The sequence below is a fragment of the Stutzerimonas kunmingensis genome, assembly GCF_021432085.1.
Lineage (GTDB): Bacteria > Pseudomonadota > Gammaproteobacteria > Pseudomonadales > Pseudomonadaceae > Stutzerimonas.
Window position 1 is genome coordinate 449,908 of sequence record NZ_CP090366.1, and the last position, 57,671, is coordinate 507,578.

At 62.5% G+C, this 57,671-nt stretch carries 45 protein-coding genes, 3 pseudogenes and 1 riboswitch (2 of these 49 only partly in view); of the genes and pseudogenes, 35 read left to right on the forward strand and 13 right to left on the reverse strand.

The window, feature by feature from the left end; translation table 11 throughout:
* Together LW136_RS02090 and LW136_RS02095 are read right to left on the reverse strand one after the other, a co-directional pair.
* Positions 1 to 177: the 5' portion of a serine/threonine protein kinase gene (locus LW136_RS02090; RefSeq protein WP_234174545.1), read on the reverse strand. It extends 798 nt beyond the left edge of the window; the window shows 177 of its 975 coding nt (coding positions 1-177); its start codon is at positions 175 to 177; the stop codon falls past the left edge of the window.
* A gap of 71 nt (positions 178 to 248) precedes the next feature.
* The gene (locus tag LW136_RS02095; RefSeq protein WP_234174546.1) at positions 249 to 953 is read right to left on the reverse strand and encodes a ComF family protein; all 705 of its coding nucleotides are present in this window, start codon (positions 951 to 953) and stop codon (positions 249 to 251) included.
* 93 nt (positions 954 to 1,046) lie between these two features.
* Between LW136_RS02095 and bioB the strand changes: the two genes are divergently transcribed.
* The 9 genes from bioB (at position 1,047) to LW136_RS02140 (ending at position 11,503) form a co-directional block, all read left to right on the forward strand.
* Positions 1,047 to 2,105 carry a biotin synthase BioB gene (gene bioB, locus LW136_RS02100; RefSeq protein WP_234174547.1) on the forward strand — a complete coding sequence of 353 codons (1,059 nt, stop codon included), beginning with the start codon at positions 1,047 to 1,049 and terminating at the stop codon, positions 2,103 to 2,105.
* A 120-nt stretch (positions 2,106 to 2,225) separates the two neighbouring features.
* Positions 2,226 to 3,404 carry an 8-amino-7-oxononanoate synthase gene (bioF, locus tag LW136_RS02105; RefSeq protein WP_234174548.1) on the forward strand — a complete coding sequence of 393 codons (1,179 nt, stop codon included), beginning with the start codon at positions 2,226 to 2,228 and terminating at the stop codon, positions 3,402 to 3,404.
* Positions 3,397 to 4,122 carry an alpha/beta fold hydrolase gene (locus tag LW136_RS02110; RefSeq protein ID WP_104098911.1) on the forward strand — a complete coding sequence of 242 codons (726 nt, stop codon included), beginning with the start codon at positions 3,397 to 3,399 and terminating at the stop codon, positions 4,120 to 4,122. Before bioF ends, LW136_RS02110 begins: the two co-directional genes overlap by 8 nt.
* Entirely contained in the window at positions 4,115 to 4,930 is an 816-nt protein-coding gene (bioC, locus tag LW136_RS02115) for a malonyl-ACP O-methyltransferase BioC (protein WP_014818866.1), read from the forward strand. Before LW136_RS02110 ends, bioC begins: the two co-directional genes overlap by 8 nt.
* On the forward strand, positions 4,930 to 5,616 hold the full coding sequence (gene bioD, locus LW136_RS02120) for a dethiobiotin synthase (protein WP_125875824.1): 687 nt from the start codon (positions 4,930 to 4,932) through the stop codon (positions 5,614 to 5,616). The genes bioC and bioD overlap by 1 nt, the downstream gene beginning before the upstream one ends.
* An 87-nt stretch (positions 5,617 to 5,703) precedes the next feature.
* On the forward strand, positions 5,704 to 5,952 hold the full coding sequence (locus LW136_RS02125) for a hypothetical protein (RefSeq protein WP_125875822.1): 249 nt from the start codon (positions 5,704 to 5,706) through the stop codon (positions 5,950 to 5,952).
* 375 nt (positions 5,953 to 6,327) lie between these two features.
* Complete coding sequence (locus LW136_RS02130) at positions 6,328 to 8,133, forward strand: phenylacyl-CoA dehydrogenase (RefSeq protein ID WP_023445082.1); 1,806 nt, start codon at positions 6,328 to 6,330, stop codon at positions 8,131 to 8,133.
* Between the two features lie 162 nt (positions 8,134 to 8,295).
* Complete coding sequence (locus tag LW136_RS02135; protein WP_046617611.1) at positions 8,296 to 9,585, forward strand: GGDEF domain-containing protein; 1,290 nt, start codon at positions 8,296 to 8,298, stop codon at positions 9,583 to 9,585.
* A 139-nt stretch (positions 9,586 to 9,724) separates the two neighbouring features.
* Positions 9,725 to 11,503, forward strand: a complete 1,779-nt coding sequence (locus tag LW136_RS02140; RefSeq protein ID WP_090520993.1) for an acyl-CoA dehydrogenase C-terminal domain-containing protein — start codon at positions 9,725 to 9,727, stop codon at positions 11,501 to 11,503.
* 414 nt (positions 11,504 to 11,917) lie between these two features.
* On the opposite strand, the gene msrA is transcribed toward LW136_RS02140, so the two are convergent.
* Positions 11,918 to 12,565, reverse strand: coding sequence for a peptide-methionine (S)-S-oxide reductase MsrA (gene msrA / locus LW136_RS02145; RefSeq protein ID WP_234174549.1), 648 nt, complete (start codon positions 12,563 to 12,565; stop codon positions 11,918 to 11,920).
* A 114-nt stretch (positions 12,566 to 12,679) separates the two neighbouring features.
* Positions 12,680 to 15,352: a bifunctional diguanylate cyclase/phosphodiesterase gene (locus tag LW136_RS02150; protein ID WP_234174550.1), complete on the reverse strand. Its 2,673-nt coding sequence runs from the start codon at positions 15,350 to 15,352 to the stop codon at positions 12,680 to 12,682.
* A gap of 149 nt (positions 15,353 to 15,501) precedes the next feature.
* Between LW136_RS02150 and LW136_RS02155 the strand changes: the two genes are divergently transcribed.
* Positions 15,502 to 15,990, forward strand: coding sequence for a hypothetical protein (locus LW136_RS02155; RefSeq protein ID WP_104098915.1), 489 nt, complete (start codon positions 15,502 to 15,504; stop codon positions 15,988 to 15,990).
* An 87-nt stretch (positions 15,991 to 16,077) separates the two neighbouring features.
* Here LW136_RS02155 and aceF read toward each other — a convergent pair whose 3' ends face one another.
* Both aceF and aceE read right to left on the reverse strand, forming a co-directional pair.
* Positions 16,078 to 18,084, reverse strand: coding sequence for a dihydrolipoyllysine-residue acetyltransferase (gene aceF / locus LW136_RS02160; protein WP_234174551.1), 2,007 nt, complete (start codon positions 18,082 to 18,084; stop codon positions 16,078 to 16,080).
* Positions 18,085 to 18,111: 27 nt separating this feature from the next.
* Positions 18,112 to 20,757 (reverse strand): pyruvate dehydrogenase (acetyl-transferring), homodimeric type, encoded by a 2,646-nt coding sequence (aceE, locus tag LW136_RS02165; RefSeq protein WP_234174552.1) that lies wholly within the window; start codon positions 20,755 to 20,757, stop codon positions 18,112 to 18,114.
* Between the two features lie 266 nt (positions 20,758 to 21,023).
* Here aceE and glnE point away from each other — a divergent pair, with 266 nt between their 5' ends.
* From glnE to LW136_RS02240, 15 genes and pseudogenes are all read left to right on the forward strand, one after another.
* On the forward strand, positions 21,024 to 23,969 hold the full coding sequence (gene glnE / locus LW136_RS02170; RefSeq protein WP_234174553.1) for a bifunctional [glutamate--ammonia ligase]-adenylyl-L-tyrosine phosphorylase/[glutamate--ammonia-ligase] adenylyltransferase: 2,946 nt from the start codon (positions 21,024 to 21,026) through the stop codon (positions 23,967 to 23,969).
* A gap of 49 nt (positions 23,970 to 24,018) precedes the next feature.
* Complete coding sequence (gene ilvE, locus LW136_RS02175) at positions 24,019 to 24,942, forward strand: branched-chain-amino-acid transaminase (protein WP_023445089.1); 924 nt, start codon at positions 24,019 to 24,021, stop codon at positions 24,940 to 24,942.
* Between the two features lie 74 nt (positions 24,943 to 25,016).
* Positions 25,017 to 26,051: a lipopolysaccharide heptosyltransferase II gene (gene waaF, locus LW136_RS02180; protein WP_125875807.1), complete on the forward strand. Its 1,035-nt coding sequence runs from the start codon at positions 25,017 to 25,019 to the stop codon at positions 26,049 to 26,051.
* The gene (gene waaC, locus LW136_RS02185; RefSeq protein ID WP_221103429.1) at positions 26,052 to 27,053 is read left to right on the forward strand and encodes a lipopolysaccharide heptosyltransferase I; all 1,002 of its coding nucleotides are present in this window, start codon (positions 26,052 to 26,054) and stop codon (positions 27,051 to 27,053) included.
* Positions 27,053 to 28,174: a glycosyltransferase family 4 protein gene (locus tag LW136_RS02190; protein ID WP_234174554.1), complete on the forward strand. Its 1,122-nt coding sequence runs from the start codon at positions 27,053 to 27,055 to the stop codon at positions 28,172 to 28,174. The genes waaC and LW136_RS02190 overlap by 1 nt, the downstream gene beginning before the upstream one ends.
* 43 nt (positions 28,175 to 28,217) lie before the next feature.
* A complete protein-coding gene (gene rfaP, locus LW136_RS02195) occupies positions 28,218 to 29,033 on the forward strand; it encodes a lipopolysaccharide core heptose(I) kinase RfaP (RefSeq protein ID WP_234174555.1) in 816 nt (271 codons plus the stop codon).
* Positions 29,030 to 29,767 carry a lipopolysaccharide kinase InaA family protein gene (locus LW136_RS02200; protein ID WP_003301617.1) on the forward strand — a complete coding sequence of 246 codons (738 nt, stop codon included), beginning with the start codon at positions 29,030 to 29,032 and terminating at the stop codon, positions 29,765 to 29,767. The genes rfaP and LW136_RS02200 overlap by 4 nt, the downstream gene beginning before the upstream one ends.
* Positions 29,764 to 30,030: pseudogene (locus LW136_RS02205) on the forward strand (lipopolysaccharide kinase InaA family protein); the annotation flags it as partial. The gene LW136_RS02200 and the pseudogene LW136_RS02205, both read left to right, overlap by 4 nt.
* 65 nt (positions 30,031 to 30,095) lie before the next feature.
* Positions 30,096 to 31,535 carry a lipopolysaccharide kinase InaA family protein gene (locus LW136_RS02210; protein WP_003301619.1) on the forward strand — a complete coding sequence of 480 codons (1,440 nt, stop codon included), beginning with the start codon at positions 30,096 to 30,098 and terminating at the stop codon, positions 31,533 to 31,535.
* Between the two features lie 100 nt (positions 31,536 to 31,635).
* The gene (locus LW136_RS02215; RefSeq protein ID WP_003301621.1) at positions 31,636 to 33,390 is read left to right on the forward strand and encodes a carbamoyltransferase family protein; all 1,755 of its coding nucleotides are present in this window, start codon (positions 31,636 to 31,638) and stop codon (positions 33,388 to 33,390) included.
* Positions 33,377 to 34,528, forward strand: coding sequence for a glycosyltransferase (locus tag LW136_RS02220; protein ID WP_234174556.1), 1,152 nt, complete (start codon positions 33,377 to 33,379; stop codon positions 34,526 to 34,528). Before LW136_RS02215 ends, LW136_RS02220 begins: the two co-directional genes overlap by 14 nt.
* Before the next feature lie 3 nt (positions 34,529 to 34,531).
* The gene (locus LW136_RS02225; RefSeq protein WP_003301624.1) at positions 34,532 to 35,353 is read left to right on the forward strand and encodes a hypothetical protein; all 822 of its coding nucleotides are present in this window, start codon (positions 34,532 to 34,534) and stop codon (positions 35,351 to 35,353) included.
* Positions 35,354 to 35,374: 21 nt separating this feature from the next.
* The gene (locus tag LW136_RS02230) at positions 35,375 to 36,334 is read left to right on the forward strand and encodes a glycosyltransferase family protein (protein ID WP_234175228.1); all 960 of its coding nucleotides are present in this window, start codon (positions 35,375 to 35,377) and stop codon (positions 36,332 to 36,334) included.
* A gap of 53 nt (positions 36,335 to 36,387) precedes the next feature.
* The gene (locus tag LW136_RS02235; RefSeq protein ID WP_234175229.1) at positions 36,388 to 37,251 is read left to right on the forward strand and encodes a DUF6625 family protein; all 864 of its coding nucleotides are present in this window, start codon (positions 36,388 to 36,390) and stop codon (positions 37,249 to 37,251) included.
* 30 nt (positions 37,252 to 37,281) lie between these two features.
* On the forward strand, positions 37,282 to 38,433 hold the full coding sequence (locus tag LW136_RS02240) for a glycosyltransferase (RefSeq protein ID WP_125860079.1): 1,152 nt from the start codon (positions 37,282 to 37,284) through the stop codon (positions 38,431 to 38,433).
* Here the strand turns inward: LW136_RS02240 and LW136_RS02245 are convergent.
* Positions 38,358 to 38,987, reverse strand: a complete 630-nt coding sequence (locus LW136_RS02245) for a BUD32 family EKC/KEOPS complex subunit (protein WP_003301632.1) — start codon at positions 38,985 to 38,987, stop codon at positions 38,358 to 38,360. The genes LW136_RS02240 and LW136_RS02245 overlap by 76 nt on opposite strands.
* 683 nt (positions 38,988 to 39,670) lie before the next feature.
* On the opposite strand from LW136_RS02245, the pseudogene LW136_RS02250 reads away from it, so the two are divergent.
* The 3 genes and pseudogenes from LW136_RS02250 to hldE form a co-directional block, all read left to right on the forward strand.
* A pseudogene (locus tag LW136_RS02250) lies at positions 39,671 to 39,952 on the forward strand (O-antigen ligase family protein); the annotation flags it as partial.
* 303 nt (positions 39,953 to 40,255) lie between these two features.
* Positions 40,256 to 42,070 carry a lipid A export permease/ATP-binding protein MsbA gene (gene msbA / locus LW136_RS02255; RefSeq protein WP_036999403.1) on the forward strand — a complete coding sequence of 605 codons (1,815 nt, stop codon included), beginning with the start codon at positions 40,256 to 40,258 and terminating at the stop codon, positions 42,068 to 42,070.
* Between the two features lie 85 nt (positions 42,071 to 42,155).
* Positions 42,156 to 43,577: a bifunctional D-glycero-beta-D-manno-heptose-7-phosphate kinase/D-glycero-beta-D-manno-heptose 1-phosphate adenylyltransferase HldE gene (gene hldE, locus LW136_RS02260; RefSeq protein ID WP_234174557.1), complete on the forward strand. Its 1,422-nt coding sequence runs from the start codon at positions 42,156 to 42,158 to the stop codon at positions 43,575 to 43,577.
* Between the two features lie 72 nt (positions 43,578 to 43,649).
* Here the strand turns inward: hldE and LW136_RS02265 are convergent, their stop codons facing one another.
* The 4 genes from LW136_RS02265 to LW136_RS02280 all read right to left on the reverse strand — a co-directional run bounded on the left by LW136_RS02265 (position 43,650) and on the right by LW136_RS02280 (position 46,997).
* Positions 43,650 to 44,537 (reverse strand): hypothetical protein, encoded by an 888-nt coding sequence (locus LW136_RS02265; protein WP_014818897.1) that lies wholly within the window; start codon positions 44,535 to 44,537, stop codon positions 43,650 to 43,652.
* A gap of 90 nt (positions 44,538 to 44,627) precedes the next feature.
* Entirely contained in the window at positions 44,628 to 45,437 is an 810-nt protein-coding gene (locus tag LW136_RS02270) for an aldo/keto reductase (protein ID WP_234174558.1), read from the reverse strand.
* Positions 45,434 to 46,609 carry an NAD(P)/FAD-dependent oxidoreductase gene (locus LW136_RS02275; protein ID WP_234174559.1) on the reverse strand — a complete coding sequence of 392 codons (1,176 nt, stop codon included), beginning with the start codon at positions 46,607 to 46,609 and terminating at the stop codon, positions 45,434 to 45,436. The genes LW136_RS02270 and LW136_RS02275 overlap by 4 nt, the downstream gene beginning before the upstream one ends.
* A gap of 55 nt (positions 46,610 to 46,664) precedes the next feature.
* Positions 46,665 to 46,997 carry a DMT family transporter gene (locus LW136_RS02280; RefSeq protein WP_102838799.1) on the reverse strand — a complete coding sequence of 111 codons (333 nt, stop codon included), beginning with the start codon at positions 46,995 to 46,997 and terminating at the stop codon, positions 46,665 to 46,667.
* Positions 46,998 to 47,109: 112 nt separating this feature from the next.
* Between LW136_RS02280 and waaA the strand changes: the two genes are divergently transcribed.
* Positions 47,110 to 48,378, forward strand: coding sequence for a lipid IV(A) 3-deoxy-D-manno-octulosonic acid transferase (gene waaA / locus LW136_RS02285; RefSeq protein WP_234174560.1), 1,269 nt, complete (start codon positions 47,110 to 47,112; stop codon positions 48,376 to 48,378).
* Between the two features lie 168 nt (positions 48,379 to 48,546).
* Here the strand turns inward: waaA and LW136_RS02290 are convergent, their stop codons facing one another.
* On the reverse strand, positions 48,547 to 50,007 hold the full coding sequence (locus LW136_RS02290; RefSeq protein ID WP_234174561.1) for a TolC family outer membrane protein: 1,461 nt from the start codon (positions 50,005 to 50,007) through the stop codon (positions 48,547 to 48,549).
* 175 nt (positions 50,008 to 50,182) lie between these two features.
* Positions 50,183 to 50,289, forward strand: a riboswitch (TPP riboswitch).
* Positions 50,290 to 50,389: 100 nt separating this feature from the next.
* Here LW136_RS02290 and thiC point away from each other — a divergent pair.
* Complete coding sequence (thiC, locus tag LW136_RS02295) at positions 50,390 to 52,270, forward strand: phosphomethylpyrimidine synthase ThiC (protein ID WP_003285206.1); 1,881 nt, start codon at positions 50,390 to 50,392, stop codon at positions 52,268 to 52,270.
* A 71-nt stretch (positions 52,271 to 52,341) separates the two neighbouring features.
* On the opposite strand, the gene LW136_RS02300 is transcribed toward thiC, so the two are convergent.
* A complete protein-coding gene (locus tag LW136_RS02300; RefSeq protein WP_234174562.1) occupies positions 52,342 to 53,079 on the reverse strand; it encodes an RsiV family protein in 738 nt (245 codons plus the stop codon).
* Between the two features lie 216 nt (positions 53,080 to 53,295).
* On the opposite strand from LW136_RS02300, the pseudogene LW136_RS02305 reads away from it, so the two are divergent.
* From LW136_RS02305 to parE, 5 genes and pseudogenes are all read left to right on the forward strand, one after another.
* Positions 53,296 to 53,901, forward strand: a pseudogene (locus tag LW136_RS02305) (NUDIX domain-containing protein); the annotation flags it as partial.
* A gap of 9 nt (positions 53,902 to 53,910) precedes the next feature.
* Complete coding sequence (locus LW136_RS02310) at positions 53,911 to 54,357, forward strand: DUF1249 domain-containing protein (RefSeq protein WP_003301652.1); 447 nt, start codon at positions 53,911 to 53,913, stop codon at positions 54,355 to 54,357.
* 152 nt (positions 54,358 to 54,509) lie between these two features.
* Positions 54,510 to 55,322, forward strand: a complete 813-nt coding sequence (gene cpdA, locus LW136_RS02315; RefSeq protein WP_023444890.1) for a 3',5'-cyclic-AMP phosphodiesterase — start codon at positions 54,510 to 54,512, stop codon at positions 55,320 to 55,322.
* Between the two features lie 137 nt (positions 55,323 to 55,459).
* Positions 55,460 to 56,065 carry a YqiA/YcfP family alpha/beta fold hydrolase gene (locus LW136_RS02320; RefSeq protein ID WP_014818925.1) on the forward strand — a complete coding sequence of 202 codons (606 nt, stop codon included), beginning with the start codon at positions 55,460 to 55,462 and terminating at the stop codon, positions 56,063 to 56,065.
* A gap of 153 nt (positions 56,066 to 56,218) precedes the next feature.
* On the forward strand, positions 56,219 to 57,671 hold the 5' portion of the coding sequence (parE, locus tag LW136_RS02325) for a DNA topoisomerase IV subunit B (RefSeq protein WP_234174563.1). Its footprint extends 434 nt past the window's final position; the window shows 1,453 of its 1,887 coding nt (coding positions 1-1,453); the start codon lies at positions 56,219 to 56,221; its stop codon lies off the right edge, out of view.

Sequence of the window (57,671 nt, forward strand, 5' to 3'; positions counted from 1 at the left end):
CCAGCGACCGGGACGGTAGAACTTGGCGATCAGTGGTATTTCATCTTCGATGCCCACCTGATAGACGCGGTTCTCGTAGCTGTTGAGCGCCAGCACGCGGGCATCGCTGAGATAACCGATGCTTTCCACAGCGTCGAGGACCAGGTCCGGCGTGAGTGTATCGAAGGGATGAGACATGACCGGCTCCGCAGAATAGACCGATCAGTGTATTGCACCGGGGCTTTTAAACAACCGCGCGTCCGCCGCTATCAGTCGCCTGGCTTGGGCGTGCGTGCCAGGCAGTAGACGTCCACTCGCACCGCACCCGCACGCTTGAGCAGTCGCGCCAGCGCCTCGGCGGTCGCACCGGTGGTCAGCACATCGTCGATCAGCGCCAGATGGCGGCCCTTGATGTCGTTGCCCGGCGCCAGGCAAAACGCCTGGCGCAGATTTCGCCGTCGCGTGGCGGCGTCCAGTTGCTGCTGCGGGGGCGTATCGACGACGCGTTCCAGCAGATGCTCGTCGACCGGCAGTTTCAGCGCGCCGCCCAGCCACTGGGCCAGCATCTGCGCCTGATTGAAGCCGCGCTGGCGCAGGCGACGGCGGGCCAGCGGCACGGGTACAAGAAGGTCCGGCTGCGGCAGCCCGTCGGTGAAGGCATGTTGCAGATGCAGCGCCAGGCGCTCGCCAAGCAGGCGGCCGAATGGCCAGCGCGCCTGGTGCTTGAAGCGGGTGATCAGCGCATCCACGGGAAAGGCGAAGCGCCAGGGCACCTCGACGTGGTCATAGCTTGGCGGCCTTTTCTGGCATTCGCCGCAGACCAGCCCGTGTGTCGGCAATGGCACGGCACAGGTTGCACACCGGCCATCGAGCCAGGGCAGTTCGGCTTCGCAAGGGCCACACAGTGGGTGACCGTCGCAAGGTTCATCGCACAGCAGGCAGTACTGTATATTAATTGACCAGTTGTAAACCATGATTCCTTTCCTGGTTGACAGCGTATCGAGCTTGGCTAAACATTCCGCATCCGTGCCAGGCCGCCGAGCCGCTATTAATTACAAGGAATGCCCATGAGTGCCACCTCCGCCTCCATTACGCGTCACGATTGGACCCTCGCCGAGGTCAAGGCGCTCTTCGAGCAACCCTTCAATGATCTGCTGTTCCAGGCGCAGACCGTGCACCGCCAGCACTTCGATGCCAACCGCGTGCAGGTGTCCACGCTGCTGTCGATCAAGACCGGCGCCTGCCCGGAAGACTGCAAGTACTGCCCGCAATCCGGCCACTACAACACCGGCCTCGATAAAGAGAAGTTGATGGAAGTGCAGAAGGTGCTGGAGGCGGCGGCCGAAGCCAAGGCCATCGGCTCGACGCGTTTCTGCATGGGGGCGGCGTGGAAGCATCCGTCGGCCAAGGACATGCCCTACGTGCTGAAGATGGTCGAAGGGGTCAAGGCCATGGGCCTGGAAACCTGCATGACCCTCGGCAAGCTCGATCAGGAGCAGACCAAGGCGCTGGCCGCAGCGGGGCTGGATTACTACAACCACAACCTCGACACCTCGCCGGAGTACTACGGCAATATCATCACCACCCGCACCTACGGTGAGCGTCTGGAGACGCTGAGCTACGTGCGCGAGGCGGGGCTGAAGATCTGCTCCGGCGGTATCCTCGGCATGGGCGAGTCGCTGGACGATCGCGCCGGCCTGCTGATCCAGCTGGCCAACCTGCCGGAGCACCCGGAATCGGTGCCGATCAACATGCTGGTCAAGGTCAAGGGCACGCCGCTGGCCGAGGAACAGGACGTCGATCCGTTCGACTTCATTCGCATGCTCGCCGTGGCGCGGATCATGATGCCGAAGTCCCACGTGCGCCTGTCCGCCGGCCGTGAACAGATGAACGATCAGATGCAGGCCCTGGCATTCTTCGCCGGCGCCAACTCGATCTTCTACGGCGAGAAGCTGCTGACCACCGCCAACCCGCAGGCTGGCAAGGACATGCAGCTGTTCGCGCGCCTGGGCATCAAGCCGGAAGAGCGCCACGAGCACGCCGACGAAGTACACCAGGCGGCCATCGAGCAGGCGCTGATCGAGCAGCGCGACAGCAAGTTGTTCTACAACGCCGCTTCAGCGTGATGATTCGTTTCGGTGGACGGAGACGCCAACTGCGCCCCGATTCCCCCGACACTTAACGCGACTCTTCGTAAGGTGGATAACCCGCTTGCGGTTATCCACCATTCGCCGGTATCCGAGTCCATGACTTTCGATCTCTCCGCCCGTCTTGCCGAGCGCCGCGCGGCCCATCTCTATCGTCAACGCCCGTTGCTGGAAACACCGCAGCAGCCGGAAGTGATGGTCGATGGGCAGCGGCTGCTGGCGTTCTGCTCCAACGACTACCTGGGATTGGCCAGCCATCCCGAGGTGATCGTAGCCATGCAGCAGGGCGCCGCGAAGTGGGGCGTGGGCGGCGGCGCCTCGCATCTGGTGATCGGCCACAGCACGCCGCATCACCAGCTCGAAGAAGCCCTCGCCGAATTCACCGCCCGCCCGCGTGCCCTGCTGTTTTCCACCGGCTACATGGCGAATCTGGCCGCGGTGACGGCGCTGGTCGGGCAGGGCGATACGGTGCTGGAGGATCGCCTCAATCACGCTTCCCTGCTCGATGCCGGTCTGCTCTCGGGCGCGCGTTTCTCGCGCTACCTGCACAACGACGCCGAGAGCCTCGGCAAGCGCCTGGAGAAGGCCAGCGGCAATACCCTGGTGGTGACCGATGGCGTATTCAGCATGGACGGCGATCTCGCCGACCTGCCGGCGATCTGCGCCACGGCCAAGCAGCGTGGCGCCTGGGTGATGGTCGACGATGCCCATGGCTTCGGTCCGCTGGGCGCGACGGGCGGCGGCATCGTCGAACACTTCGGTCTGGGCATGGATGACGTGCCGGTGCTGGTTGGCACGCTGGGCAAGGCGTTCGGCACCGCGGGTGCCTTTGTCGCCGGCAGCGAGGAGCTGATCGAAACGCTGATCCAGTTCGCGCGACCGTACATCTACACCACCAGCCAGCCGCCGGCGGTGGCCTGTGCCACACTCAAAAGCCTGGAGCTGCTGCGCAGCGAAGGCTGGCGCCGAGAGCATTTGAACCGGCTGGTCACGCGTTTCCGCGAGGGCGCGCAGCAGATCGGGCTGACACTGATGGACAGCCCGACACCGATCCAGCCGGTGCTGGTCGGCAGCAGCGAACGGGCGTTGAGGCTGTCGGCATTGCTGCGCGAGCGCGGCATCCTGGTCGGCGCGATTCGCCCTCCAACCGTTCCGGCCGGCAGCGCACGGCTGCGGATCACCTTCACGGCGAGCCACAGTGAGGCACAGCTGGACCGCCTGCTGGAAGCGCTGGCCGAGTGCTGGGCCCTGTTGCCCAAGGAGAACGAGGATGCGTGATCGACTGATTCTTCTGCCGGGCTGGGCGTTCAGCTCGGCCGCCCTTGAACCCCTGGCCGAGCTATTGCGCGACCGCCAGCCACGGCTGCAGGTCGACATTGCCCCGCTGCCGACGCTGGATCGCCCCGAGGCCTGGCTCGATGAGCTGGATGCGCGGCTGCCCGTCGACAGCTGGCTCGCCGGTTGGTCGCTTGGCGGCATGCTGGCGACGCAATTGGCCGCGCGGCGTGGCGACAACTGTCCGGGGCTGATCACCCTCTGCAGCAACCCCTGCTTCCGCAGCCGTGACGACTGGCCGACGGCGATGCCTGCCGAAGTGTTCGATGCCTTCGAGGAGGCCTTCCGACTCGGGCCGGATGACACGCTCAAGCGCTTCAGCCTGCTGTGTAGCCGCAGTGCCTACGATCCGCGGACGCTGGCGCGGCAACTGCAGGTTAGCCTGCTCGAGCAGCCTTCGTCAGTGGCTGCCGCCGGGCTGCGTCTGCTCGCCGAGCTGGACGGCCGCGAGGCGCTGCAAGGTTATGTGGGGCCACAGCTGCATCTGTTCGCCGATGGTGATGCACTGGTGCCGGCGTCAGCGGCAGATGCGCTGCTGGCCTCTCTGCCGGATGTGGAAGTCGATGTGCTGGCCAATGCCAGCCACGGCCTGCCGCTGGAGCGTGCCGACGACGTGGCGACGGCAATGCTGGCGTTTATGGGTGATGGCGAGGATGACTGAAGCATCGCTCAGCGAGCGTCCGCCGGCGCAGTTGCCTGATAAGCGCCAGGTCGCGGCATCGTTTTCCCGTGCTGCGGGCAGTTACGACAGCGTCGCCGCGCTGCAGCGACAGGTCGGCAATCAATTGCTGGCCCGACTGCCCTCCACTCGGCAACCCGGCCGCTGGCTCGATCTCGGCAGCGGCACCGGCTACTTCTCCCGCGTCCTGGCTGCGGCCTTTCCGGAGGCCGATGGCCTGGCACTGGATATCGCCGAGGGCATGCTGCGCCATGCACGGCCGCAGGGCGGCGCACGGCATTTCGTCACCGGTGACGCCGAGCGGCTGCCGCTGCGTGATGGCACTGTCGACCTGATCTATTCGAGCCTGGCCCTGCAGTGGTGCGAGGATTTCGCCAGCGTGCTGAGCGAAGTGCGGCGGGTGCTGCGTCCGGGCGGCATCTTTGCCTTCACCAGTCTGTGCAGCGGTACCCTGCAGGAGCTGCGGGACAGCTGGCAGGCGGTGGACGGCTTCGCTCACGTCAACCGCTTCCGCTCGCGGGAGGCCTACCAGACGCTGTGTAGGGGCTGCGGTCTGGGATTGGCGAGTCTCGAAGTGCGCCCGGAAGTGCTGCATTTCCCCGATCTGCGCCAGCTGACCCATGAGCTCAAGGCGCTGGGTGCGCACAACCTGAACCCGGGTCGCCCGGATGGACTGACCGGGCGTGCACGCATCCGCGCGCTGGTCGAGGCCTACGAAGGGTTCCGCCGTCCCGAGGGGCTTCCGGCGACCTACCAGGTGATCTACGGCATTCTGCACAAGGAGCCATGATGCATCGCGCTTTCTTCATTGCCGGCACCGATACCGATGTTGGCAAGACCACTATCGCCGCGGGCCTGCTGCATGCAGCGCGCCTGGCGGGGTTGTCCACCGCGGCGGTGAAGCCGGTCGCCTCAGGCTGCGAAAGGACCGAGCAGGGTTTACGTAACAGCGATGCGCTGGCCCTGCTGGCCGAGTGCAGCCTTGCGCTGGACTATGCGACGGTCAACCCGTTTGCCTTCGCGCCGGCCATTGCCCCGCACATAGCTGCCCGCGAAGCGGGTGTCGAACTGACCGCCGCTCGTCTGATCGAGGCCGTGCAACCGGTAATGGCCCGGCAGGCCGGCGTCACTCTGGTCGAGGGCGCGGGAGGCTGGCGAGTCCCGCTGAATGCGCGTGAGTATCTGTCGGCATTGCCAGTGGCGCTGGGGTTGCCGGTTATTCTGGTGGTCGGGGTGCGCCTGGGATGTATTAATCATGCGCTGCTCAGCGCTGAAGCGATTGTCCGCGACGGGTTGGTGCTGGCCGGCTGGGTGGCCAATATCGTCGACCCGGCCACATCGCGCCTGGAGGAAAACCTCGCCACGCTTTCTGAGCTGCTGCCGGCACCCTGTCTTGGTCGGGTGCCCCGTCTCGCTGAGCCGACAGCGCAGCAGGTTGCGCAATACCTCGCTTTGCCCGCGCTGCACCCGGAGTGAGTGGACGCGCACTCTGGCGGCAAGCGTCTTGCGGTACTTGCCGGCATCTGCTTGAATGGTGGCAACCTGATAGCGCGTGGAGTCGCCATGCAAATCACCAATAACCTTCTGGGCGCCGGCCTCGGTGCCTACCAGGGCGGTCAGCAGCGCGTCGAGCAGGCCGCTTCTTCCATTGCCTCCGCCAACGCACCTGTGTTGGGCAACTCCCAGGCGGTCACCGAAATCACCGAGCAGCTGATCCAGTTGAAGGTCGGTGAACACAGTGCCAAGGCAGGTGCCCGTATGATCCAAAGCGCTGACGAAGTTCTCGGCACGCTGATCGATACCCAGGCCTGATCGCGTCCTCCGGCGCTCATCGATTCTCCTTGCTGATTCGAGTCGTCATTCATGCGCTCGGCCAGCTTCGCTTTTCTCCTTCCTGCATCTTCGTTCCTGCCAGTCAGCTCGGCAGGCGCCGGGCTTGCTGCGTCTTTGCAACATCAGAGTTCCTATTCCCGAATTTCGCCAGGCGTGGCCTTCGCTCGACCTGAATTTGGCTGATTCAGCCGATAAGTGGTGCCCTGTTCCGCGCTTGACATCGCTCAGGTCGAAACGTATGTTTCAAACGCCTGTTTGACCTTTCGGGCTGGTAGTCCGACGGTCGAAATCGAATTCAGATGGCTGGGTCGCCCGGTCAGCTTGTTACAAGAACTCACCGCTGAGGTTTACGCTATGCCCGACTACAAGGCCCCCTTGCGCGATATCCGTTTCGTACGTGACGAGCTGCTCGGCTACGAAGCGCACTATCAGAGCCTTCCGGGATGTGAAGACGCCACCCCGGACATGGTCAACGCGATTCTCGATGAGGGCGCGAAGTTCTGTGAGCAGGTACTCGCTCCGCTGAATCGCGTCGGCGACATCGAAGGCTGCACCTGGAGCGAGTCGGGCGTGAAGACGCCGACCGGTTTCAAGGAAGCTTACGAGCAGTACGTAGCAGGCGGTTGGCCGAGCCTGGCCCATGACGTCGACCACGGCGGTCAGGGTCTGCCCGAGTCCCTCGGTCTGGCGATCAGCGAAATGATCGGTCAGGCCAACTGGTCCTGGGGCATGTACCCCGGCCTGTCTCATGGCTGCATGAACACCATCGCTACCCACGGTACCGACGATCAGAAGCACACCTATCTGAGCAAGCTTGTGTCCGGCCAGTGGACCGGCACCATGTGCCTGACCGAACCGCATTGCGGTACCGATTTGGGCATGTTGCGCACCAAGGCCGAGCCCCAGGCCGACGGCAGCTACAAGCTGAACGGCACCAAGATCTTCATCTCCTCCGGTGAACACGACATGGCCGAGAACATCGTCCATATCGTTCTGGCTCGCCTGCCCGATGCTCCGGCTGGCACCAAGGGCATCTCCCTGTTCATCGTGCCCAAGTTCCTGCCCAACGCCGAAGGCGAGAAGGGCGAGCGCAACGGTGTGAACTGCGGATCGCTTGAGCACAAGATGGGCATCCACGGCAACGCGACCTGCGTCATGAACTTCGACGGCGCCACCGGTTTTCTGATCGGTCCGCCGAACAAGGGCCTGAACGCGATGTTCACCTTTATGAACACCGCACGTCTGGGTACCGCGCTGCAGGGTCTGGCACATGCCGAGATCGGTTTCCAGGGCGGCATCAAGTACGCTCGTGAGCGCCTGCAGATGCGTGCGCTGAGCGGCCCCAAGGCGCCGGAAAAGCCAGCCGACCCGATCATCGTGCATCCGGACGTGCGTCGCATGCTGTTGACCATGAAGGCGTTCGCCGAGGGCAACCGCGCGATGGTCTACTTCACCGCCAAGCAGGTCGACATCGTCAAGAACAGCCAGGATGAAGAGCAGAAGAAGCAGGCCGACACGCTGCTGGCCTTCCTCACGCCGATCGCCAAGGCGTTCATGACCGAAGTGGGCTTCGAAGCGGCCAACCATGGCGTGCAGATCTACGGTGGTCACGGCTTCATCGCCGAGTGGGGCATGGAGCAGAACGTGCGTGACGCGCGTATTTCCATGCTGTACGAGGGCACCACCGGTATCCAGGCGCTGGACCTGTTGGGCCGCAAGGTGCTGATGACCCAGGGCGAGGCGCTGAAGTCCTTCACCAAGATCGTGCACAAGTTCTGCCAGAACCAGGAAGGCAACGAAGCCATCAAGGAGTTCGTTACCCCCCTGAATCAGCTGAACAAGGAGTGGGGCGAGCTGACCATGAAGATCGGCATGGCCGCCATGAAGGATCGTGAAATGGTCGGTGCGGCGTCGGTCGACTACTGCATGTATTCCGGCTACGCCTGTCTCGCCTATTTCTGGGCTGACATGGCTCGGGTTGCTGCCGAGAAGCTGGCTGAGGGCACCTCCGAGGAGGCGTTCTACAAGGCCAAGCTGCAGACCGCGCGATTCTACTTCCAGCGCATTCTGCCGCGTACCCGCATGCATGTCGACGCCATGCTGTCCGGTGCCGACAACCTGATGCAGATGGCTGAGGAAGACTTCGCTCTCGGTTACTGACGGGTTGAGGTTGTAAAGAAAAGCCGCTGCTTTGCAGCGGCTTTTTTGTGCCCGATCCAGACGTTGTACTGCTTTTGCCGCATCTTCGCCGGTATTTCGGCTGCACAACTGGGAGCAAGAAGGCAAAATGCTAGCTTTTCTCGGCAGCATGCCGGAGTTGCCGTGTCGCGTACCGTCCCGCCTCGCTTCAGCCATTTTCTCGCGCCATTGGCCCTGTTGCTCGGCGGAGAGGTCATCGCGCGTCAGGTTTCGCTGAACGAGTTCTTCACGTCGCTCTATAACGTCCTGCCGACCGTACTGCTGTTGCTCGGCGGTGCGCTTTGCATGATGTACGGCCGCATCCGCGAGCTGTTTCTGCTGCTCTGCGTCTATCTTGCCTATTTCCTCCTCGATATCCACGCCGATCACTACCGGGCACATGGCACTCTGCTGGACGATGCTGCACTGACCTTTCATCTCTGCAGCTTGCTGCTGCCGCTGCTTTACGGCCTGTATGGCGTGTGGCGAGAGCGCAGTCACCTGGCGCAGGACGGCCTGGCCCGTGCCGCCGTGCTGTTTGCCGTCGGCGTCGTCGCCGTGGCGCTGGCAAAGCGGTTTCCGGAAACGTTACATGCCTGGCTGGTGGTGATTCGCTGGCCCGCCTTGCAGGCCGATTGGCTGCAGCTTATCCAGTTGGCGTACCCGGCGTTCCTCGTGGCGCTAGTGTTACTGATCGTCCAGTACCTGCGCCAACCGAGGCCGTCCCACGCGGCGCAGATCATCGCGCTGCTCGGCATTCTGCTGATGCTGCCGCAGACGTTCAGCCGCTATGCCGCCCTCAACATTCTGAGCAGCCATGTACTGCTGATGCTGGTGACGGCAATCGCTCATGAGGCTTATCTCATGGCCTTTCGTGACGAGCTGACCGGCTTGCCTGGGCGTCGCGCTCTGAATGAGCGACTGCAGCGCCTGGGGCGGCAGTACGTGCTGGCGATGGCTGATGTGGACCACTTCAAGCGCTTCAACGATACCTATGGTCACGACGTCGGTGATCAGGTGCTGAAGATGGTTGCCAGCCGGCTGCGCAAGATCGGCGGCGGTGGGCGCGCCTATCGTTATGGCGGTGAGGAATTCACTCTGGTATTTCCTGGGCACAGTATCGAGGAGTGCCTGCCGCACCTCGAGGCGGTACGCCAGTCGGTGGAGGCTTATGCCCTGCAGCTGCGTGACGCAGACAATCGGCCGAAGGATGATCGTCGCGGCCGTATGGCCCGGGGAGCGGCGTCGGCAAACCAGGTCTCGGTGACCATCAGCATCGGAGTGGCGGAGCGACAAGGCGAGCAGCGCAGTCCGGAAGAGGTGATCAAGGCCGCCGACCAAGCGCTGTACGGTGCAAAAAAAGCAGGAAGAAACTGTTCGCGAGTGCATGGCAGTGGCCGCGGCGCGGTGCGCATGGCCGAGCATTCGCGTTAGGGTTGCATCGGTATTGATAGTGACTGGTCAAAACTATCTGGTCATAAAAAGACGCTTAATCCTGTCCTGGTTATTCGGTTAGACTCGCTGGAAACGGCCCATAGTGGCCGCAACCCAGTGTCTTGCGAGGAACCTTGCCATGGCTGACTACCAAGCGCCGCTGCGCGACATGCGTTTTGTCCTGAATGAAGTCTTCGACGCGCCGAAACTCTGGCAGTCGCTGCCAGCGCTAGCCGAAGTGGTCGATGCCGAGACGGCCGATGCAATTCTCGAGGAAGCTGGCAAGATCACCGCCAACAGCATCGCGCCGCTCAACCGCAGCGGTGACGAAGAAGGCTGCCGCTGGGACGCCGGGGCGGTTTCTACGCCCGCCGGCTACCGCGAGGCTTATCAGCTATACGCCGAAGGCGGCTGGGTCGGTGTCGGTGGCGATCCGGCGTTCGGCGGGATGGGTATGCCCAAGGTCATCTCGGCTCAGGTTGAGGAGATGATGAACTCCGCCAGCCTGGCCTTCGGCCTCTATCCGATGCTGACGTCCGGCGCCTGCCTGTCGATCTACGCGCACGCCAGCGAGGAGCTCAAGCAGAAGTACCTGCCGAACATGTATGCCGGTGTCTGGTCCGGCTCCATGTGTCTGACCGAACCTCATGCCGGTACCGACCTCGGCATTATCCGCACCAAGGCCGAGCCGCAGGCAGACGGCTCCTACAAGATCAGCGGCACCAAGATATTCATCACCGGCGGCGAGCATGACCTGACCGAGAACATCATCCACCTGGTGCTGGCCAAGCTGCCGGATGCGCCAGCTGGCTCCCGCGGCATCTCGTTGTTCCTGGTGCCGAAGGTGATGGTCAACGAGGACGGCACCCTGGGTGAGCGCAACTCGCTGTCCTGCGGTTCCATCGAGCACAAGATGGGTATCCAGGCCTCGGCGACCTGCGTGATGAACTTCGACGGTGCCACCGGCTGGATGGTCGGCGAGCCGAACAAGGGCCTCGCAGCGATGTTCACCATGATGAACTACGAGCGTCTGGGCGTCGGTATTCAGGGGCTGTCGACTGGCGAGCGCTCCTATCAGAGCGCCATCGAGTATGCCCGCGAGCGTATCCAGAGCCGCGCACCGACCGGACCGATTGCGCAGGACAAGGCAGCCGATCCGATCATCGTGCATCCGGATGTGCGCCGCATGCTGCTGACCATGAAGGCGTTGAACGAGGGTGGTCGCGCGTTCTCCAGTTATGTCGCGCTGCAGCTCGATATCGCCAAGTTCAGTGACGACGACGAGGCGCGACTGCGAGCCGAGGCGCAGGTGGCGCTGCTGACACCGGTAGCCAAGGCTTTCCTCACTGACATGGGGCTGGAAACCACGGTACATGGCCAGCAGATTTTCGGCGGCCATGGCTTCATCCGCGAGTGGGGCCAGGAGCAGCTGGTGCGTGACTGCCGCATTACTCAGATCTACGAGGGCACCAACGGCATTCAAGCGCTGGACCTGGTTGGGCGCAAGATCGTCGGCAGTGGTGGCACCATGTATCAGGCCTTCGTCGATGAAATTCGCGCATTCATCGCTGATGCCGCTCCAGAGCTGGCGGAGTTCACCGAGCCCCTCAAGGCTGCCATGGACAATCTGGATGAGCTGACCGCCTGGGTCATCGATCAGGCCAAGGTGAATCCGAACGAAATCGGCGCCGCCTCGGTGGAGTACCTGCACGTGTTCGGCTACACCGCTTATGCGTACATGTGGGCACGCATGGCGGCGACGGCATTCGCCAAACAGGATGAAGGCGACTTCTACCAGAGCAAGCTGGGAACCGCGCGTTTCTACTTTGCTCGCCTGTTGCCGCGAATTCATTCGCTGAGCGCTTCGGTCAAGGCCGGAAGCGAGTCGCTGTACCTGCTCGACGCTGCTCAATTCTGAGAAGCCGCGGCTTAATCTAAAGGCAATATGAAATTATTTGGCCATGACGCGGAACGATTAAGCCGCCCTTCAGGTCATAAAAACCGCACCATGTAAGCCTGGACTTACAGCACTGCATCAAGGATGACGCGATGTAGGAAAAGGCTTACAAGGCGTGATGCACAATGGCTACTACAGGCTCACAAGGTCTGACGGTAATCTACTGCTTAAGGACGTGGCGCATGGAAAGCGCAAATCAATAAAACGGACCACACAGGGAGCGGCGCCAGGATGGCGCGCGATCATGGATGTCAGGATTCAGTCTGCAGAGCCCCGCTTCGGCGGGGTTTTTCTTTTCTGCTTAGTTCTTATGCCAGCAGTCGGCCATTCAAGCGGCCTTGCGACCGCTTAGGCTTAGCCCGGCTTCCCCCGGCATCAATTCGGCAGGCACACACCGGTCCCACCAAGGCCGCAATATCCCCCAGGATTCTTTGCCAGATACTGCTGGTGATAGGCCTCTGCGTAGTAGAACGGCGGTGCATCGTCGATCTCGGTGGTGATGGCCGGAAAGCCCGCTGCGCTTAGTTGCCGCTGGAAACGTTCACCGCTTGCCTCTGCCTCGCGGCGCTGCTGTGCATCCATGCAGTAGATCGCCGAACGGTACTGGCTGCCGACATCGTTACCCTGCCGCATCCCCTGGGTCGGGTTGTGTGCCTCCCAAAAAACGCGTAGCAGCGTGCCGTATTCGATCTGCTGAGGATCGAAGACCACCAGTACCGCCTCCGTATGCCCGGTTAGCCCGGAACAGACTTCATCGTACGTCGGGTTCGGGGTCAGGCCTCCGGCATAGCCGACAGCCGTCGTCCAGACTCCCGGCTGCTCCCAAAACCGCCGTTCCGCTCCCCAGAAGCAGCCCATGCCAAACACCGCCTGGCAAAGCCCTGCTGGAAAGGGTGGCTGCAGCGGGTTGCCATTGACGTAGTGGGCGGGGGGCACCGGTATGGGTGTCGAGCGGCCGGGCAAGGCCTGCTCGGCGGTGGGCAGTGCCTGTTTGTTGATCAGAATCTGCGAGCGTAGCGACATGCGAGCCTCGAGCGGGGAAGGTGGCTGACGAGCTAGGCTACAAAAGCCTGGAAGTCAGTGAAAGCGCCACGGCTACCACGCGTCGCAGAGTTCTGCGGGAACGGTCGCCGTGGCTCAGCACCACTGAGGGTAGCGGCGTAGGGCCTCGGTCAGGATGTTGCCGGGAATTGGCTTGTCGAACAGGTAGCCCTGACCGATATCACAGCGATGACGACGCAGGAATTTCAGCTGCTCCGGTGTTTCGATTCCTTCAGCGACGACCTTCAGGTGCAGCTTGCGGGCCATGGCGATCACTGCCGAGGTGATCTCCACGTCGTCCTGGTTGCCCGGGATGTCCTTGATAAAGCTGCGATCGATCTTGATCACGTCGATGGGGAATTTCTTCAGGTAGCTCAGCGAGGAATACCCCGTGCCGAAGTCGTCCATGGCCAGCGTCAGGCCGAGCGCCTTGAGGCCGATCAGCTGCTGTCGGGTTTCCTCGGTGGCTTCGAGCAGGAGGCTTTCTGTCAGCTCCAGCTCCAGCTGCGCTGCGGGAAGTTGCTCTTCGAGCAGAATTGCGGCGATCGTGCCAAGCAGATCCGGATCCGAGAACTGCTTGGGTGAAAGGTTGATTGCGATCTGGGGTGTGCCAAGGCCTAGCGCTGACAGGGTGACGCCCATCCGGCACGCCTCCCGCGCGACCCACTTGCCGATCGGGATGATCAGCCCGGTCTCTTCCGCGACGCTGATGAACTGATCCGGGCGGATCATGCCCTTTTCCGGATGGTTCCAGCGCAGCAGCGCTTCCAGCCCCTGCAGCCGGCCGGTATGCAGGCATAGCTTGGGCTGGTAGAACACTTCCAACTCGTTCTGCAGCAGCGCACGGCGCAGGTTGTTCTCGACGAACAGCTTGTAGTTGGCTTCGGCATGCAGGGCTTCGGTGAATATCTGCACCTGGTTCTTGCCGTTCGCCTTGGCTTTGTGCAGCGCTTGCCCGGCATGCTTCATCAGCGTTTCCGGGTCACGCCCGTGCTGGGGCGAGCACGCCAGCCCCAGGGACCCGCTGACGCTGATCAGCTGCTTGTCGACGAATAGCGGCTTATCGAGGATGCGCAGCACCTGGTCTGCCAGGCGGACGCCTTCGTCCAGTCCCTTGTCATCGAACAGCAGGGCGAACTCGTTGCTGGCAAAGCGTGCCAGTACGGCCTGCTGGCTGAGTCCGTTGCGCAGTCGCCGGGCAAGGCTGGTGAGCAGCTTGTCGCCGGTCTGGTGGCCGAGGCTGTCGTTGATGCGCTTGAAGTTGTCGATGTCCACCAGCAACAGGCAGAGCCTGGGCTCGGCGCCGGCGGCAAAGCGCTCCTCGATGCTGCGAATGAAGTACGGGCGATTGCCCAGGTTGGTCAGGTTGTCGGTATAGGCCAGGCGCTCGATATGCTGATGCGCCAGTTTGCTGCGGGTGATGTCCTCGTAGATGCCGATGTAGTGGGTCAGCGCGCCTTCTTCATTGAAGACCTTGGAGATGGAAAGCTGACCCCAGTACGGCTCGAGGTTCTTGCGTCGGGAGCGGAACTCGCCCTGCCAGCTGTTGCTGTGGGCAAGTACCGAAGAGGTGTCGAACAGTAGCTCGCCGAGGTTTTCCAGAGCCTTCAGATCGGCCAGACGCTGACCGCGTACCTCGGCTGAGGAAAACTGGCTGATGACGGTGAATGCCGGATTCACATATTCCACCCGGCCTTCTCGGTCGACCAGGATGAAGGCGCTGGCGCTCTGTTCCACGGCGCGCTGGAACAGGCCGAGCATATGGGTTGCGCTGAGCCGCTGCTGATTGGCCAGCACTTGCGCATACTGATCGGCCAGCTCGCCGGCGAAGGCGATCTCGTCGGCCTGCCATGCGCGCGGTTTGCCTGTGTGTTGCAGGCTGAGAACGCCGATTACCTCCCCACCGACTCGAATGCTGGCGTCCAGGATCGAGCGAACGCCCTGCGGGCGATAGATAAGCTGGTCAAGCTCGCAGGTGCGGTGATCCTGGGACACGTCCTGCGCATCGACGGCGCGCCCGCTCTGCAGCGCCTGCAAGTAGCGGGGAAAGGGTGCGAGTTCCAGGGCTGAGGGCGTTTCGTAATGGTCGCTGTCGAGTCGGTAGCACGACACTGGCTCCAGGCGCGTGCCGTCCAGATGCCAGATTGTCGCGCGGTTCAGCTCGTAGACTTCGCAGGCGGCCTGGGTGATCAGCTGTGCCGCTTCCAGTTCCGGATTGGCGGAGCCGTAGCGATGCCGAGCCAGCCTGACGATCAGGCTCTGCTGGGTGCGCGAACGCAGCATGTGCTCGATGTGTTCGTCCTGGGCTTGCTGATGTTGCTGCAGCGCCGTGCGCAGTCGGGCGTTCTGCGCCCTGAGAGCCTGATCCGATTCAGGCTGGCGTCCGGGCATCAGATAGCCCCTGAGCAGCTCGCGACCATACTGCTGGCAAACTTCGCCGAGTTCGGTGATGTCCTGCACGCCGTCAGGCGTGTGCAGTCGATAGCTGACTGAATAGTGGCTGCGGCCTGTCAGCTGTTGCTGAATCTCTTCGTGTAGCTGGTGACGGACGCTGGGCTCCATCAGGCTGGCGTAGGGGGCATCGACCAGGGAGCAAAGGTCGCCGGCGGAAACACCGAGATAACGCTCGCAAGCGGGGTCGAGAAACAGCAGTGTCCAGCTGGACTCGTTCAAGCGCTCGAAACGCAGCATGCCGAGCCGTGAAGGCACTGGCAACTGCGTCACAACCTCGGTCGCCAGACGGCTGGCGGCATCGGTATGTATTTTCATCGAGCGGTTGGCTTCCAGTATGCTCCACGGAGTCGGGCTGGCCTGTGCTCCAGGCGCCGTTCCAGCGAAGGACGATGGCTAAATAATATTAATTTCGGCAAGGGTGCATCATGCGACAGGGACTGACAAGTCGGCTTGCAAAGTTAGTGATGGTCTCGGTTCTCTGCGTGATCGGAACACCTCTGATCGCGAGTGAAGTGGTGGAGTTCGGCTCGGATGAGTCGACTCGCTATCTCACTGAATTGAAAAAGCTTTATCTCACCAGCAGCGATCGCGAAGCGCTGCTCGCGCATAGTAACGGATTGCTCGATACCTACGCATTGCGAGCGGGTTATCAGGTTGGTCAGGCCAATCCGCAGGACTTTCTCTACGAGCTGAGCGTGGCCTCTCCTGGCGAGTTGCGCATACGCGAGGAAGTCCGCAGCAGCAGCGGCGGTGTTGCCGTGCGCAACCGCAGTCTGTCGGTATTCGGGCTTGATCCCTACCTGCAATATCAGTGTCCTGCGCAAGGTTTCAGTTGTTCGATCAGCAGCCCCATCGACGGCCTGCCCTTGTTGGTCATTCTGCGCGACCCCCAGGGTGCCGAAGAGCTGGCCAAGGCACTGTCTTTTCTGATTCGTAATCTGCAGAAGGGTTGACGCAGCAGTTGGTACGCGTGATCCCTGCACAATAGAAAACGCCGCATCTTCTTCAGAGGATGCGGCGTTTTTCGTTTGGCTCAGCCGTTACAGCAGCAGGGTGCGGATATCCGCCAGCAGCTCCGACAGCCGTTTGGTGAAGCGTGCGGCAGCAGCCCCGTTGATTACACGGTGATCGTAGGACAGCGAGAGCGGCAACATCAGGCGCGGCTCGAATGCCTTGCCGTCCCAGACTGGCTGCATCGTCGCCTTGGATACCCCGAGAATCGCCACTTCCGGCGCGTTGACGATCGGCGTGAAGCCGGTGCCGCCAATGTGGCCAAGGCTGGAAATGGTGAAGCAGGCACCCTGCATGGCGTCAGGCGAGAGCTTCTTGCTGCGCGCTTTCTCTGCCAGCTCGGCCGCTTCGCCAGCCAACTGCAGCAAACTCTTCTGATCCACGTTCTTGATCACCGGGACCATCAGGCCATCCGGCGTATCCACGGCGAAGCCGATGTGCACATACTTCTTGCGGATCAGTGCCTTGCCGCTTGGCGCCAGCGAGCTGTTGAAGTCCGGCAGCTCCTTGAGCAGGTGCGCACACGCCTTGAGCAACAACGGCAGCACGGTGAGCTTGACGCCGGCCTTCTCGGCGGCAGCCTTCTGGGAGACGCGGAAAGCCTCCAGTTCGGTGATGTCGGCCGATTCGAACTGGGTCACGTGCGGTACGTTCAGCCAGCTGCGGTGCAGGTTGGCTGCGCCGATCTGCATCAGGCGCGACATCGCGACTTCTTCGACTTCGCCGAACTTGCTGAAGTCCACGGCCGGGATCGGCGGAATGCCGGCACCACCCGAGGCACCTTCGGCCGGAGCCTGCTTGGCCTTGTGCAGCATGTTCTTGACGTAGGCCTGGACATCTTCCTTGAGAATCCGGCCCTTGGGACCGGTGGCCGGAACATCGGCCAGGTCGACGCCGTACTCGCGCGCGGTCATGCGAACCGCCGGCCCGGCGTGAACCTTGGTGCCGGCCTTGCTCGGACCGCTGACGGCCGGAGCCGGCGTCGCCGCGGCCTTCGCCTCCGGTACGCCCTGCTTGTTCGGTGCGACGGCCTGCTGCTGGGAAACGGCCTCCTGCGGCCTGCTCTCGGCCTTTTTCGCTGGCGCCGAGCCCTGGACCTTGAGGGTCAGGATCAGGTCGCCGGTCTTGGCATCGTCACCCACCTTGATCGACAGCGACTCCACCACGCCCGCCTTGGGCGCCGGAATTTCCATGCTGGCCTTGTCGGATTCCAAGGTGATCAGCGACTGGTCCGCCTCGACGCTGTCGCCAGCCTTGATCATGACTTCGATGACCTTGGCGCTGCCGCTGGAACCGATGTCCGGAATACGAACCTCCTCCACGGACTCGCCTGCAGTTTCGGCCGGTGCTTCTGCGGCCTGCTCGGTCAGTTTCTCCTTGGCCGGGCTTTGTGCCTGGCTGGTCGGAGCACTGGCCGCTCCCGGCTTGCTCGAGGCGGTACCCTTGAGGATCAGGATCAGATCGCCGGTGCCGACTTCATCGCCCACCTTGACCGAAATGCTCTCGACTACGCCAGCGGCTGGAGAGGGGATCTCCATGCTGGCCTTGTCGGACTCGAGAGTGATCAGCGGTTGCTCAGCGGCGATGGTATCGCCGGCCTTCACTGAAATCTCGATCACGCTGGCCTTGCCGGAGGAGCCGATGTCCGGAACCTTGATTTCCTGCGACTCGCCTTCCTCGGCGGAGGCCGAAGGCTTGTCATCTCCCGGAGGAGTAGGTGCTTCGGCTTCATCAGTCGGACCGCCAGTGCTGGCAGCGGCAGGCTCGGCTTCGGCTTGCGCTGGCGCTTCGCTGTCAGTTCCTTCTTCGCTTTCCAGCTCGAGTAGCTCGTCACCTTCTTTCAGGCGGTCGCCGAGCTTGACCTTCAAAGCCTTCACGACGCCAGCCTTGGGTGCCGGGATTTCCATGCTGGCCTTGTCGGACTCCAGCGTCAGGATGCTCTGGTCCGCTTCGATACGGTCGCCGACCTTGACGAACAACTCGATTACTTCACCCTCACCGCTGCCGATGTCGGGTACGCGTATGGTTTCACTCACAATAGGTTCTCCTGTGCGCACGCAGCATCAGCAATCCAGCGGATTGCGCTTCTCGGGGTCGATACCGAACTCGGTGATGGCATTGGCCACCACGGTGCGTTCGATGGCGCCGCGAGCGGCGAGTGCCTGCAGTGCCGCGACGGCAACCCAGCGGCGGTCGACTTCGAAGAAGTCACGCAGCTTGGCGCGCGAGTCGCTGCGGCCGAAGCCGTCAGTGCCGAGCACCTGGTATTCGCGCGACGGAACCCACTGACGAATCTGATCGGCGAACAGCTTCATGTAGTCGGTCGAGGCCACTACCGGGCCTTCGCGGCCTTCCAGACACTGCTCGACATAGCTCTTGCGCGGCTCCTCGGTCGGATGCAGACGGTTCCAGCGGTCGACCGCCAGGCCGTCGCGACGCAGCTCGTTGAAGCTGGTTACGCTCCAGACGTCGGCGCCGACGCCCATCTTGGCGAGGATATCCACCGCAGCACGTACTTCACGCAGGATGGTGCCGGAACCCAGCAGCTGTACGCGGTGCTTGAAGTCGCCCTTGGCTTCCTCGAGCAGGTACATGCCCTTGATGATGCCGTCCTCGACACCCTGCGGCATGGCCGGCTGCTGGTAGTTCTCGTTCATCACGGTGATGTAGTAGTAGACGCTCTTCTGCAGTTCCATCATCTCGTGCATGCCGTGATGCATGATCACCGCCAGCTCGTAGCCGTAGGTGGGGTCATAGCTGCGGCAGTTGGGGATGGTGCTGGCGAGGATGTGGCTATGGCCGTCCTCGTGTTGCAGGCCTTCGCCGTTCAGCGTGGTACGCCCGGAGGTGCCACCGAGCAGGAAACCACGGGTCTGGGCATCGCCGGCCGCCCAGGCCAGGTCGCCGATGCGCTGGAAGCCGAACATCGAATAGAAGATGTAGACCGGCAGCATCGGCTGGTTGTAGTTGCTGTAGGCGGTACCCGCCGCGATGAACGAGGAGAAGGCGCCGGCTTCGTTCAGGCCTTCCTGCAGGATTTGACCATCCTTCTCTTCGCGGTAATACATCACCTGGTCGCGGTCGACCGGCTCGTACAGCTGCCCCACCGGGGAGTAGATACCCAACTGGCGGAACATGCCTTCCATGCCGAAGGTGCGGGCCTCGTCGGCGAGGATCGGCACGATGCGCTTGCCGAGATCCTTGTCCTTCACCAGCTGCGAGAGAATCCGGCCGAAGGCCATGGTGGTGGAAATCTCGCGATCACCGGAACCGTCGAGCACCGCCTTGAGGGTTTCCAGCGGCGGCGTCGGGATGCTGAAGCTCTTCGGCCGGCGCTGCGGCAGCGAACCACCGAGTTTCTCGCGGCACTTGCGCAGGTAGCGCATCTCGGCGCTGTCTTCGGCCGGGCGGTAGAACGGCAGTTCTTCGAGCTGCGAATCGTTGACCGGAATGTCGAAGCGATCGCGGAATTTCTTCAGGCTGTCGATATCGACTTTCTTGGTGTTGTGGGCGATGTTCTTCGCCTCACCAGCACCGGTGCCGTAACCCTTGATGGTCTTGGCCAGGATGACTGTCGGCTGGCCCTTGTGGTTGACCGCCTGGTGGTAGGCCGCATAGACCTTGTACGGATCGTGGCCGCCGCGGTTGAGCTTCCAGACTTCCTCGTCGGACATGCTCTCGACACGCTTGAGCAGCTCAGGGTCAGCACCGAAGAAATGCTTGCGCACATAGGCGCCGTCTTTGGCCTTGTAGTTCTGGTATTCGCCGTCGATGGCTTCGTCCATGCGGCGCTGCATGCGGCCGTCTTCGTCGGCGGCGAACAGTGGGTCCCACAGGCGGCCCCAGACGACCTTGTTGACGTTCCAGTTGGCGCCTTTGAATACGCCTTCCAGCTCCTGGATGATCTTGCTGTTGCCGCGTACCGGGCCGTCCAGACGCTGCAGGTTGCAGTTGATGACGAACACCAGGTTGTCGAGATTCTCACGGCCGGCCAGGGAAATGGCGCCGAGGGTTTCCGGCTCGTCGCACTCGCCGTCACCGATGAAGCACCAGACGCGCTGCTTGCCTTTCGGAATGAATCCGCGGTTCTCCAGGTACTTCATGAAGCGCGCCTGGTAGATCGCAGTGATCGGGCCGAGACCCATGGAGACGGTCGGGAACTGCCAGAAGTCCGGCATCAGGTGCGGGTGCGGGTAGCTCGACAGGCCCTTGCCATCGACTTCCTGGCGGAAGTTGAGCATCTGGTCTTCGCTCAGGCGGCCTTCGAGAAAGGCGCGGGCGTAAATGCCAGGGGAGGCATGCCCCTGATAGTAGATCAGGTCGCCGCCGTGCTCTTCCGTTGGGGCCTGGAAGAAATAGTTGAAACCGATGTCGTAGAGGGTCGCGCTGGAAGCGAAGGTGGAGATGTGCCCACCCAGATCCGGATCCTTGAGGTTGGCGCGCATTACCATCGCCAGTGCGTTCCAGCGGACCAGGGAGCGAATACGGCGCTCCATGAACAGGTCGCCTGGCATCTTGGCTTCGCGGGTGACGGGGATGGTATTGCGGTACGGCGTGGTGATGCCGTAGGGCAGGGGGGTGCCGCTACGTGTGGCCAGTTCACCCATCCGGGTCATCAGGTAGTGAGCGCGGTCTTCACCCTCGCGGTCGAGGACGGACTCGAGGGCGTCCAGCCATTCCTGGGTTTCGACGGGATCGAGATCTTGCATGGCTTGCTCCATGGCGGAAAGGCTTCCAGAATCGGTTGCCTGTTCGCGACCGGCTTTGTGGGCCGGTGCGTGTAATGTTCTTGGACGAGTGCCGGGGGTAGGACCGGGCGTCTGTAGTTTTACTACAAAATGACGTCGGGATCAGCCCCCTGAAATACTCTTTAGTAGTAAAACTACAGATCAGCGGCGCTGGCATTTTCCTGAGAAAGGCATCTGCGAGGCTCTGAATCGCGCGGTTTCACTGTGTTGCTGTGAAGGAAACCTCAATGAGTCTGCCATCGCTGGTTGCATTGCCGCCCTCGCTTCTGCCTTTTGTCAGTCGTGCCGAAGAGTCGTTCCTCGCTGCTGCCGGCAGCCTGTCGGATGCCATTGCGGCACGTTGCCGCGCCTGGCTGGTGGATCAGCGCGAGGCGTTCGGCCGGGTCTGTGCGGCGAGCGACTTCGTCAGCGAACAGGTTAGTCGAGATCCGCAGATGCTGCTGCAGCTGGCCGAGCTGGGGTGGCTGGACAGATCGCTCGCGCCGGTCGAGATGCGTGACGCACTGAGCGAGCAGGTCGCCGCGTGCGACAGCGAGGATGCCCTGGCGCTGACCCTGCGCCGCTTCCGGACCCGCCAGCAGGTGCGGATCATCTGGCGCGACCTGACCCGTCAGGCCGACCTTGCCGAAACCTGTCGCGACCTTTCCGATCTCGCCGACGCTTCGGTCGATCTGGCGTATCACTGGCTGTACACACGCCATTGCGAGCAGTTCGGCGTACCCACCGGGCGTCGCAGCGGCAACCCGCAACACATGGTCATCCTTGGCATGGGCAAGCTGGGCGCCCATGAGCTGAATCTGTCCTCGGACATCGACCTGATCTTCGGATACCCCGAAGGTGGCGAAACCGTGGGTGCCAAGCGCTCGCTGGACAATCAGGAGTTCTTCGTCCGGCTCGGTCAGCGGCTGATCAAGTCGCTGGACGCCATCACCGTCGATGGCTTCGTCTTCCGCGTCGATATGCGCCTGCGCCCGTACGGTTCGTCCGGTCCGCTGGTCTACAGCTTCAACGCGCTGGAACAGTACTACCAGGACCAGGGGCGTGACTGGGAGCGCTACGCGATGATCAAGGCGCGTGTCATCGGTGGCGACCAGCAGGCCGGCAAAGAGCTGCTGGAAATGCTGCGGCCGTTCGTCTATCGGCGCTACCTTGATTTCTCCGCCATCGAAGCGCTGCGCACCATGAAGCAGCTGATCCAGCAGGAAGTGCGGCGCAAGGGCATGGCTTCGAATATCAAGCTGGGTGCCGGTGGCATCCGCGAGGTGGAGTTCATCGCCCAGGCGTTTCAGCTGATTCACGGCGGGCGCGATCTCAGCCTGCAGCAGCGGCCGTTGCTCAAGGTGCTGGCTACCCTGGAAGGTCAGGGCTATCTGCCGGGTGCGGCGGTGAAGGAGCTGCGCGAAGGCTATGAGTTTCTGCGCTATACCGAGCATGCGCTGCAGGCCATCGCCGATCGCCAGACGCAGATGCTGCCGGAGACTGAAGTCGACTGCGCGCGGGTCGCCTTCATGCTCGGTTTCGACAGCTGGCAAGCCTTCCACGAGCAGCTGTTGCACTGGCGTGGGCGTATCGACTGGCATTTTCACCAGGTCATCGCCGACCCGGACGAGGACGAGAATGCCGAAGGCGAGGCGCTGGTCGGCGGCGAGTGGCTGCCGCTGTGGGAGCAGGACTGGGACGAGGAGTTCGCCTGTCGACAGCTGTCCGAAGCCGGGTTCCGTGATGGTCAGGTTGCCTGTCAGCGCCTCGCCGCACTGCGTAATGCCAGTCAGGTCAGGACTATGCAGCGTCTCGGCCGCGAGCGTCTGGATGCCTTCATTCCTCGTTTGCTGGCGCAGGCTGTCGAGCAGGACGACCCGGATCTGGTGCTCGAGCGCGTGCTGCCATTGGTCGAGGCGGTGGCTCGGCGTTCGGCCTATCTCGTATTGCTGACCGAAAATCCCGGCGCGCTGCAGCGCTTGCTCGAACTCTGCGCGGCCAGCCCGTGGGTCGCCGAGCAGATCGCGCGGTTCCCGTTGCTGCTCGACGAATTGCTCAATGCTGGGCGGCTGTACAGCCCACCGCTGGCGCCGGAGCTGGCTGCCGAGTTGCGTGAGCGGCTGATGCGTATTCCCGAGGATGACCTCGAGCAGCAGATGGAGGCGCTGCGTCATTTCAAGCTGGCGCATCGCCTGCGCGTCGCAGCCTCGGAGATCGCCGGGACGCTGCCGTTGATGAAGGTCAGCGACTACCTGACCTGGCTGGCGGAGGCCATTCTGCAGGAAGTGCTGACCCTGGCCTGGCGCCACACTGTTGCACGTCATGGCCAGCCGCAGCGCAGCGACGGCACCCTGTGCGATCCAGCCTTCGTCATCGTCGGTTACGGCAAGGTCGGCGGGATCGAGCTCGGTCACGGTTCCGACCTGGACCTGGTGTTCATCCATGACGGCGACCCTGCCGCCGAGACCAATGGCGCCAAGCCCATCGACACCGCGCAGTTCTTTACCCGTCTCGGTCAGCGCATCATTCATCTGCTGACCACCCAGACCACCTCCGGCCAGCTGTACGAGGTGGACATGCGCCTGCGTCCGTCCGGCGCTTCCGGGCTGCTGGTCAGCTCCCTCGGCGCCTTCGAGCGCTACCAGGGTCAGGAAGCCTGGACCTGGGAGCACCAGGCGCTGGTGCGTGCGCGGGTGCTGGTCGGCTGCCCGCAGCTGACCGCCGACTTCGAACGGGTGCGTGCCGGTGTGCTCGGTCGCGAACGCGATCTGGAGGCGCTGCGGCGCGAAGTCAGCGACATGCGCGCGAAGATGCGTGACAACCTCGGGACCCGCGCGACGCATGCGGGGACCGCCGAGCAAGCCTTCGACGGTGCCGCCGAGTTCAATCTCAAGCAGGACGCCGGTGGTATCGTGGATATCGAATTTATGGTGCAATACGCGGCTTTGGCGTGGTCGCACCAGCATCCCGAACTGCTGCGCTATACCGATAACATCCGCATTCTCGATGGGTTGGAGCAGGCCGGGTTGATGACCGGCGATGAGGTTCGGCTGCTGCAGGATGCCTACAAGGCCTACCGCGCCGCAGCGCACCGGCAATCACTGCAGAAGCAGCCCGGAGTGGTGAGTGGGGATCAATTCCACGACGAGCGCCGCGCAGTCATGCGGATCTGGCGCGAGCTGGGGCTCAGCTGAGCCCGCGTCGGGCTACCGAGCAATATCGAATTCTGAGGAGCTGGCAACGATGTCGATGGCCGATCGTGATGGCGTCATCTGGTATGACGGCGAACTGGTGCAGTGGCGTGATGCGACCACCCATGTGCTGACCCATACCCTGCACTACGGCATGGGCGTATTCGAAGGCGTACGCGCCTACAACACCCCGGACGGCACGGCGATCTTCCGCCTGCAGGCGCACACCGACCGCCTGTTCGATTCGGCACACATCATGAACATGCCGATGCCGTACTCGAAGGAAGAGATCAACGAAGCGACCCGCGCCGCAGTGCGCGAGAACAACCTGGAAAGCGCCTACATCCGCCCGATGGTGTTCTACGGAAGCGAAGGCATGGGCCTGCGCGCCAGCGGCCTGAAAGTGCACGTGATCGTCGCCGCCTGGCACTGGGGCGCCTACATGGGCGACGAGGCGCTGGAACTGGGCATCAAGGTGCGCACCAGCTCCTTCACCCGTCACCACGTCAACATCACCATGACCCGCGCCAAGTCCAACGGTGCCTACATCAACTCGATGCTGGCCCTGCAGGAAGCGATTTCCGGTGGCGCTGACGAAGCGTTGATGCTGGATCCTGAAGGCTACGTGGCCGAAGGTTCGGGCGAGAACATCTTCATCATCAAGGATGGCGTGATCTACACCCCGGAAGTGACCGCCTGCCTGAATGGCATCACTCGTGGCACCGTGCTGACCCTGGCCGCCGAGCACGGCCTGAAGGTGGTCGAGAAGCGCATCACCCGCGACGAGGTCTATATCGCCGACGAAGCCTTCTTCACCGGAACTGCCGCAGAGGTGACGCCGATTCGCGAAGTCGATGGCCGCGCCATCGGCATCGGTCGTCGTGGCCCAGTGACCGAAAAGTTGCAGAAGGCCTACTTCGATCTGGTCTCCGGCAAGACCGCTGCTCATGCCGAATGGCGGACACTGGTCAAGTAAGCGCAGGCGCCAAGCTGCACGCGGCCGATGGTTTGCCGCTTGCAGCTTGAGGCTCGTGGCTTGAAGCTGCCCTTATGAATATTCTGATTGTGGGACCCAGCTGGGTTGGCGACATGGTGATGGCGCAGACGTTGTTCGTCTGCCTGAAACAGCGCCATCCCGACTGCCAGATCGACGTGCTGGCGCCCGAGTGGAGCCGGCCGATTCTCGAGCGCATGCCCGAGGTACGCCAGGCGCTGAGCTTTCCGGTCGGGCACGGCGTGCTCGACATGGCGACCCGGCGCAAGGTGGCGCAGAGCCTGCGTGGTCAGTATGAGCAGGCGATCCTCTTGCCCAATTCGTTGAAGTCGGCGCTGGTGCCGTTCTTCGCCGGTATTCCCAAGCGCACCGGCTGGCGCGGCGAAATGCGCTTCGGCCTGCTCAACGACATGCGCAAGCTCGACAAACAACGCTATCCGCTGATGATCGAACGCTTCATGGCGCTGGCGTTCGAGCCGGGCGCCGAGTTGCCCAGACCGTATCCGAACCCTTCGCTGCGTATCGACCCCGTGACTCGCGATGTGGCATTGGCACGTTTCGGCCTGAGCCTGGATCGTCCGGTATTGGCGCTGTGTCCGGGCGCCGAGTTCGGCGAGTCCAAGCGCTGGCCGGCCGAGCACTTCGCCAAGGTCGCCGAGCTGAAGATTCGCGAGGGCTGGCAGGTCTGGCTGTTCGGCTCGAAAAACGACCACCCGGTGGGCGAGGAAATCCTCGCGCGATTGATTCCTGGGTTGCGCGAAGAGGCGGTGAACCTGGCCGGCGAGACCAGCCTGGCCGAGGCCATCGATCTGCTCTCCTGCGCTGACGCAGTGGTGTCCAACGACTCCGGGCTGATGCACGTCTCCGCCGCGCTGGGCCGGCCTCTGGCTGCAGTCTATGGCTCGACGTCACCGGCCTTCACCCCGCCGCTTTCCGAGCAGGTCGAGGTGGTGCGGCTGGGTCTCGACTGCAGCCCCTGTTTTGAACGCACCTGCCGCTTCGGCCACAACAACTGCATGCGCGAGCTGAAGCCGCGCGCGGTGATCGAGGCGCTGGATCGTCTGGCCCCGCAGTCGGTCGAGGTGCGCTGATTGAAGGTCCTGCTGGTCAAGACCTCGTCGTTGGGCGATGTCGTGCATACCCTGCCGGCGCTGACCGATGCGCAGCGGGCGCTGCCTGGCATCCAGTTCGACTGGGTCGTGGAGGAGGGCTTCGCCGAAATCCCGGCCTGGCATCCAGCGGTGGCGCAGGTGATTCCGGTGGCGATTCGTCGCTGGCGCAAACATCCGATCAATACCCTGCGCAGCGGCGAGTGGCGACGCTTCAAGGCGCGCCTGCGCGAAAGTCGTTATGACCTGGTGATCGACGCCCAGGGCTTGCTCAAGAGCGCCTGGCTGACTCGCTACGTCAAGGCGCCGGTCGCCGGGTTGGACCACGATTCGGCCCGCGAGCCGCTGGCGACACGCTTCTATGATCGGTGCTATGCCGTGCCGCGTGAGCAGCATGCGCTGGAGCGGGTGCGTCAGCTGTTCGCTCAGGCGCTCGGTTACCCGCTGCCGCAGGATGTTGCCGACTACGGCCTGAATCGCGAGCAGATGGCCGCGCCCAGCGATCAGCCGTATCTGCTGTTTCTGCACGGCACCACTTGGCCGAGCAAGCACTGGCCGGAAACCTACTGGCGCGAACTGGCCGAACGCATGAGCGATTTCGGCTGGGCGATCCGCCTGCCATGGGGCAATGCCGAAGAGAAGGCGCGCGCCGAGCGTATCGTCAGCGGCGTGGCCAACGCAGCGGTGCTGCCCAAGCTGAATCTGGCCGGCGTTGCACGGGTCATCGCTGGTGCGCGGGCTTGCGTCGCAGTGGATACCGGCCTCGGCCATCTGGCTGCGGCGCTGGATGTGCCGAGCATTTCGCTTTATGGTCCGACCCTGCCCGGGCGGGTCGGCGCCTATGGACGCTCGCAGGTGCACCTGTGCGCCGGCGGGCCGAACGCCGGTCGCGGTGACCGCCACAAGCCCTGTTTCGACGATCTGCGCCCTGAGCGCGTCGTCACCGAACTGAAAGCCCTGCTGCGGGCCCCGGAGTCCGTCTGATGCAACTGGCCTTCATTCTCTACAAGTATTTTCCCTTCGGCGGGCTGCAGCGCGACTTCATGCGCATTGCCCTCGAATGCCAGCGTCGCGGCCATGCGATCCGCGTCTACGCGATGATCTGGGAAGGTGATGTGCCCGAGGGCTTCGAGGTCCTGATCGCGCCGGTCAAGGCGCTGTTCAACCACACCCGCAACGAGCGTTTCACTGCCTGGGTCGAGGCCGATCTGGCGCGGCGGCCGGTGGACCGGGTGATCGGCTTTAACAAGATGCCGGGACTCGACGTGTATTACGCCGCCGACCCCTGCTTCGAGGACAAGGCGCAGACGTTGCGCAATCCGATCTACCGCCGCTGGGGTCGCTACAAGCACTTCGCCGAGTACGAGCGCGCGGTGTTTGCGCCCGAGGCAAAGACCGAAATCCTGATGATCTCCGAGGTGCAGCAGTCGCTGTTCGTCAAATACTACGGCACGCCCGCCGAACGCTTTCACCTCTTGCCGCCGGGCATCGCCCAGGATCGCCGCGCGCCGGCCAATGCCGCGCAGATCCGTACCGAGTTTCGCGAGGAATTCGAGGTGCGGCCCGAGGAGCTGCTGCTGGTGCAGATCGGTTCCGGTTTCAAGACCAAGGGTCTGGACCGCAGCCTCAAGGCGCTCGCCGCATTGCCGCGCGAACTGAGTCAGCGCACCCGGCTGCTGGTGATCGGCCAGGACGATCCCAAGCCGTTCAAGCTGCAGGCCAAGACGCTGGGCGTTTCCGGCATGGTCGAATTTCTCAAGGGGCGCAGCGATATACCGCGGTTCCTGCTCGGCGCCGATCTGCTGATCCATCCAGCCTACAACGAGAACACCGGTACCGTGCTGCTGGAAGCGCTGGTCGCCGGGCTGCCGGTGCTGGTCACCGATGTATGTGGCTATGCGCACTACATTACCGACGCCGACTGCGGTCGCGTGGTGCCCAGCCCCTTCGAGCAGCAGGTGCTCGACCAGATGCTGGCGCAGATGCTGGCCGATGATCAGCAACGCGCGGTCTGGAGTCGCAATGCGCTGACGTTCGCCGACACGGCGGACCTCTATTCGATGCCGCAGAAGGCGGCAGACGTGATTCTCGGGGCAAGCGCATGAGCGCTGCAGCTCGGTCAGCGCCCTGCCGATTGGCGGTGGCTCCATGCGCCTGATGCTATTGGAGCCGTTCAAAAGCCTCTGGCACGGCGCGGACCCGTTCGTCGAAGTCGAGCGTCTCGACGGGCAGGTGTACCGCGAGCTGGAGGGGCGACGCACGCTGCGTACAGAAGTCGAAGGGCAGGGCTACTTCGTCAAGATTCATCGCGGTATCGGTTGGGGCGAGATCGCCAAGAACCTGCTTACCGCCAAGGCGCCCGTTCTCGGTGCTGGCCAGGAATGGCGAGCGATCCAGCGGTTGCACGAAGTGGGTGTGCCGACCATGACCGCGGTGGCTTACGGCGAGCGCGGAGCCAATCCGGCCAGCCAGCATTCGTTCATCATCACCGAAGAACTGGCCCCGACCGTCAGCCTCGAGGACTTCACGGCCAACTGGCTGGAACAGCCACCGGCACCGTCGCTCAAGCGCGCCCTTATCGCCGAAGTCGCCCGCATGGCCGGCACCATGCATCGCGCCGGCGTCAATCATCGCGATTTCTACATCTGCCACTTTCTGCTGCATACCGACAAACCGGTGATAGCAAGTGATTTCCGCCTGTCGCTGATCGACTTGCACCGTGCCCAGACCCGAGCGCAGACACCGCGCCGCTGGCGCGACAAGGATCTGGCCGGGCTGTACTTCTCGGCGCTGGGCATTGGCCTGACGCGCGGCGATAGGCTGCGCTTTCTGCGCGGCTATTTTCAGCGGCCCTTGCGCGACATCCTGCACGACGAGGCGCGTCTGCTCGCCTGGCTGCAGCGCAAGGCCGAGCGGCTATCCAGTCGCTATGCGCGCAGGTACGCACCGGGCGCACAGGCGTGAGTGGCTGGCAGCTCGCGACCGGCATGCCCGTCGAGGCAGCCTCGGCGTTCGCCGATCTGCCGACGGTGTTCGCGCTGACCGGCGAGGCGATTGCCCGCGATCCGTTATCCGAAGTGATTCGCGTCGAATGCGGCGGTTTGCGCTATTACGTCAAACGTTATTGGGCTGCCGGCAAAGGGCTGCGGCGCTTTCTCGGGCGGCCGCGGGTCAAGGCCGAATGGCAGAACCTGCGGCACTTTGCGCGCTGGGGTATTCCTGTCGCGCCGGTGGTGGCGTGGGGCATGGAGCGTCGCGGCGGCGTATTCCTGCGCGGGGCGCTGATCACGCTGGAGGTGCCCAATACCGTCGACATGGCGGCAATGGCGACGAACAACGACCCCCGTCTTGGCGATCCCCACTGGGTCGCGCGTATCAGTCGCCAACTGGCGCACGCCACCCGCACCCTGCATGACCATCATTTCGCCCACAACGACCTGAAATGGCGCAACCTGCTGATCAATGAGGACGGCGAGCTGTTCCTGATCGACTGCCCCTCGGGCAACTTCTGGTGGGGGCCTTTCCTGCGGCGGCGCATCATCAAGGATCTGGCCTGCCTGGACAAAGTGGCCAAGTACCATTTGAGTCGCACCCAGCGCCTGCGCTTCTACCTGCAGTACCAGCGGCGTGGGCGGCTGATACCGACTGATCGAGCGCTGATCGCGCAGGTGCTGGAGTATTTCGAGGGGCGCGAATGAACGAGTTTTTTTCTGTCGCTGATCGGCCCCTGCTCAAGGCGCACGGCCTGGCCAGCTTCGATGCACTCTGGGCCGTGCAGCTCGAATCGGTCGATATGCCCAATACCGGTCGCGGCGGCTGGAGTAGCGTGTTTCGCCTGGAGTTGGGCGATACGGCCTATTACCTGAAGCGACAGAGCAACTACCTGACCCACAGCCTGCGCCATCCGTTCGGCGAGCTGACCGTTGCTTGCGAATTTCGCAATATCCAGCGGTGTCGGAGTGATGCGACTAACGACCCCAGGCTGGAGATGATAGCCGGCCGCCAGCAGTGCAGGATGGCAAGCATATGGTACTGACGGATCTCACCCGTGGCGGCCGCTCGCCAACATTACCTCTGACACTCCTGCTGCCGGCCGGCGAACTGCGCATGCTGCAGTGGCTGCGTGTACTGCCGGGGCAGCGATATGTAGGTCGGGCCGAATGGCAGGGGCGTACTGTGCTGGCCAAGCTGCTGGTCGGCGCTAAGGCCGAGCGCCATTTTCAGCGCGAGCGCCAAGGTGCTCGCTTATTGGCCGAGCAGGGCATGATCACTCCGGCGTTGCTCGCTGAGGGCTTCGAGGCCGGGCAGGGTGGCTGGCTGCTCTTCGACTTCCTGGTCGGCGCCGAAAGTCTGGAGCAGGCCTGGCGGGCAGTGGAGCACGAACCGCCGTTGTCCGATCTCCAGCAGATGGTGCTGGGGGAAGCACTGGGCGCCATCGCGCAACTACACGCGCGCGGCCTGTGGCAGGATGATCTCCACCTAGACAATCTGCTGCGACATGATGGCCATCTCTTCATCATCGATGGCGGCGGCATTCAGGCGCAGACTCCGGGCCAGCCGCTGGCACGCGATAAGGTACTGGCTAACCTCGGCGTGTTCTTCGCGCAGCTGCCGGCTGGTCTGGAGCCGTACATCGAAGAACTGCTGGTGCACTACATCTTGGTCAACGGCGAGCATGCCCTGCCGTTGGAGGCTCTGCTGCGGGAGATCGCAGGCGTACGTCGCTGGCGACTGCGCGACTATCTCGGCAAGCTTGGCCGCGACTGCTCGCTGTTCAGCGCAAGGCGCAGCCTGAGTGAGCTACGCATCGTTCGTCGCAGCGAGGCGACTGTACTGGAGAGTCTGCTGGACGCGCCGGATATGGCGCTCGAGTCGGGACGTGCAATGAAGCGGGGCGGCAGTGCCAGCGTGGCGCTGATCGAGACAGCCGGCCGGCCGCTGGTCATCAAGCGCTACAACATAAAGGGCCTGGGCCACTGGCTGCGTCGCTGCTGGCGGCCCAGTCGTGCCTGGCACAGCTGGGTCGAGGGAAATCGCCTGGATTTTCTTGGCATCGCCACGCCACGACCGCTGGCCATGCTGGAGCGCCGTTGGCTGGGCCTGCGCCAACGCAGCTATCTGATTACCGAATACAGCGGCGGCGAGGATATAATTGCGCGTTTTCAGCCATACCTCGCCGGTTCGCCGCCCGAAATCGAGTTGCTGGCGCTTGATCAGTTGTTCGCCGCGCTACGTCGCGAGCGCATCAGCCACGGTGATCTTAAGGGCACCAACCTGCTCTGGAATCAGGGGCGCTGGACGCTGATCGATCTGGATGCTGCGCAGCAGCACCGCAGCGAGGCGGGCTTCAGTCGCGCCTATACGCGTGATCGCGCACGTTTTCTGCGCAACTGGCCGTCAGATTCTGCGCTGCATCGGCTACTGGCCGAACGAATACCGAAGGACAGCTTGGAGCCCGATGCTTGAAGCTGGAAGAACACGCTCTGCGGAGCTGAACTAAACATCCGCTGTTGCTTCAAGCCTCCGGCTTCAGGCGTTCAGCTCGCTTTTCAAGAGGCTTTCATCCGTGGCATTGACGATTCTCGGCCTTTCCGGCGCCCTCAGCCATGATCCTTCCGCTGCCCTCTACATCGACGGCAAGCTCATCGCTGCTGCCGAGGAGGAGCGCTTCGTGCGCGACAAGCACGCGAAGAACCGCATGCCCTACGAGTCCGCCAAGTTCTGCATGGAGCAGGCCGGCATCAAGCCGAGCGACGTCGACGTGGTGGCGATTCCCTTTGCGCCCATCAGCATTTTCGAGAAAGCCCGCTGGCACTATGCCAAGCGCTACTGGTACGCCCCGGACCGCGCGCTCGACGCCATTCTCATGGGCAACCGTCGCTATTATCGCTACAAGAAGCGCATCCAGTGGTGCCTGCAGCAGCTTGGCTTCGATCTGAAAAAGGTCAAGCTGCAGCCGGTCGAGCACCACCTGGCCCACGCCTCCAGTGCCTACCACTGCTCCGGCTTCACCGAGAAGACCGCGATCATGGGCATCGACGGCAAGGGTGAGTACGCCACGACGTTCTTCGGCTGGGGCGAGAACGGCAGGATCCACAAGATCAAGGAATTCTACGATCCGGATTCGCTGGGCGGCCTGTACGGAGCGATCACCGAGTACCTCGGCTTCGAGATGCTCGATGGCGAATTCAAAGTCATGGGCATGGCGCCCTACGGCGACGCGGCCAAGTACGATTTCTCTCGCCTGGCGAAATTCGAGAACGGCGAGCTGATCATCAATACCGATTACGCCAACGTTATCGGTTTCCGGCGCTACAAGGAAAACGGCAAGGGCTACTACTTCTCGCCCAAGCTGATCGACTGGCTCGGTCCCAAGCGCGAAGGCGACATCGCCGACGATCCATACATCCACTACGCCGCCAGTATGCAGGCGCTGTTCGAGAAGCTGGCGTTGGAGATGATGGACTACTACTTGGGCGACATCATCCGCGAAACCGGCAAGATCGCTTTCGCCGGCGGCTGCGCACTGAACGTCAAGCTCAACCAGAAGATCATTGCCCGCGAAGAGGTCAAGGAACTGTTCGTCCAGCCCGCCTCAGGCGACGCTGGTACTGCGGTCGGTGCTGCTGCCTACATCTCCCATCAGCGCGGCGTGCCGGTGGAAAAGATGGAGCACGTCTATCTCGGTCCGAGCTTCAGCAACGAGGACGTCATCGCGGCCTGCGCGCGCCACCCTAACAAGCCCGCGTGGCAGAAGATCGACAACGTGCCCGAGCGCATTGCCAAGATCATGGTCGACGGCAATCCGGTCGCCTGGTTTCAGGGCCGCATGGAATTTGGCCCGCGCGCCCTCGGCGGTCGCTCCATAATCGGCTGTCCCAGCGTGCCGGGCGTGGCCGACCGGATCAACGAGCAAATCAAGTTTCGCGAACGCTGGCGGCCGTTCTGCCCGTCGATGCTCGACACAGTCGCGCCGCAGATGCTCAAGGTCGACCACCCGAGCCCGTTCATGACCTTTACCTTCGAAGTCAACGAAGGCTGGAAAGAGCGCGTCGGCGAAGTCGTCCACGAGGACGGCACCTCTCGCGCCCAAGTGCTCAAGCGCGAATACAATCCGCGCTGGTACGACCTGATGCTCGAGCTGGAAAAGCTCACCGGCAACGGCGTGTCTTTGAATACATCTCTCAATCGCCGCGGCGAACCGATGATCTGCTCGCCGACCGATGCGCTGAATATGTTCTTTGGGTCGGATCTGCAGTATCTGATCATGGAGGATGTGTTGGTGGTGAAGGATGGGATGAGCCGGCATGAGCCCAGCTGAGCGGTGGGTGCTGCAGCTCTGTCATGGCTATGACGGCCCTTTTCTCGATTGCGCACGACAGTACGCGGTGCTTTTTGCCGGCACGCAATACAAGGTCTGCACGGTTTATTTGACGGGGGCGCCGAGTGAAGAGGTAGTGCAAGGCTCGGCTTCCGATGACGTCGTGTTTCTTGGCTATGATAGCCGGCATGTGCGGGGCCTCAAGCTCGGTGCCATACGCAAATTGCGTAAGATAGTTGCGGGTCGCAATTTCCGATTGTGCATCGCCCATCGCTTCAAGCCCATCTACATCGCGCTGCTAGCGACCAGACTGCCGGTGATCGGCGTGCACCACGCCTTCGGCGTTTATAACCGGCCCATGCGGCGCTGGTTCGTCAATCATTTTCGTGCGCGCTTGTTGCTACTCGGCGTTTCCAATGCGGTGCGTGACGAGATGCGTGCCGACCTCCCCGGCTGGGAAAGCACGCGCGTTGAAACTCTTTACAATCGCATCGACGTCGCCGCCGTGCAGACCGAGCAGATTTCTCGCCTCGGCGCCCGCACAGCGCTGCAACTGCCGCTGGATGCCTGGGTGGTTGGCAATGCCGGTCGCTTGCACCCAGATAAGGATCAGGCCACCTTGATCCGAGGATTCGCTCAGGCACTGCCACGACTGCCCGTCGGTAGCCTGCTTGCGATAATGGGTAGCGGTCAGCTGGAAGCGCCGCTTCGCCAACTGGCCGAGAGTCTGGGGATCGCCGATCAGGTGCGGTTTCTCGGGCATGTGCGGCACGGCAGGCGCTACTTCAAAGCGTTTGATCTCTTTGTATTGACCTCAGACCACGAGCCATTCGGCATGGTGTTGCTAGAAGCCATCGCGGCGAAGGTGCCGGTGGTCTGCACCGATTGCGGTGGTGGGCGTGAAGTGGTCGAGGGCGTCGGAAAGCTGTTTCCGTTGGGAGACAGCGCTGCTTTAGCCACCGAGTTGGTGAAAGCTGCACAACTGGATCCCGGTTCGGCTCAATCGGCAGCCTCGACCCTTGAGCATCTCACCGAACGTTTTTCCGATGCGCGTGCGCAGCGTGATTTCAATACAATTCTGTCGAAAGCGTTTTTCACGGATGATTCAGTGCGGCATGTTCATTTTTACGTTGAATAATTCATGAGAATAGCAGTCGCATTTTTTGGTATTCCTCGCAACAGTTCTATCTGCTTCCCGTCTATTGAGCAGAACATCTATCAGCGCCTGCCCGGTAATGCACAGGTGCGGTCGTACTATCACCTTTACGAGCCCCAGTCGGTCAATAATCCGAGGTCTGGAGAGAATGGCTTCATCGGTGAGTCCAATTATCTGCCTTTTGCTCGTATGGAAGGGCGTCTTGAGGCGGCTGGCGCCTGTCTGAAATGCTGGGATTTCGACGAGATCAAGAAGCACGGCGATGTATGGCGGGACGACTTCAAGTCCGTTTCCAATCTGATACATCAATTGAACTCTCTGCATGCGGTAACTGCGCTGGTCGATGGATTTGAGTCTGACGTCGTGCTTTTCGTACGTCCCGACCTGCTCTATCACGACACCTTGCCCAGGTTCGTGCTTAACGCCTGTGCAGCGGATAGCCGCGCGGTCTTCATCCCTCATTGGCAATGGTGGAATGGTCTGAATGATCGTTTTGCTGTTTGTGGTCGGGACGTATATGGCGCTTACGGTCGTCGTGCAGAACTTATGATCCCTTTCTGTCTGCAGGAGCAGCGAGGTCTGCATGCTGAGCGGTTGCTGCGCTTCTCCCTGGCGGAGTCCGGCGCTTTGGTACGCACACTTGATGTGCGGGCATCCCGGGTTAGATTGAATGGGGAGTTGGTCGAAGAATCTTTCTCATCCAAACATTCCATGGGGCGTCGGGAAAATCGTTTCATGCTGCCGATGGCGCGCCTGCGCTCGCAGTTCGACAAACTACGGTATCGGCAGGGCGGTATGCTTGGCTGATTTAGGGAATATCGTCCAATGTTGAAAGTTCTGCTACTTGTGCAAAAAGAGCAGCGCGTCATGCTTGACCGCTTGTATGAAAGTATTGCGTATAATTGCGAGTGTGATACGCGGTGGCTGAGTCGTGACGAGCAGGCCAATTTGAAGCGCCACTTCTCCGAGAGCGTAAACCCGCAGCAGTATGACCGCATTGTATTGTTCTTACGCTTCAAGCAGGAGATTCGGCAGGTTGGGTTTATTCGCAGCGTGCCAAATCTGGTGATACTTGAGCACGACGCTTATCAAAACTATATCGCCTGCAAGTACACGGGAAAGTTCAGCGCACATTATCGGCGTTTGCCGTGGGTGCGTGTGATCAGCTCCGGTTACATGGTCAGCGAGCGGCTTCGCCAGGAAGGCTTCGATACAGTCTTCGTGCCCAAGGGGTACGACCAGGCATTGCTGCGCGATCTGGGGCGGGAGCGAGATATCGAACTGGCCTTCGTTGGCAGCACCAAAAGCGGCGCCTATAGCGAGCGCAAGGCGTTGCTCGATGAGCTGGCAAAAGTTGAGGATCTGGTCGTTACGCGCACCAATTCTGGTGAAGACTATTGCAATACCCTCAATCGCATTCGCTTCTTCGTCAGTGCCGACGTCGGCATGGGCGAATACATGATCAAGAACTTCGAGGCTATGGCCTGTGGTTGTGTATTGCTGGCGTGGGATCAGGGCGAAGCGGAAAACAAGGCGCTGGGTTTCGTCGATATGGAGAACCTGGTGCTTTACCGCAGTGTCGATGAGCTGCGAAGCAAGCTGGCGATGTTGCGTTCGGATCCCGACCTGGCGGCGCGCATCGCTTCTGCGGGTCGGGCCTTGGCGGAGCGGGAGTACAGCTTCTCGCGTGTCGGGCAGCGTATCGTCCTGGCGTTGGATAAGCCGTTACGGGACCGCCCGCCGATGGGCCTGTGGGATCGGCTGCGTCTGTACTGGAGGCTGAAGTGAATCAATCACGTATTCGCTTGCTGATTCCCTATTTCGGCCGATGGCCGTTCTGGATGCCGTTTTTCCTGCAGACCTGCAAGCGGAACGCCGATATAGACTGGCTCTTTTTCAGCGATTGCGGAACGCCAGACGACCTTCCGGATAACGTACGGATCGTACCGATTTCGTTTGCTGACTACTGTCAATTGGTCAGCGAGCGTCTGGGCATATGCTTCAAGCCGACCAATCCTTACAAGCTCTGCGATATCAAGCCTGCGCTAGGGCATATCCACGCCGAGTATCTGGATGGCTTCGACTTCTGGGGGTTCAGCGATATCGATCTCATATACGGCGACCTGCGCGGCTATTTTTCCGAGGATCGGCTCGCCCGATACGATCTGCTGTCCACCCACGCGCGTCGCGTTTCAGGACATCTGTGTTTGCTGCGTAATAACGAGCGTATGCGCCAGGCGTTCATGTGCGTTCCTGGCTGGCAGGCTTGTTTCGAAGACCCCAGGCACCATGCGTTCGACGAAGCGGCATTCAGCCGATTGTTCATTCGACGAAAAAACTGGCCCGAGGCGCTTCGGCGGGTGGCTGATCACTTCAATCCGTGGCGTCGATGCAGCGAGTTCAACGAGGCGTTCAGTACTCCGCACGCTCGGGTTCCATGGCTTAGCGGTAGCTTCGATTTTCCCGATTGCTGGGTCTGGAACGATGGGCGGCTGACCAACAACCGCGATGGCGCTCGAGACTTCCCCTATTTCCATTTTATAACCTGGAAGAACGCCAAATGGTCAGGCTGTACCCTCGAGTCACTGGTGCAGCCTGAAAATCTTGCCGCTCAGCAATCGTGGTGCGTTACAGAACAAGGGTTTCGGGCTTTAGACGGGCTGGCTGTTATCGGACGGAGAACGAGTACCGATGGCTCGCTTTAACCCCAGAGTGCTCATGCTGGAGCATTCGGCTTGAGTATCCTTAGTATTTTGTGGTCTTCCGGCAAGGCGCATACCTCCATTCATCGAGTGCATGAGGAGATTCTTTCCCTAGTGGCTGATGAAAGAGAAGAAATGCACACTTGGATGCTGATGGGGCGCGAGGCTGCGCGGAACTCTGATTGCGGGCAAATGCTGCATTGGCGGCTGAGCTCGAGGGCGCTCAAAGGTCGGGGCATCTGGAAACTATCGCAGTGGTGGTTGCAGCGGCACCTTGCCCGCGAGATCGAGCGACTCAATCCGAAAGTGTTGTTGCTCGATGGCATTGGCGTGGCTCGGTTGATCATTCCGGTGGTGGCGAGATTGCACCTTAAGTCCCGGGTCATCGTCGTGTTCCACGGGCAAAGCCGCATGCGTCGGAGCGATCCGAAGTTGTTCGACGCGATTGCTGCGCATCGTCTGAGGCTGGTCGCGGTGTCCGAGGCGCTCGCCGAATCTCTGGGCGCGAAGCTGGGTAGAGCGGTGTTCGCTGCACGAACAGCGATAAACCCGCATTCGTTCAAGCAGGAACTGATTTCTCGCGACGAAGCCAGGGGCAGACTGGGCCTTGATAGCGCAAGCATTGTCCTGGGCACGGTTGGGCGGCTGGTCGAGGAAAAGGGCTTTCTGCCCATGCTCGATGTGCTGAGTGAGTTGTCACGCGTGCGGACAAACATCCACCTGGTGCTCGTGGGCGAAGGGAGGCAACGACCGGAACTGGAGTCACGTATCCGACGCCTGAGCCTAGGCCGAATGGTTACGCTGGCGGGATATCGACAGGACGCTGCGCAGCTATATAAAGCGTTCGATGTGATGTTGATTCCGTCCCGCAGTGAAGGGTTGGGTTTGGTTTTGCAAGAAGCGGTGATGGCGGATGTGCCGGTCGTTGCCAGCGATCTGCCAGTCTTCGTCGAGCAGTTGGGGGTCAAGGGCATTTACGTCTCGCCGAACGATGTGTCCGGCTGGGTCACCGCCATTGAGCATGTGCTCGATTCGGATCGGCGATCGCTCGCCGTCGAGCAGGGGAATCACCTAGCATCGGAGCAGGCCTGGAAACGGTTCCGCAAGAGTTACGTTGAGCTGCTGGCCGATGACTCGGGAACGGTCAGCGCATCGCAGAACTGCGAAAACGGAAAGGCGTTCTGAAATTTTTCACGTTCGAGATATCGTTTGAAGTGCGCCAGATTACGTCGAATCATATGGTTCGGTAGAGATCGGCCCAGGAAACGCATATCGGCGATATCGATCAGCCCCAGCGAACCTTGCGGAGTAAGGACAATATTTCCCAAGTGCAGCGAGCGGAAATAAATACCCTTGCGATGCAGCTCGCGTACGAATCCAATCAGCTTGGGCAGGATTGTTGACCAACTGAAGCCAGGCTGCGTTGCAAGTTGACTTAGCGAGCTGCCCAGCAGCGGGGCATAAAGCACCGCGTCCGCCGATTTATCCGACAGTTCGTATATTGCCCGCACCTTTAGCGTAGCGATATCCAGGGCTTGGAGGCGTTCGGCGTTCTTGACGAATCGACGCGAATAAGGCCGCAGCAATGCCGAGGAAAGCCAGCGCTTTCGACGAAAGAATTTTAGAAATAGACCGCTCTCAAGCTGCAGGACCTTGGGACCCAGACCATCCGCTTCGAGAATTGCCGCATTATGGGTGAGTTGTTGCAAGTCTCGCTGGCATAATTGGCTTACATGCATGGTTGGCCTTAAGCAGTGTGCGAACGTCGGGACAAGGCGCGCATTCTAACATCGCTGGTGCTGGCGCATTCGCCGTTTTCCGAAGGGGTAGTATGGATAGCCGTCGTTTAGGGTTGACCTGGCTAACGCTGGGGTTGGTGTGGTTCCTGCTGGGCATAACCTGGATTTCGACGACTAAATTTTACCAACAAGGCTTGATCGTGTTTTTCTGGCTGCCGGCCATGTGGGCTTGTTGGTCCTGTCGTACGGTGCTGCTCGACCTCTGGCGCAAGGAAAAGTCGCTGCTGACAGCATTGGTCGCGCTGGTTGCGTGGGCTGCCGTTAGCTCGTTCTGGAGCGCCGCCGAGGAGCCTGCGCGCGAAGTCAAACGGCTGATATACGTGGTGCTTTTTTTGCTGGGCCTGGTATGCCTCATGCGACAGCCACGACGCGTCGTTTCGGTGTTGCAATGGGCTGGTTTGGGACTGGCGCTTGCAGCGCTGGTAGCGCTGGTTCAGCGTTATGGGATCGAGGCGAAGCCTTGGGCCTGGCGGATGCAGGGTTATGGCCTGCTAGACCATCCGATTATCGGTGGATACGTGTTCGGTATAGCGCTGATTTGGTGGTTCTGTTTGCCACCCAGCCGCGCCATGCTGCGCATTGTGTGGGCGCTTGGTTTGTTGGCGCTGTTCACTTTTGTCGTGATGACGCAGAGCCGTGGCGTATGGGTTGCTCTGCTGGCGACTATCTTGCTGATGCCTGCTTGGCGGAGCGGCCGTGCCGACTTGTTCGTTGCGTTCCTGCTGCTGGTCGTGGCTGCGTTGGGGTACTGGTTGTTCGGCAGTTATGTTGTCGCCAGGGGCACCTCCTACCGCCCTGAAATATTCGCTGCAAGTCTCGCGATGATCGGAGATCGGCCTTGGTTAGGTTTGGGGTTGGGCAGCGATTATCAGGTCGGAGCCCTGGGGCGCATATTCGACCACACTCACAACCTGTTTACTCATGCTGCGGTAGAGCTTGGCTTGCCCGGACTCATTTTATGGCTGGCAGTTTGGCTGCGTTGCTTCGTCATCGCTGTGCGTGAGCGAGCCACCGTTCTCGGCGGCGCATTGTTGGGCATGTGGTTTTTCAGCACCTTTGCGTTGTTGTTCGATGGCGCGAATCTTTGGGATTCGCCTCGCCCGGAATGGTTCCTAACCTGGCTGCCAGTGGGGCTGGCGCTGGGGGCAGGGGCGGCCAGCTCGCTGTGTTACCATCCCAGGCCTTTGACAGACAGGCTGCATTCTCCTATGAGTGGCCCTCGGAAAGCCGACACGACATCCAGTCTGAGTATCTACCTGCGGTTGCTGCGCTATGTGGTCCCGTACTGGAGCCTGTTTGCAATCAGCATCCTCGGCTTCCTGCTCTTCGCCTCTACGCAGCCCATGCTGGGCTACATCCTCAAGTTCTTCGTCGATGGGCTGAACAACCCGGACGCCAGTTTTTTTGCCCAGGTACCTCATCTCAACGAGCTGGAGTGGCTGGCCGGGCTGAAGCTGCTGCAGGCGGTGCCCTTGCTGATCGTGGTCATCGCGCTGTTGCAGGGTGTCGGTTCGTTTCTTGGCAACTATTTCCTCGCCCGCGTCTCGCTGGGATTGGTACATGACCTGCGTGTAGCGCTGTTCAACAACCTGCTGACGCTCCCCAATCGCTACTTCGACAGCCACAACTCCGGGCATCTGATCTCGCGCATCACCTACAACGTGACCATGGTCACCGGCGCGGCGACCGATGCGATCAAGGTGGTGGTGCGCGAGGGTATGACGGTGATCTTTCTGTTCGCGACGCTGCTGTGGATGAACTGGAAGCTGACGCTGGTGATGGTGGCGATCCTGCCGGTGATCGGGGTGATGGTGTCCAGTGCCAGCAAGAAATTTCGCAAGCAGAGCAAGAAAATCCAGGTCGCGATGGGCGATGTCACCCATGTGGCCTCGGAAACCATCCAGGGCTACCGGGTCGTGCGCAGTTTCGGTGGCGAGGCCTACGAGCAGGCGCGTTTTCTCGGCGCGAGTCAGGACAACACCGGCAAGCAGCTGCGCATGGTCAAGACCAATGCGGTCTATACGCCGACGCTGCAACTGGTGATCTACAGCGCGATGGCAGTGCTGATGTTTCTGGTGCTGTACATGCGCGGCGATGCTTCTGCCGGCGATCTGGTTGCTTACATCACCCTGGCCGGCCTGCTGCCGAAACCGATCCGGCAGCTGTCCGAGGTCAGTTCCACCATACAAAAGGGTGTTTCCGGTGCCGAAAGCATCTTCGAGCAGCTGGACGAGGCCTCGGAAGTCGATGGCGGTACGCTGGAGCGTGAGCGAGTGGCGGGGCGCCTGGAGATCAACGGGCTGAGCTTCGTCTATCCGGGCACCGACAAGCAGGTGCTGCACGACATCAGCTTCAATGTCGAGCCGGGGCAGATGGTCGCGCTGGTCGGCCGTTCGGGCAGTGGCAAATCCACCCTGGCCAATCTTATTCCGCGGTTCTACCACCACGATCAAGGGCAGATTCTGCTCGACGGTGTGGATATCGAGGACTACACGCTGCGCAACCTGCGCCGGCATATCGCTCTGGTGACTCAGCAGGTGACCTTGTTCAACGACACTGTTGCTAACAACATCGCCTACGGCGATCTGGCTGGTGCCCCGTTGGAAAATATTCAGCGCGCGGCTCGCGATGCCTATGCGGACGAGTTCATCCAGCAGATGCCGCAAGGCTACCAGACGCTGGTTGGCGAGAATGGTGTGTTGCTTTCCGGCGGTCAGCGCCAGCGTCTGGCGATCGCCCGCGCGCTGTTGAAGAACGCGCCGGTACTGATCCTCGACGAGGCGACTTCGGCGCTGGACACCGAATCCGAGCGGCATATCCAGAGCGCGCTGGACCACGCCATGAGTGGACGCACCACGCTGGTCATCGCCCATCGTCTAAGCACCATCGAGAAGGCCGATCTGATTCTGGTGATGGAGCAGGGGCGTATCGTCGAGCGCGGCAACCATGCGCAGCTGCTGGCGGCCAACGGTGCTTATGCTCGTTTGCACGAGAAGCAGTTCAAAGACGACGAGCCGGCGTGATCCGCGTGTCCGCTGGGGCGCGCGAGCCGCGGCGCGCCGGCATGCTATGATCCGCGGCGTTTTCCAGCGCCCCGGAGCCCTCTCAATGAAGCTGTCCATGCCCCGTTTCGACCAAGCCCCCGTCCTGGTGGTGGGTGACGTCATGCTCGATCGCTATTGGCATGGCGGCACGTCGCGGATTTCGCCGGAGGCGCCGGTGCCGGTGGTCAAGGTCGAGCAGATCGAGGATCGCCCCGGTGGCGCAGCCAACGTTGCGCTGAACATCGCTGCACTGGGCGCGCCTGCCCGGTTGGTCGGCGTGACCGGCGAGGACGAGGCGCGTCAGAGCCTGGTCGACAGCCTCGCAGCCGCCGGCGTTGAAGCGCATTTCCAATGCATTGAGCACCAGCCGACCATCGTCAAGCTGCGCGTGATGAGCCGCCATCAGCAATTGCTGCGCATGGATTTCGAGGAGCCGTTCGATACCGATCCGGCGGCGATCCTGGCTGAGGTCGAGGCGCTGTTGGCCGGGGTCAAGGTGCTAGTGCTGTCTGACTACGGCAAGGGCGCGCTGAGGAATCATCAGGCGTTGATCCAGGCGGCGCGCCGCCGCGGGATTCCGGTGCTGGCCGATCCCAAGGGCAAGGATTTCGAGATCTATCGTGGCGCGTCGCTGATCACGCCGAACCTCGGCGAGTTCGAGGCGATCGTCGGGCATTGCGCCGATGAGGCCGAGCTGGTCGCCAAGGGCGCCGAGCTGATGCGCCGCCTGCAGCTGGACGCTCTGCTGGTGACCCGCGGCGAGCACGGCATGACCCTGCTGCGCCCCGACCACGCCGCGTTGCATCTGCCGGCGCGGGCGCGCGAGGTGTTCGATGTGACCGGCGCCGGCGATACCGTGATTTCCACACTGGCCGCTGCGCTGGCCGCCGGTGCCGAGCTGCCGCAGGCCGTGGCGTTGGCCAACCTGGCCGCCAGCATCGTGGTCGCCAAACTGGGCACCGCCTGTGTCAGCGCGCCCGAGCTACGCCGCGCGATCCAGCGCGAGGAAGGCTCCGGGCGCGGCATGATGACGGTCGAGCAACTGCTCATCGTGGTCGAGGATGCTCGCGCCCAGGGCGAGAAGATCGTTTTCACCAACGGCTGCTTCGACATCCTGCACGCCGGCCACGTGACCTATCTGGAGCAGGCCCGCGCCCAGGGCGATCGTCTGGTCGTGGCAGTCAACGACGACGGCTCGGTCAGCCGCCTGAAGGGGCCGGGGCGGCCAATCAACTCGGTGGATCGCCGTATGGCGGTGCTGGCCGGTCTGGAAGCGGTGGATTGGGTGGTGTGCTTTTCCGAGGACACGCCGGAAAACCTGCTGGCCCAGGTGCGACCCGATGTGCTGGTCAAGGGCGGCGACTATGGCGTCGATCAGGTCGTCGGTGCCGATCTGGTCAAGTCCTACGGCGGTGTGGTGAAGGTGCTGGGGCTGGTGGAAAACAGCTCGACCACCGCCATCGTCGAGAAGATTCGCAGCCGCTGAGTCCTTTGGATACGCCTACCGCGTATCGCGTCAGTAGGTGGATAGCCGCTTTGCGCGGCTACCCACTACGCATTAACGGGCGGCTGCCATCGGCCGTGCCGCCCACCAATCCCGCCAGCGAACGCGCTCGTCGCGCACTACCCAGCCTTCCTGCGGCGCAAAGCTTTCCGATAGCCACAGGCCGCGAGTGTTCACCGGGCTGAATTGGCCATTGCGCAGTTGCAACAGCTGATCCTGCGGCTGGCCCTGCTGCAGCGGTATCAGGTAGATGTCGGGCCGGCTGCGCTCCAGGCGCGCAACCAGTTGTCCATCTTCCAGGCGCTCGTCTACGTGGAACAGGCTCAGCTGACGCGCCTCTTTCGGTAGTTCCATGCGCATGTCATAGACCAGCTGCAGCGATGCGGTCGGCAGGTGTACATAGGCGCGAGGACGCTCCATCAGCACCATGTTGCCGCACTGTACCGGGCGCGTGGCGCCGGATTGCGAGGCGAGCTTGAAGTGCACCGCCTCGCGGTAGTGCAGGCTGGCCTGGTACGGAGTGGGCAGCCAGGTATCGCCGAAACGACCGGCGAGCCAGCCTTCAGGAGTTTCCAGCAGGCATTCTTCGGCAATTTCCTGGATGGCGGTGAGCAACGGCAGGTTCAGCTCATGGGCCGGGATGTAGCCGGAGATCAGCTTGAGTACAACGTCACCACGGTCCGGCCGCTGCTGACGGACCAGTACCCAGTATTCGCGGCCCTGCCAGCTCATGGTCAGACGCACCGAAACGCCGAGATTGGCCAGTTCGATGGCAAAACGGCCCGGATCGGAGACCTCAACCGGGCGGCGGCGCTCGATCACTTCGCTGAAGTTCAACGGCCGGCCCAGACTCTGGTAGCTCAGGTTGTCCTGGCTGGCCTCGACGTAGAGAGGCAGGGTCTTGAATGCGGCAGGGCTCTTGCGCACCAGAACTCTTGGCATTCGGTTTCTCCTTGCGGCGAAGAAAGTAACCGCGCGGCATCAGCGTAATGCGCTTCCGCGTAGCGGATGAACGTTGCCGCCAGGACCGTTTCAGTTGCCGGTCAGAACAGCAGCAGCAGTCCGTACGTTAGCCGTCAAATGCTGCGGATTGATAGTGCCGATGATCGCGCCGCTGACACCTGGGTGACCGAACAGCAGCTCGAAACTGCGGCGGACCGGGTCTTCGCCTGGCTTGAGGCAGGCATGTCCGCTGGCCAGGGCTTTCTTGATCAGGATGCCCTTGCCGTGAGCAGCAGCGTAGTCGAGGACCGGTCGTTCGGTCTGCTCGTTGAGGTTGTAGGTCACCATCGCGCAGTCGCCCTGCTGCAGCGCAAGCAGTCCACCATCGACCGTCTTGCCGGACAGACCGAAGGCGAGGATCTTGCCCTCGCGCTTGAGTTGGGCCAGGGTCTGGTAGACCTCGGTGTGCTGCAGGATATCGAGGTCGTTGCCGTCCGAATGCACCAGCACCAGCTCGATGCGGTCGGTACGCAGGCGCTTGAGGCTGCGCTCCACCGAGAAGCGCGTGTGGGCGGCAGAAAAGTCGAAACGCGACTGGCCGTTCTCGAACTCCTCGCCAACCTTGCTGACGATCACCCAATCCTCGCGCTGTCCGGCCAGCAACGGGCCGAGCCGTTCCTCGCTGACGCCGTAGGCCGGCGCGGTGTCGATCAGGTTGATACCCAGTTCGCGGGCCAGGGTCAGCAGCTGGCGAGTCTGGGCGTCGTCTGGGATGGAAAAACCGTTGGGATATTTCACCCCTTGATCGCGGCCCAGCTTCACAGTGCCCAACCCCAGTGGCGAAATGCTTAGGCCGGTTTTGCCCAGCGGGCGGTGCAGGTCATGCAGCGTTGCGTTCATGGCAGCAGCCCTTCCCAGAACGGCCCGGTCAGCGGCGGACGTGGCAGTTGAGGTAGTGCGGGATGGTTGGCCGGACGAATGCCGTCACGGGCGAGGGCGGCTTCGACGCGGTCGGAAAAGTCGGGGGACAGGGCCAGCTTGGTCGGCCAACCGACCAGCAGCCGGCCCTGCTCGGCAAGGAAGGCGTTGTCCGGACGGGCGAGCGCCGATTGCGCAGGCTCGGCGCGGTCGATACGCAGCGTGGCCCACTGCGCGGAGGACAGGTCGATCCAGGGCACCAGTTCGGCCAGTTCCTTTTTCGCGACCGCGATCTGAGCGGCTTCGTCGCGTGCCACGCCATCGGCTTCGGCCAGGTCGCCGCCGAGATACCAGACCCACTCGCCGTCCGCTGTCGGATGGCTGGTGACCGTGATCCGCGGTTTGGTGCCGCCGCCCAGGCAATGGGCATAGAGCGGCTTGAGCGTGGGCGCCTTGACGATGACCATGTGCAGCGGACGGCGCTGCATGGCCGGTTGTTGCAGGCCGAGCGACGCGAGCAGCTCGGCAGTCCCGCCACCAGCGCTGAACACGATGCGCTGGGCGCGGATCTCGCGACCATCGACGCGCAACCCGACCAGCTCGTTGTCGTCGAGCAGCGGTTCGATCTGCTGGCAGGCCAGCAGGCTGTCACCAGCCAGCTCGGCCAGCCGGGCGATCAGGCTGGGCACATCGAGCACCAGTTCGCTGAGCCGATAGACCTTGCCCTTGAACCGTGGATGCTGCAGCGCAGGTGGCAGCTCATCGCCCTTGACCTGACCGACCCTCGAGCGCACTGCCTTGCTGGCGAAGAAGCTGGTGAGGTTGCCGGCCAGGGTGCCTGGCGACCACAGATAGTGTGCATCGGACAACAGGCGCACGCCGCTAAGGTCCAGCTCGCCCTTGCCTTCGAGCGCTTCGCGCCAGCGCCGCGGCATATCGGCGATCGCCTCGGAGGCACCGGTGAGCGCACCGCTCAGCGCGTACTTGGTGCCGCCATGGATGATGCCCTGGGACTTCACGCTCTGCCCGCCGCCCAGTGTTCCCTTGTCGACCAGCAGGGTGGCAAAACCCAGTCGGCGCAGGCGCGCGTTCAGCCAAAGGCCGGCGACGCCGCCGCCAACGATCAGGACGTCGGTGCTGAGGGATTCGGGCATGTGCAGACCTCATTGGGTAAACGGTCGCGCAGTATAACTGCAGTCCGCCGGCAGCTTAGTGGCCTGCGCTGCGGGAGAACAACTGGATGACCACCACACCGGCGATGATCAGCCCCATGCCCAGTACCGCCGGCAGGTCCAGGTACTGACGATAGAGCAGCGCCGCGGCGACGCTGACCAGCACGATGCCGAGCCCGGCCCAGATGGCATAGGCGATGCCCACCGGGATGGTCCGTACCACCAGCGCGAGCATCCAGAACGACAGGCTGTAGCCGGTCACCACCAGCAGCAGTGGCAGCGGGCGACTGAAGCCGGCCAGCGCCTTCATCGAGGTGGTGGCGACCACCTCGGCACAGATGGCGATGGCCAGGTAAACGTAGCCGGACATGGCGAGATCCTGATTATGGGCGGGCAACTTCGTTCGGTTCCGACCTCGCCAACAAGTTCGCCGGCAGGGCGGTTATGGCTCGCGAGCAGGCGGCTTGCTAAGCTCCGCGCCCATGAATCGCACCCTCTATACCCTTCTGTTCCACCTCGGCCTGCCGCTGGTGTTCCTGCGCCTGCTGTGGCGCGCCTGGCGCGCGCCGGCCTACTCCCGTCGTATCGGCGAGCGTTTCGCCTTCGGTTTGCCGCCGCTGCGTCCGGGTGGCATCTGGGTGCATGCGGTCTCGGTGGGAGAAAGCATCGCCGCGGCGCCGATGATCCGCGAGCTGATGGCGCGCTACCCGCAGCTGCCGATCACCGTCACCTGCATGACCCCGACCGGTTCCGAGCGCATCCAGGCGCTGTTCGGCGACAGCGTGCAGCATTGCTACCTGCCCTATGACCTGCCCTGGGCGGCGGCGCGCTTTCTGAATTGCCTGCAGCCGAAGCTGGCAGTGGTGATGGAGACCGAGCTCTGGGCCAACCATATCCATCAGTGCGCCCGGCGCGGCATACCCGTGGCGCTGGCTAATGCGCGGCTGTCCGAGCGCTCGGCCCGTGGCTATGCGCGCTTCGCCCGGCTGACCGCGCCGATGCTGGCCGAGCTGGACCTGATTGCCGTGCAGACCGAGGCTGAAGCCGAGCGTTTTCGCCAGCTCGGCGCACGCCACGAGTGCGTCGAAGTGACTGGCTCGATCAAGTTTGACCTGACCATCGACCCGGCACTGCTGGCGCGGGCGACCGATTTGCGCGATCAATGGGCGGCGCAGGATCGGCCGCTGTGGATCGCCGCCAGCACCCATGCCGGCGAGGACGAAATCGTCCTGGCCGCGCACCGGCGCTTGCTGGAGCGGTTTCCGCAGGCCCTGCTGCTCCTGGTGCCACGGCATCCGGAACGCTTCATCTCGGTGTATGAACTGGCAGGCAAGGAAGGCTTTGCCGCGGTGCGCCGCTCGACGGGTGAAACGGTTGGCGCCGGCACGCAGGTGCTGGTCGGCGACACGATGGGCGAGCTGCTGTTTCTCTATGCCCTGGCCGACGTGGCCTTCGTCGGTGGCAGCCTGGTACCCAATGGCGGGCACAACCTCCTCGAGCCCGCCGCGCTGGGCAAGCCGGTGCTCAGTGGCCCGCATCTGTTCAACTTTCTCGAAATCTCCGCGCAACTGCGCGATGCCGGCGCCCTGCGCGAAGTGCAGGATGCCGATCAGCTGGCGGATGCTGTCGGTGAGCTCTGGCGCGATTCGGCTGCCGCGCAACGGATGCGTGACGCCGGGCTGGGCGTGCTCAAGGCCAATCAGGGCGCCTTGCAGCGTCTGCTGACAGGGCTGGCGAGGCTGCTCGGCTAGCCGGTGCGTTTGGCCTTGCGTGGAACAAAACGGGTCGATTGCCGGCGCGGGCGATAGTCGCCATCCAGGTGTAGAACCCGGAGGGCTAAAGCCCACCCTACCGACTAAGCGTTCGGGTCGTAGTGTGGGCTTTAGCCCTCCCAGCCACGGTTCAAGCGAGTCCCCTGCTCAATAATCCACCCGTACCGGCTGACCGATGGTCTGCGGCAGATCCGGCGGCAGGAAGTCGGTGTCCGGGTTGTAATCGGGTTTCAGGTAGGCGGCCAGCTGCTGCAGGTCGTCCGGGTTCAGCGTGCCGGCCGCCTGTTTCAGGCGCAGGTTGTCGAGGATGTAGTCGTAGCGGGCATTGTTGTAGTCGCGCACGGCGGCATACAGGCGCCGCTGGGTGTCGAGCACATCGACGATGTTGCGGGTGCCGACCTGATAGCCGATCTCCGTGGCTTCCAGCGCACTCTGGTTGGAGATGATCGACTGCCGGCGGGCCTGGACCTGTTCGATATCGGTGTTCACCGCGCGGTGCAGGTTGCGCGTGGCTTCCACCACCTGGCGGCGCAGGCTTTCGCGCTGCTGCTCGCTCTGACTCAACTGGTAATAGGCCTCGCGGCTCTGCGAGGTGGTCAGGCCGCCGCTGTAGAGCGGGATGTTCAGCTGCAGGCCGATGCTGCGCTGCTCGACGTCGCCGGTGTAGCGCGGCATTACACCTGGTGGAAGGCCGGTCGAATCGGTGTTCGTGAAGCCGAGCGCATCGTTGTCGCCCTTGCGATAGGACGCCACCGCATCGAGCGTCGGTGCATGGCCGGAGCGGCGCTGGCGCAGGGTTTCTTCCGCTGCGGTCACCGCGTAATTGACCGCCAGCAGGTTGAGGTTCTGCCGTGTTGCGGTATCGACCCACGCCTTGGCCTCGTTCGGCACCGGCGCCAGGACAGGCAGGGTGTGGCGGATGCCTTCGAGGGCGATATATTCGCGGTTGGTCAGGGTGTACAGCGCCTGGAAGGCGTCCTCGACCTGGCGCTGGGCGATGGACCGATTGGCGCGTGCGGTATCGAACCCGGCCTGGGCCTCGAGCACGTCGGTCTTGTCGGAAAGACCGACCTCGAAGCGTTCGTTGGCCTGGTCGAGCTGGCGCTTGAATGCAGCTTCCTCGGCTTTCACCGCCGCCAGATTGTCTTGGGCGCGCAGCACGGCGAAGTAGGCCTGGGCGCTCTGCAGAATCAGGTCCTGCTCGGCAATCGAGTATTCGATCGCAGCCTGCTCGCTGACAGCCTCCGCAGCCTTGAGCTGGAACCAGCGGTCGGCACGGAAGATCGGCTGGCTCAGCGTTGCCTGGTAGACGGTACCGCTGCGCGACAGCGAGGTGGAGCCCCTGCTGGTGTCGACGTCCGTTTCGGTATCGCTCAGCTCGGCGCCGGCGCTGAGGTTGGGCAACAGGCCTGCCCGCGCCTGCGGCACGATTTCCTGGCGTGCGCGAAACTGCGCACGCGCTGCAGCCAGGTCGGCGTTGTTGTTGACGGCTTGCTGATAGACGCTGACCAGATCGGTCTTGCTGGCGAGCGGGACGGTTTCCTGTGCCCAGGCTGCTCCGGCGGTGAGGGAAGCCACGGCGAGAGCCAGGGGGAGTCTGCGCAGCATGTTGGGTCCATCCTGAATAGAGCTGAGGGGCAAGGCTAAGCGGCGGCTGACGGGGGGTCAAGGCGCGTGTGCGAGGCAATGTCAGATGCCGGTTGCGGACGGTCGGAATGACCGAACGGTCGACTACTTTCGCCCTTGGCATGGCGTTCGTACTGGCTCTTGATTAGACTCGATGACGTTCTTGTCGGGGTGCCTTGAAGCGAAGGCTGAGATCGGAAAGTTCCGGATCCCGTTGAACCTGATCAGGTTAAGGCCTGCGTAGGGAACAAGATGTGCTCGCCAGTCGTTCGGCCAGCTCTCTCGGCGCCAGTTCCGGCGCACCCGATGCCCTTGCCATCCGTGTTTTCAGGTTCGCTCCGACAATTCTCTAGGAGCCAGCCTGATGCGTGTAGAACAACAGAACCTGAGTGAATCCGCCCAGGTCGACCAGCAGTCGATCCAACCCTTCCCGCGTTCGCAGAAAATCTATGTGCAGGGTTCGCGCCCGGATATCCGCGTACCGATGCGCGAGATCAGCCTGGACGTGACCCCGACCGACTTCGGCGGCGAGATCAACGCCCCGGTTACCGTCTACGACACCTCCGGCCCCTATACCGATCCGAACGTGCAGATCGACGTACGCAAGGGGCTGGCCGATGTGCGCAGCGCCTGGATCGAGGAGCGCGGCGATACCGAGAAGCTGCCGGGGTTGACCTCCGAGTTCGGCCAGCGTCGCCTGAACGACGCCGAGCTGACCGCCATGCGTTTTGCCCATGTACGCCATCCGCGGCGGGCCAAGGCCGGGCATAACGTCAGCCAGATGCACTATGCGCGCAAGGGCATCATCACGCCCGAGATGGAATACGTTGCCATCCGCGAGAATATGAAACTGACCGAAGCGCGCGAGGCTGGGTTGCTCAAGGATCAGCACGCCGGGCATAGCTTCGGCGCCTCGATCCCCAAGGAGATCACGCCGGAATTCGTGCGTGACGAAGTGGCCCGCGGTCGCGCCATCATCCCGGCCAACATCAACCACACCGAGCTCGAGCCGATGATCATCGGCCGCAACTTCCTGGTGAAGATTAACGGCAATATCGGCAACTCTGCGCTGGGCTCCTCGATCGAAGAGGAAGTGGCCAAGCTGACCTGGGGCATCCGCTGGGGCTCGGACACCGTGATGGACCTGTCCACCGGCAAGCACATCCACGAAACCCGCGAGTGGATCATCCGCAACTCGCCCGTGCCAATCGGCACCGTGCCCATTTATCAGGCGCTGGAGAAGGTCAACGGTGTCGCCGAAGACCTGACCTGGGAGCTGTTCCGCGACACGCTGATCGAGCAGGCTGAACAGGGCGTGGACTACTTCACCATCCACGCCGGGGTGCTGCTGCGCTACGTGCCGCTGACGGCCAAGCGCGTGACCGGCATCGTCTCGCGCGGCGGTTCGATCATGGCCAAGTGGTGCCTGGCGCATCACAAGGAGAACTTCCTCTACACGAACTTCGAGGAAATCTGCGAAATCATGAAGGCCTACGACGTCAGCTTCTCGCTGGGTGATGGCCTACGCCCGGGGTCGATCGCCGACGCCAACGACGCTGCACAGTTCGGTGAGCTGGAAACCCTCGGTGAGCTGACCAAGATCGCCTGGAAACACGATGTGCAGTGCATGATCGAAGGCCCGGGTCACGTGCCGATGCACATGATCAAGGAGAACATGGACAAGCAGCTGGAATGCTGCGACGAGGCGCCGTTCTACACCCTGGGCCCGCTGACCACCGACATCGCGCCGGGTTACGACCACATCACCAGTGGCATCGGTGCGGCGATGATCGGCTGGTTCGGCTGCGCCATGCTCTGCTACGTCACGCCGAAGGAGCACCTTGGTCTGCCGAACAAGGATGACGTCAAGACCGGCATCATCACCTACAAGATCGCCGCGCACGCTGCTGATCTCGCCAAGGGTCATCCGGGCGCGCAGATTCGCGACAACGCCCTGTCCAAGGCGCGCTTCGAGTTCCGCTGGGAAGACCAGTTCAACCTCGGTCTCGACCCGGACACCGCGCGTGCCTTCCACGACGAGACGCTGCCGAAGGAATCGGCCAAGGTGGCGCACTTCTGCTCCATGTGCGGACCGAAGTTCTGTTCGATGAAGATTACCCAGGAAGTGCGCGAATACGCCGCTGAGCACGGCCTGACCGACGAGCAGAAGGCCATCGAGGCCGGCTTCGCCGAGCAGTCCTCGCGCTTCAAGGACGAAGGCTCGGTGATCTACAAGCAGGTGTGACCGGCGAGGTGTGATCGACTGGCTGTAGACGACCCGAAGCGGGCCGACATATATCGGCCCGCTTCGTATCCTCAGAGATATTCCGGCTTCAGAATGCCTTCCAGCTGTTCATGGGGAATGAACAGTTCAGGGTGCCCGCTCGAGTACGGCGCAATGCTGTACACGTCGTACTTGAGCAACACGCTGTCTTTCAGCAGCGCGATGTTTGCGGTCTGCTGAAAGGGCCAGAAGCCGGTGAACTCGGCGTCCTGGGCGTGGCCGTTCCCCACCAGCCAGCGTTGATGGGCCTGGCGCGCAACGCGCCAGAAGCTGCCCTCCTGCCCGGGGATCAGCAGGTCTTCGAGGCGTAGTTCCCGATCGGCCTCTCGGTTGTAGTTGATGAAGCCGCGACCGGGCATACCGTGGGCGCCACCAACATACAGATAGCTGGACAGCTCGACGACCAGGATGTCGCCGTGCTGCTCGCGCAGCTTGGCCTGCAGGTAGCTGCTCCAGCCCGGCGCGGCAGCGCGCAGAAACTGCTGCTGGTAACTCTCGAGCGAATCCGGCAGCCGATCATCCGGACCATTGATGGTCATCCGGCGCAGGCGCGCGTCGATCAGGTTGTTCAGTTCGGATTCGTCGGTGAAGGTCAGGGTGTCGATGTTCACCAGTGGGCAGTCTTCGCCCTGGCAGCCCTGCGAGCGTTGTTCGGTGAGGTTCTGGCGCACCTCCACCGGGCGTTCGGAGGCAAGGTGCTGACAGCCGCTCAGCAGCACGACAAGGCTGCTCAGCAGGATCAGAGTGCGGATGGAGGCGGTTCGATTCATGGTTGGTCCAGGCATGGCAGTGCGCTTTCGATTGCCGAAGACACCTGAAGTTCGTGCGGCGCTGCAGGTGGAGCTTTCTTCGGCTACGGTGGTCTGCAAAGGGCTGCGCCAGCGACGATGCCGCGTTAGGATGGCGACGAAGCCGCTCACGTTGTGACGGTTGCAGTCGCCCGCCGTCACGTAAGGCGCGGTTCAAACCGATATGAGTAGTACCCGATGAGCGAGACCTTCAAGCCCGGACCGGATGATGTCCAGATCCTCCGACGAGAGCAATGCTTCAGCGGTTTTTACCGGCTGGAACGCCTGCACCTGCGTCATCGCCAGTTCAGCGGCGCCATGGGCGCGGAGTTGAGTCGCGAGCTGTTCGTGCGGCATGACGCCGTGTGCGTGCTGCCCTACGATCCGCAGCGCGATCAGGTGGTGCTTATCGAGCAGTTCCGCGTGGGTGCGCTGGGCAAGGTCGAGAACCCTTGGCTGATCGAGCTGGTGGCGGGGCTGATCGACAAGGACGAGTCACCTGATGCGGTGGCCCGGCGCGAGGCGGTCGAAGAAGCCGGGCTGGAGCTGGGCGAGCTGTGGCCGATCACCCGGTACTTCCCGTCCCCGGGCGGCAGCGATGAACAGGTGCATCTCTACATCGGTCGCTGCGACAGCGAAGGCGCACAAGGCGTCTTCGGTCTGGCCGAGGAAGGCGAGGATATCCGCGTGCATGTATGGCCGCTGCAGCAGGCACTCCGCGCGGTCAACGAGGGGCGTATCGACAATGCGGCCAGCATCATTGCACTGCAGTGGCTGGCCTTGAATCGAGAGCAGGTGCGGGGGGGCGTGGACATGAGAAAGACGCGCGAGCGATACCGAGTCGACCTGCTCGAACTGCAGTCGGCCTGCGAGGCCAATTACCTGCGCCTGATGCGCCTGCTGCCGGGCATGCGTAACGGTTGCGACGCGCGCCGCATCGCCATCAGTCAGGGCGACATGTTGCTCGGTGTGCTGGTGCTCGAGGTGCTGGAGAGCTGCCCTTACACCACGACCTTGCAGGTCAGTCAGGAGAACTGCCTGACCTGGTTGCCGGTGCCGAAGATGGAGGTGCGGGTTTACCACGATGCGCGTATGGCCGAAGTCATTCGCGCCGAGAATGCGCGACGTTTCCGCGGCATCTATCACTACCCCAACGCGCAGATGCACCAGCCGGACGAGAAGAACCAGCTCAATCTGTTCCTCGGCGAATGGCTGGGCCACTGTCTGGCCTGCGGGCACGAGCTGGAACCGGTGCTCTGACCCCTTGCACCATGCCTTGATAGCCTGATACTGCGCTTGATCCGCCCTGGATGCGCAGCGCTATTCTGTGATCCAAGCCCACATCCCGAGGTTTACCCCCCTGCCGGGCACCTACCATAATTCCGTTGCGATTTAGCTCAAGGAGAAGGGCATTGCCTGGTGCGTCCCTGACTGTTGAAGATTCGGTTCTGCTGGTGCAGCTTACCGACAGCCATCTGTTTGCCGAAGCGGACGGCAAGCTGCTGGGCATGAATACCTGTGACAGCCTGGAGCAGGTGGTCGAGCTGGCCATCGACGAGCAGCCGCGCATCGACCTGATCCTTGCCACCGGCGACCTGTCGCAGGATGGCTCGGTAGCGTCCTACCAGCGGTTCCGCCGGCTTGCCGAACGCATCGAAGCACCAGCGCGCTGGTGTCCGGGGAACCACGACGAGCTGGCAGCAATGCGTGAGGCCTGCCGTGGCAGTGCACTGATGGAACCGGTGCTGGAGATCGGCGGCTGGCGTGTGGTGATGCTCGATACGCTGGTGGCGGGCTCGGTGTTCGGCATGCTGCGCAACGATCAGCTGGAACTGCTCGAGCGTGCACTGAGTGAGGCGCCGGACCATCACCACCTGATCTGTCTGCACCATCATCCGGTGTCCATCGGCAGCCGCTGGATGGATACCATCGGGCTGCGCAATCCTGACGCCCTGTTCGAGGTGCTGGATCGTCACAGCAACGTGCGTGCATTGCTCTGGGGTCATATCCACCAGGAGTTCGATAGCTGGCGTAACGACGTACGCCTGCTGGCGTCGCCATCGACCGGCGTGCAGTTCGCCCCGCAGAGCGAAGACTTTCAGGTCGACAACGTCGCGCCGGGTTATCGCTGGCTGCGGCTATATGCCGATGGGCAGCTGGAAACCGGAGTTTCCCGGGTCAGCGGTATCGAGTTCGAGATCGACTACAGCGTCAAGGGCTACTAACGCGGCTCTGCGCGCAGTGACACGCGCTGGCGGTACTTGCCAGCAGATACCCCGAGCCCACCCCATCATGCCGCCGGCCTGCTTGCAGACGGCGGCAGGTGCCTTGTAGCCTTGCGGTTTTCCTACGAACTGTATCCATGTCCAGCTATTCACCTTCGATTCTCTATATCCACGGTCTCAACAGCTCACCGGTCTCGCAGAAGGCCAGCCAGTTGTCCGCTGCGCTGGAGAAACTGGGCATGGCCGAACGCTTGCGGGTCCCCGCGCTGCACCATCATCCGCGTCAAGCCATCGCCCAACTCGAAGCATGCCTGGCCGAGCTCGGCCGGCCGTTGCTGGTCGGCAGCTCGCTTGGCGGCTACTATGCGACGCACCTCGCCGAGCGCCATGGCCTCAAGGCATTGCTCATCAATCCGGCCGTGGCACCGCACCGCCGGTTCGACGGTTATCTTGGGCCGCAGACCAATCTGTATAGCGGGGAAGTCTGGGACCTCACCGACGATCATGTAACCGCCTTGGCGGAACTGGAAACCGCGCCACCACAGGATGCCGAGCGCTATCAGGTCTGGCTGCAGACGGGCGACGAGACGCTGGATTACCGTGACGCCGCGCAGTTCTATCGTGGCTGTGCACTGCGCATTCAGGCCGGTGGCGACCATGGCTTTCAGGGATTTGCCGAGCGTCTGCCGGCGCTGCTGGCCTTTGCCGGCTTCGAGCCGCAGGCATGGCTTGATCGGCTCTGAAGGGATGCTGATGCGCGGCGCAACGTTAGCGCGGCTGGTCGGCGGCCAGGGTGGTTTCGCGAACGCGGACCTGCCATTTCATTCGGGCCGTTGCGCGGATTTCGCTGCCCGCAAGGGCTGATTCATTCAGAACATAAGGACAGTGCCAGACAGATGTCTTATACCGCAGAAGCCATCGAGGTTCTTTCCGGCCTCGACCCGGTGCGCAAGCGCCCGGGCATGTACACCGATACCTCGCGGCCCAACCACCTGGCCCAGGAAGTCATCGACAACAGCGTCGACGAAGCCCTCGCCGGCCATGCCCGCTCGGTTCAGGTGATCCTGCATCAAGACAGTTCGCTGGAAGTGATCGACGACGGCCGTGGCATGCCGGTGGACATCCACCCGGAAGAGGGTGTGCCGGGCGTCGAGCTGATCCTCACCAAGCTTCACGCCGGCGGCAAGTTCTCCAACAAGAACTACCAGTTCTCCGGTGGTCTGCACGGGGTCGGCATCTCGGTGGTCAACGCCCTGTCGACGCGGGTCGAAGTGACCGTCAAGCGCGACGGCAGCGAGTACCGCATGAGCTTCGCCGATGGCTTCAAGGCCACTGACCTGGAAGTCATCGGCAGCGTCGGCAAGCGCAACACCGGTACCAGCGTGCGCTTCTGGGCCGATCCGAAATACTTCGATTCCCCCAAATTCTCCATCAGTCGCCTCAAGCATGTGCTCAAGGCGAAGGCCGTGCTCTGCCCGGGGCTGAGCGTCAGCTTCGAGGACAAGAGCAGCGGCGAGAAGGTCGAGTGGCACTACGAGGACGGCCTGCGTTCGTACCTGGTCGACTCGGTCAGCGATTACCTGCGCCTGCCCGATGAACCCTTCGTCGGCACCCTGGCGGGCAACACCGAGGCGGTGGACTGGGCGCTGCTGTGGCTGCCGGAAGGTGGCGAGAGTGTCCAGGAGAGCTACGTCAACCTGATTCCAACGGCCCAGGGCGGCACCCACGTCAACGGCTTGCGCCAGGGGCTGCTGGACGCCATGCGCGAGTTCTGCGAGTTCCGCAACCTGCTGCCGCGCGGGCTGAAGCTGGCACCGGAAGACATCTGGGAGCGCATCGCCTTCGTCCTCTCGATGAAGATGCAGGAGCCGCAGTTCTCCGGGCAGACCAAGGAGCGCCTGTCGTCCCGCGAGGCCGCGGCATTCGTCTCCGGTGTGGTCAAGGATGCCTTCAGCCTCTGGCTCAATGCCCACCCGGAGCTGGGCATGCAACTGGCCGAGCTGGCGATCAGCAACGCCGGGCGCCGCCTCAAGGCCGGCAAGAAGGTCGAACGCAAGAAGATCACCCAGGGCCCAGCGCTGCCGGGCAAGCTGGCCGACTGCGCCGGGCAGGACCCGATGCGCGCCGAGCTGTTCCTGGTCGAGGGTGACTCGGCCGGTGGCTCGGCCAAGCAGGCGCGGGACAAGGAGTTCCAGGCGATCATGCCGCTGCGCGGCAAGATCCTGAACACCTGGGAAGTCGACGGCGGCGAAGTGCTGGCCAGCCAGGAAGTCCACGACATCGCCGTCGCCATCGGCGTCGATCCGGGCGCGGCCGATCTGGGCCAGCTGCGTTACGGCAAGATCTGCA

Excerpts from the sequence above, each read along its gene's own strand:
- LW136_RS02130 (WP_023445082.1), top strand. The coding sequence starts at position 6,328 with ATGCCCGACTACAAGGCCCCCTTGCGCGATATCCGTTTCGTACGTGAC.
- waaF (WP_125875807.1), top strand. The coding sequence starts at position 25,017 with ATGAATATTCTGATTGTGGGACCCAGCTGGGTTGGCGACATGGTGATG.
- waaA (WP_234174560.1), top strand. The coding sequence starts at position 47,110 with ATGAATCGCACCCTCTATACCCTTCTGTTCCACCTCGGCCTGCCGCTG.
- LW136_RS02310 (WP_003301652.1), top strand. The coding sequence starts at position 53,911 with ATGAGAAAGACGCGCGAGCGATACCGAGTCGACCTGCTCGAACTGCAG.
- LW136_RS02300 (WP_234174562.1), bottom strand. The coding sequence starts at position 53,079 with ATGAATCGAACCGCCTCCATCCGCACTCTGATCCTGCTGAGCAGCCTT.
- msrA (WP_234174549.1), bottom strand. The coding sequence starts at position 12,565 with ATGTCGCTACGCTCGCAGATTCTGATCAACAAACAGGCACTGCCCACC.
- bioD (WP_125875824.1), top strand. The coding sequence starts at position 4,930 with ATGCATCGCGCTTTCTTCATTGCCGGCACCGATACCGATGTTGGCAAG.
- LW136_RS02280 (WP_102838799.1), bottom strand. The coding sequence starts at position 46,997 with ATGTCCGGCTACGTTTACCTGGCCATCGCCATCTGTGCCGAGGTGGTC.
- LW136_RS02155 (WP_104098915.1), top strand. The coding sequence starts at position 15,502 with ATGGTCTCGGTTCTCTGCGTGATCGGAACACCTCTGATCGCGAGTGAA.
- glnE (WP_234174553.1), top strand. The coding sequence starts at position 21,024 with ATGAGTCTGCCATCGCTGGTTGCATTGCCGCCCTCGCTTCTGCCTTTT.
- aceE (WP_234174552.1), bottom strand. The coding sequence starts at position 20,757 with ATGCAAGATCTCGATCCCGTCGAAACCCAGGAATGGCTGGACGCCCTC.
- LW136_RS02290 (WP_234174561.1), bottom strand. The coding sequence starts at position 50,007 with ATGCTGCGCAGACTCCCCCTGGCTCTCGCCGTGGCTTCCCTCACCGCC.
- LW136_RS02270 (WP_234174558.1), bottom strand. The coding sequence starts at position 45,437 with ATGAACGCAACGCTGCATGACCTGCACCGCCCGCTGGGCAAAACCGGC.
- ilvE (WP_023445089.1), top strand. The coding sequence starts at position 24,019 with ATGTCGATGGCCGATCGTGATGGCGTCATCTGGTATGACGGCGAACTG.
- LW136_RS02210 (WP_003301619.1), top strand. The coding sequence starts at position 30,096 with ATGGTACTGACGGATCTCACCCGTGGCGGCCGCTCGCCAACATTACCT.
- bioF (WP_234174548.1), top strand. The coding sequence starts at position 2,226 with ATGACTTTCGATCTCTCCGCCCGTCTTGCCGAGCGCCGCGCGGCCCAT.
- LW136_RS02190 (WP_234174554.1), top strand. The coding sequence starts at position 27,053 with ATGCAACTGGCCTTCATTCTCTACAAGTATTTTCCCTTCGGCGGGCTG.
- msbA (WP_036999403.1), top strand. The coding sequence starts at position 40,256 with ATGAGTGGCCCTCGGAAAGCCGACACGACATCCAGTCTGAGTATCTAC.
- bioC (WP_014818866.1), top strand. The coding sequence starts at position 4,115 with ATGACTGAAGCATCGCTCAGCGAGCGTCCGCCGGCGCAGTTGCCTGAT.
- LW136_RS02275 (WP_234174559.1), bottom strand. The coding sequence starts at position 46,609 with ATGCCCGAATCCCTCAGCACCGACGTCCTGATCGTTGGCGGCGGCGTC.
- thiC (WP_003285206.1), top strand. The coding sequence starts at position 50,390 with ATGCGTGTAGAACAACAGAACCTGAGTGAATCCGCCCAGGTCGACCAG.
- LW136_RS02150 (WP_234174550.1), bottom strand. The coding sequence starts at position 15,352 with ATGAAAATACATACCGATGCCGCCAGCCGTCTGGCGACCGAGGTTGTG.
- bioB (WP_234174547.1), top strand. The coding sequence starts at position 1,047 with ATGAGTGCCACCTCCGCCTCCATTACGCGTCACGATTGGACCCTCGCC.
- rfaP (WP_234174555.1), top strand. The coding sequence starts at position 28,218 with ATGCGCCTGATGCTATTGGAGCCGTTCAAAAGCCTCTGGCACGGCGCG.
- LW136_RS02265 (WP_014818897.1), bottom strand. The coding sequence starts at position 44,537 with ATGCCAAGAGTTCTGGTGCGCAAGAGCCCTGCCGCATTCAAGACCCTG.
- LW136_RS02095 (WP_234174546.1), bottom strand. The coding sequence starts at position 953 with ATGGTTTACAACTGGTCAATTAATATACAGTACTGCCTGCTGTGCGAT.
- LW136_RS02320 (WP_014818925.1), top strand. The coding sequence starts at position 55,460 with ATGTCCAGCTATTCACCTTCGATTCTCTATATCCACGGTCTCAACAGC.
- hldE (WP_234174557.1), top strand. The coding sequence starts at position 42,156 with ATGAAGCTGTCCATGCCCCGTTTCGACCAAGCCCCCGTCCTGGTGGTG.
- LW136_RS02245 (WP_003301632.1), bottom strand. The coding sequence starts at position 38,987 with ATGCATGTAAGCCAATTATGCCAGCGAGACTTGCAACAACTCACCCAT.
- LW136_RS02140 (WP_090520993.1), top strand. The coding sequence starts at position 9,725 with ATGGCTGACTACCAAGCGCCGCTGCGCGACATGCGTTTTGTCCTGAAT.
- LW136_RS02235 (WP_234175229.1), top strand. The coding sequence starts at position 36,388 with ATGCCGTTTTTCCTGCAGACCTGCAAGCGGAACGCCGATATAGACTGG.
- LW136_RS02110 (WP_104098911.1), top strand. The coding sequence starts at position 3,397 with ATGCGTGATCGACTGATTCTTCTGCCGGGCTGGGCGTTCAGCTCGGCC.
- LW136_RS02125 (WP_125875822.1), top strand. The coding sequence starts at position 5,704 with ATGCAAATCACCAATAACCTTCTGGGCGCCGGCCTCGGTGCCTACCAG.
- LW136_RS02220 (WP_234174556.1), top strand. The coding sequence starts at position 33,377 with ATGAGCCCAGCTGAGCGGTGGGTGCTGCAGCTCTGTCATGGCTATGAC.
- LW136_RS02225 (WP_003301624.1), top strand. The coding sequence starts at position 34,532 with ATGAGAATAGCAGTCGCATTTTTTGGTATTCCTCGCAACAGTTCTATC.